The organism is Roseococcus microcysteis, assembly GCF_014764365.1.
In the GTDB taxonomy this organism is placed as follows: Bacteria; Pseudomonadota; Alphaproteobacteria; order Acetobacterales; family Acetobacteraceae; genus Roseococcus; species Roseococcus microcysteis.
This window is the reverse complement of record NZ_CP061718.1, coordinates 1457302-1511680: the sequence shown is the minus strand read 5'-3', so window position 1 is coordinate 1511680 and position 54379 is coordinate 1457302. Positions and strand designations below refer to the sequence as shown.

At 71.0% G+C, this 54379-nt stretch carries 51 protein-coding genes and 1 pseudogene (1 of these 52 cut by a window edge); 26 read left to right on the top strand and 26 right to left on the bottom strand.

Translation table 11 applies throughout. The annotated features are described in order from the left end of the window. The 3 genes in view from cbiE to cobM are tightly spaced (each overlapping or abutting the next) and all read left to right on the top strand, a layout consistent with a single transcriptional unit that may run on beyond the window. Positions 1-313, top strand: partial view of a precorrin-6y C5,15-methyltransferase (decarboxylating) subunit CbiE gene (cbiE, locus tag ICW72_RS07175; RefSeq protein ID WP_191085574.1) — the 3' portion only. 908 nt of this gene lie to the left of the window's left edge; the window shows 313 of its 1221 coding nt (coding positions 909-1221); the start codon falls outside the window, past its left edge; the stop codon is at positions 311-313. Beyond that, positions 292-693 carry a cobalamin biosynthesis protein gene (locus ICW72_RS07170; protein WP_223880886.1) on the top strand — a complete coding sequence of 134 codons (402 nt, stop codon included), beginning with the start codon at positions 292-294 and terminating at the stop codon, positions 691-693. The genes cbiE and ICW72_RS07170 overlap by 22 nt, the downstream gene beginning before the upstream one ends. Then, complete coding sequence (gene cobM / locus ICW72_RS07165; RefSeq protein WP_191085573.1) at positions 690-1454, top strand: precorrin-4 C(11)-methyltransferase; 765 nt, start codon at positions 690-692, stop codon at positions 1452-1454. The genes ICW72_RS07170 and cobM overlap by 4 nt, the downstream gene beginning before the upstream one ends. Here cobM and ICW72_RS07160 read toward each other — a convergent pair. Continuing rightward, complete coding sequence (locus ICW72_RS07160) at positions 1421-2521, bottom strand: cobalt-precorrin-5B (C(1))-methyltransferase (protein ID WP_191085572.1); 1101 nt, start codon at positions 2519-2521, stop codon at positions 1421-1423. The two genes, cobM and ICW72_RS07160, sit on opposite strands and share 34 nt — an antisense overlap. 44 nt (positions 2522-2565) lie before the next feature. On the opposite strand from ICW72_RS07160, the gene cobA reads away from it, so the two are divergent. The 5 genes from cobA to ICW72_RS07135 are packed head-to-tail and all read left to right on the top strand — an operon-like array spanning position 2566 to position 6948. Then, a complete protein-coding gene (cobA, locus tag ICW72_RS07155) occupies positions 2566-3354 on the top strand; it encodes a uroporphyrinogen-III C-methyltransferase (protein ID WP_191085571.1) in 789 nt (262 codons plus the stop codon). Further along, positions 3355-4671 carry a cobyrinate a,c-diamide synthase gene (locus tag ICW72_RS07150; protein ID WP_191085570.1) on the top strand — a complete coding sequence of 439 codons (1317 nt, stop codon included), beginning with the start codon at positions 3355-3357 and terminating at the stop codon, positions 4669-4671. Beyond that, on the top strand, positions 4668-5663 hold the full coding sequence (cobT, locus tag ICW72_RS07145) for a nicotinate-nucleotide--dimethylbenzimidazole phosphoribosyltransferase (protein ID WP_191085569.1): 996 nt from the start codon (positions 4668-4670) through the stop codon (positions 5661-5663). The genes ICW72_RS07150 and cobT overlap by 4 nt, the downstream gene beginning before the upstream one ends. Next, positions 5663-6415, top strand: coding sequence for an adenosylcobinamide-GDP ribazoletransferase (locus ICW72_RS07140; RefSeq protein ID WP_191085568.1), 753 nt, complete (start codon positions 5663-5665; stop codon positions 6413-6415). The genes cobT and ICW72_RS07140 overlap by 1 nt, the downstream gene beginning before the upstream one ends. A 2-nt stretch (positions 6416-6417) precedes the next feature. Continuing rightward, positions 6418-6948 carry a histidine phosphatase family protein gene (locus tag ICW72_RS07135; protein WP_223880961.1) on the top strand — a complete coding sequence of 177 codons (531 nt, stop codon included), beginning with the start codon at positions 6418-6420 and terminating at the stop codon, positions 6946-6948. A gap of 5 nt (positions 6949-6953) precedes the next feature. Here the strand turns inward: ICW72_RS07135 and ICW72_RS07130 are convergent, their stop codons facing one another. Further along, positions 6954-8657 (bottom strand): methyl-accepting chemotaxis protein, encoded by a 1704-nt coding sequence (locus ICW72_RS07130; protein ID WP_191085566.1) that lies wholly within the window; start codon positions 8655-8657, stop codon positions 6954-6956. A gap of 159 nt (positions 8658-8816) precedes the next feature. Next, positions 8817-9908: a 4-hydroxyphenylpyruvate dioxygenase gene (gene hppD / locus ICW72_RS07125; RefSeq protein WP_191085565.1), complete on the bottom strand. Its 1092-nt coding sequence runs from the start codon at positions 9906-9908 to the stop codon at positions 8817-8819. A 140-nt stretch (positions 9909-10048) separates the two neighbouring features. On the opposite strand from hppD, the gene ICW72_RS07120 reads away from it, so the two are divergent. The 4 genes from ICW72_RS07120 to ICW72_RS07105 all read left to right on the top strand — a co-directional run bounded on the left by ICW72_RS07120 (position 10049) and on the right by ICW72_RS07105 (position 14166). Beyond that, a complete protein-coding gene (locus ICW72_RS07120) occupies positions 10049-10501 on the top strand; it encodes an Lrp/AsnC family transcriptional regulator (RefSeq protein ID WP_223880885.1) in 453 nt (150 codons plus the stop codon). A gap of 233 nt (positions 10502-10734) precedes the next feature. Then, on the top strand, positions 10735-12624 hold the full coding sequence (locus tag ICW72_RS07115) for a GMC family oxidoreductase (RefSeq protein WP_191085563.1): 1890 nt from the start codon (positions 10735-10737) through the stop codon (positions 12622-12624). Then, the gene (locus ICW72_RS07110) at positions 12621-13703 is read left to right on the top strand and encodes a ferritin-like domain-containing protein (RefSeq protein WP_191085562.1); all 1083 of its coding nucleotides are present in this window, start codon (positions 12621-12623) and stop codon (positions 13701-13703) included. The genes ICW72_RS07115 and ICW72_RS07110 overlap by 4 nt, the downstream gene beginning before the upstream one ends. Next, positions 13696-14166: a hypothetical protein gene (locus ICW72_RS07105; RefSeq protein WP_191085561.1), complete on the top strand. Its 471-nt coding sequence runs from the start codon at positions 13696-13698 to the stop codon at positions 14164-14166. Before ICW72_RS07110 ends, ICW72_RS07105 begins: the two co-directional genes overlap by 8 nt. A 22-nt stretch (positions 14167-14188) precedes the next feature. On the opposite strand, the gene ICW72_RS07100 is transcribed toward ICW72_RS07105, so the two are convergent. Continuing rightward, the gene (locus ICW72_RS07100) at positions 14189-15415 is read right to left on the bottom strand and encodes an FG-GAP repeat domain-containing protein (protein WP_191085560.1); all 1227 of its coding nucleotides are present in this window, start codon (positions 15413-15415) and stop codon (positions 14189-14191) included. Between the two features lie 32 nt (positions 15416-15447). Beyond that, entirely contained in the window at positions 15448-15873 is a 426-nt protein-coding gene (locus ICW72_RS07095) for a GlcG/HbpS family heme-binding protein (protein WP_191085559.1), read from the bottom strand. Positions 15874-16238: 365 nt separating this feature from the next. Between ICW72_RS07095 and iolE the strand changes: the two genes are divergently transcribed. The 5 genes and pseudogenes from iolE (at position 16239) to ICW72_RS07070 (ending at position 23262) form a co-directional block, all read left to right on the top strand. Beyond that, the gene (gene iolE, locus ICW72_RS07090; RefSeq protein ID WP_191085558.1) at positions 16239-17135 is read left to right on the top strand and encodes a myo-inosose-2 dehydratase; all 897 of its coding nucleotides are present in this window, start codon (positions 16239-16241) and stop codon (positions 17133-17135) included. A 56-nt stretch (positions 17136-17191) separates the two neighbouring features. Then, positions 17192-18304: a calcium:proton antiporter gene (locus ICW72_RS07085; RefSeq protein WP_191085557.1), complete on the top strand. Its 1113-nt coding sequence runs from the start codon at positions 17192-17194 to the stop codon at positions 18302-18304. Positions 18305-18327: 23 nt separating this feature from the next. Continuing rightward, positions 18328-20315: pseudogene (locus ICW72_RS07080) on the top strand (amylo-alpha-1,6-glucosidase). Beyond that, entirely contained in the window at positions 20312-22960 is a 2649-nt protein-coding gene (locus ICW72_RS07075) for an MGH1-like glycoside hydrolase domain-containing protein (protein WP_191085556.1), read from the top strand. Before ICW72_RS07080 ends, ICW72_RS07075 begins: the two are co-directional and overlap by 4 nt. Before the next feature lie 2 nt (positions 22961-22962). Further along, positions 22963-23262, top strand: a complete 300-nt coding sequence (locus tag ICW72_RS07070) for a hypothetical protein (protein ID WP_191085555.1) — start codon at positions 22963-22965, stop codon at positions 23260-23262. A gap of 6 nt (positions 23263-23268) precedes the next feature. Here the strand turns inward: ICW72_RS07070 and pcaG are convergent, their stop codons facing one another. The 3 genes from pcaG to pobA are packed head-to-tail and all read right to left on the bottom strand — an operon-like array spanning position 23269 to position 25815. Continuing rightward, the gene (gene pcaG, locus ICW72_RS07065; RefSeq protein ID WP_191085554.1) at positions 23269-23871 is read right to left on the bottom strand and encodes a protocatechuate 3,4-dioxygenase subunit alpha; all 603 of its coding nucleotides are present in this window, start codon (positions 23869-23871) and stop codon (positions 23269-23271) included. Further along, positions 23871-24620, bottom strand: a complete 750-nt coding sequence (gene pcaH, locus ICW72_RS07060) for a protocatechuate 3,4-dioxygenase subunit beta (protein ID WP_191085553.1) — start codon at positions 24618-24620, stop codon at positions 23871-23873. The genes pcaG and pcaH overlap by 1 nt, the downstream gene beginning before the upstream one ends. A gap of 22 nt (positions 24621-24642) precedes the next feature. Further along, complete coding sequence (pobA, locus tag ICW72_RS07055; RefSeq protein WP_191085552.1) at positions 24643-25815, bottom strand: 4-hydroxybenzoate 3-monooxygenase; 1173 nt, start codon at positions 25813-25815, stop codon at positions 24643-24645. Between the two features lie 137 nt (positions 25816-25952). On the opposite strand from pobA, the gene ICW72_RS07050 reads away from it, so the two are divergent. Next, entirely contained in the window at positions 25953-26885 is a 933-nt protein-coding gene (locus ICW72_RS07050) for a helix-turn-helix domain-containing protein (protein ID WP_191085551.1), read from the top strand. Positions 26886-26894: 9 nt separating this feature from the next. Here ICW72_RS07050 and ICW72_RS07045 read toward each other — a convergent pair whose 3' ends face one another. From ICW72_RS07045 to ICW72_RS07035, 3 genes are read right to left on the bottom strand one after another with little or no spacing between them, the layout of a single operon-like run. Then, positions 26895-27653 carry an SDR family NAD(P)-dependent oxidoreductase gene (locus ICW72_RS07045; protein ID WP_191085550.1) on the bottom strand — a complete coding sequence of 253 codons (759 nt, stop codon included), beginning with the start codon at positions 27651-27653 and terminating at the stop codon, positions 26895-26897. 2 nt (positions 27654-27655) lie between these two features. Continuing rightward, on the bottom strand, positions 27656-28444 hold the full coding sequence (locus ICW72_RS07040; RefSeq protein WP_191085549.1) for a crotonase/enoyl-CoA hydratase family protein: 789 nt from the start codon (positions 28442-28444) through the stop codon (positions 27656-27658). Continuing rightward, entirely contained in the window at positions 28441-28944 is a 504-nt protein-coding gene (locus tag ICW72_RS07035) for a MarR family winged helix-turn-helix transcriptional regulator (protein ID WP_191085548.1), read from the bottom strand. The genes ICW72_RS07040 and ICW72_RS07035 overlap by 4 nt, the downstream gene beginning before the upstream one ends. A gap of 100 nt (positions 28945-29044) precedes the next feature. Between ICW72_RS07035 and ICW72_RS07030 the strand changes: the two genes are divergently transcribed. Genes ICW72_RS07030 through ICW72_RS07020 form a run of 3 tightly spaced genes read left to right on the top strand, consistent with a single transcriptional unit; the run spans position 29045 to position 32569 of the window. Then, positions 29045-30913 carry a feruloyl-CoA synthase gene (locus ICW72_RS07030; RefSeq protein ID WP_191085547.1) on the top strand — a complete coding sequence of 623 codons (1869 nt, stop codon included), beginning with the start codon at positions 29045-29047 and terminating at the stop codon, positions 30911-30913. Next, complete coding sequence (locus ICW72_RS07025) at positions 30910-32148, top strand: thiolase family protein (protein WP_191085546.1); 1239 nt, start codon at positions 30910-30912, stop codon at positions 32146-32148. Before ICW72_RS07030 ends, ICW72_RS07025 begins: the two co-directional genes overlap by 4 nt. Beyond that, a complete protein-coding gene (locus ICW72_RS07020) occupies positions 32135-32569 on the top strand; it encodes an acyl-CoA thioesterase (RefSeq protein ID WP_223880884.1) in 435 nt (144 codons plus the stop codon). Before ICW72_RS07025 ends, ICW72_RS07020 begins: the two co-directional genes overlap by 14 nt. A gap of 27 nt (positions 32570-32596) precedes the next feature. Here ICW72_RS07020 and ICW72_RS07015 read toward each other — a convergent pair whose 3' ends face one another. From ICW72_RS07015 to ICW72_RS06995, 5 genes are all read right to left on the bottom strand, one after another. Further along, positions 32597-33553, bottom strand: coding sequence for a Bug family tripartite tricarboxylate transporter substrate binding protein (locus ICW72_RS07015; RefSeq protein WP_191085545.1), 957 nt, complete (start codon positions 33551-33553; stop codon positions 32597-32599). 61 nt (positions 33554-33614) lie between these two features. Beyond that, positions 33615-34721, bottom strand: a complete 1107-nt coding sequence (locus ICW72_RS07010) for a 5-methyltetrahydropteroyltriglutamate--homocysteine S-methyltransferase (protein WP_191085544.1) — start codon at positions 34719-34721, stop codon at positions 33615-33617. Positions 34722-34753: 32 nt separating this feature from the next. Beyond that, positions 34754-36928: a xanthine dehydrogenase family protein molybdopterin-binding subunit gene (locus ICW72_RS07005; protein WP_191085543.1), complete on the bottom strand. Its 2175-nt coding sequence runs from the start codon at positions 36926-36928 to the stop codon at positions 34754-34756. Position 36929: 1 nt separating this feature from the next. Next, positions 36930-37382, bottom strand: a complete 453-nt coding sequence (locus tag ICW72_RS07000; RefSeq protein WP_191085542.1) for a (2Fe-2S)-binding protein — start codon at positions 37380-37382, stop codon at positions 36930-36932. A gap of 36 nt (positions 37383-37418) precedes the next feature. Then, on the bottom strand, positions 37419-38396 hold the full coding sequence (locus ICW72_RS06995; protein ID WP_223880960.1) for a Bug family tripartite tricarboxylate transporter substrate binding protein: 978 nt from the start codon (positions 38394-38396) through the stop codon (positions 37419-37421). Between the two features lie 307 nt (positions 38397-38703). Between ICW72_RS06995 and ICW72_RS06990 the strand changes: the two genes are divergently transcribed. Genes ICW72_RS06990 through ICW72_RS06980 form a run of 3 tightly spaced genes read left to right on the top strand, consistent with a single transcriptional unit; the run spans position 38704 to position 41502 of the window. Beyond that, on the top strand, positions 38704-39756 hold the full coding sequence (locus tag ICW72_RS06990; RefSeq protein ID WP_191085540.1) for an aromatic ring-hydroxylating dioxygenase subunit alpha: 1053 nt from the start codon (positions 38704-38706) through the stop codon (positions 39754-39756). Position 39757: 1 nt separating this feature from the next. Then, positions 39758-40483: a GntR family transcriptional regulator gene (locus ICW72_RS06985; RefSeq protein ID WP_223880883.1), complete on the top strand. Its 726-nt coding sequence runs from the start codon at positions 39758-39760 to the stop codon at positions 40481-40483. 5 nt (positions 40484-40488) lie between these two features. Then, positions 40489-41502 (top strand): PDR/VanB family oxidoreductase, encoded by a 1014-nt coding sequence (locus ICW72_RS06980; protein WP_191085538.1) that lies wholly within the window; start codon positions 40489-40491, stop codon positions 41500-41502. 34 nt (positions 41503-41536) lie between these two features. On the opposite strand, the gene ICW72_RS06975 is transcribed toward ICW72_RS06980, so the two are convergent. After that, positions 41537-42448 (bottom strand): YihY/virulence factor BrkB family protein, encoded by a 912-nt coding sequence (locus ICW72_RS06975; RefSeq protein ID WP_191085537.1) that lies wholly within the window; start codon positions 42446-42448, stop codon positions 41537-41539. Between the two features lie 130 nt (positions 42449-42578). Between ICW72_RS06975 and ICW72_RS06970 the strand changes: the two genes are divergently transcribed. Further along, positions 42579-44180: a gamma-glutamyltransferase family protein gene (locus tag ICW72_RS06970; RefSeq protein ID WP_191085536.1), complete on the top strand. Its 1602-nt coding sequence runs from the start codon at positions 42579-42581 to the stop codon at positions 44178-44180. A gap of 75 nt (positions 44181-44255) precedes the next feature. Here ICW72_RS06970 and ICW72_RS06965 read toward each other — a convergent pair whose 3' ends face one another. From ICW72_RS06965 to ICW72_RS06940, 6 genes are all read right to left on the bottom strand, one after another. Next, on the bottom strand, positions 44256-45227 hold the full coding sequence (locus ICW72_RS06965) for a Bug family tripartite tricarboxylate transporter substrate binding protein (protein WP_191085535.1): 972 nt from the start codon (positions 45225-45227) through the stop codon (positions 44256-44258). Positions 45228-45263: 36 nt separating this feature from the next. Continuing rightward, positions 45264-46400 carry a mandelate racemase/muconate lactonizing enzyme family protein gene (locus tag ICW72_RS06960; protein ID WP_191085534.1) on the bottom strand — a complete coding sequence of 379 codons (1137 nt, stop codon included), beginning with the start codon at positions 46398-46400 and terminating at the stop codon, positions 45264-45266. Beyond that, positions 46400-47539, bottom strand: a complete 1140-nt coding sequence (locus ICW72_RS06955) for a mandelate racemase/muconate lactonizing enzyme family protein (RefSeq protein WP_191085533.1) — start codon at positions 47537-47539, stop codon at positions 46400-46402. Before ICW72_RS06955 ends, ICW72_RS06960 begins: the two co-directional genes overlap by 1 nt. Before the next feature lie 69 nt (positions 47540-47608). Further along, a complete protein-coding gene (locus ICW72_RS06950; RefSeq protein ID WP_191085532.1) occupies positions 47609-47932 on the bottom strand; it encodes a hypothetical protein in 324 nt (107 codons plus the stop codon). Further along, a complete protein-coding gene (locus tag ICW72_RS06945; RefSeq protein ID WP_191085531.1) occupies positions 47902-49194 on the bottom strand; it encodes a DHA2 family efflux MFS transporter permease subunit in 1293 nt (430 codons plus the stop codon). Before ICW72_RS06945 ends, ICW72_RS06950 begins: the two co-directional genes overlap by 31 nt. After that, complete coding sequence (locus ICW72_RS06940; RefSeq protein ID WP_223880882.1) at positions 49191-50357, bottom strand: HlyD family secretion protein; 1167 nt, start codon at positions 50355-50357, stop codon at positions 49191-49193. The genes ICW72_RS06945 and ICW72_RS06940 overlap by 4 nt, the downstream gene beginning before the upstream one ends. Positions 50358-50502: 145 nt before the next feature. Here ICW72_RS06940 and ICW72_RS06935 point away from each other — a divergent pair, with 145 nt between their 5' ends. After that, complete coding sequence (locus ICW72_RS06935; RefSeq protein ID WP_191085530.1) at positions 50503-51012, top strand: ferritin-like domain-containing protein; 510 nt, start codon at positions 50503-50505, stop codon at positions 51010-51012. Positions 51013-51015: 3 nt separating this feature from the next. Here ICW72_RS06935 and ICW72_RS06930 read toward each other — a convergent pair whose 3' ends face one another. Genes ICW72_RS06930 through ICW72_RS06920 form a run of 3 tightly spaced genes read right to left on the bottom strand, consistent with a single transcriptional unit; the run spans position 51016 to position 54369 of the window. Next, the gene (locus ICW72_RS06930) at positions 51016-52149 is read right to left on the bottom strand and encodes an MFS transporter (protein ID WP_191085529.1); all 1134 of its coding nucleotides are present in this window, start codon (positions 52147-52149) and stop codon (positions 51016-51018) included. Continuing rightward, positions 52149-53039 (bottom strand): DUF1624 domain-containing protein, encoded by an 891-nt coding sequence (locus tag ICW72_RS06925; protein ID WP_191085528.1) that lies wholly within the window; start codon positions 53037-53039, stop codon positions 52149-52151. The genes ICW72_RS06930 and ICW72_RS06925 overlap by 1 nt, the downstream gene beginning before the upstream one ends. A gap of 22 nt (positions 53040-53061) precedes the next feature. Next, a complete protein-coding gene (locus ICW72_RS06920; RefSeq protein WP_191085527.1) occupies positions 53062-54369 on the bottom strand; it encodes a sensor histidine kinase in 1308 nt (435 codons plus the stop codon). Positions 54370-54379: the final 10 nt, after the last annotated feature.

Sequence of the window (54379 nt, the reverse complement as noted above, 5' to 3'; positions counted from 1 at the left end):
GCCCGGCCTGCGCCTGGTGGTGGGCGAGGCACCCACCGCCTTCACCGGCCTGCCCGCCCCGGACGCCATCTTCCTGGGCGGCGGCGCCAATAACCCCGGCGTGTTCGACGCGGCGCTGGAAGCGCTCAAGCCCAGTGGCGTCTTCGTGGCCCATGCCGTGACGCTGGAGACCGAGGCCCTGCTGCTGGCCCGCCACGCCACGTTGGGCGGGGAGATGCTGCGGATCAACCTGTCCCGCGCCGAGGCCGTGGGGTCCATGACCGGTTGGCGCGCCGCCATGCCGGTGACCCAATGGGTCTGGCGCAAGCCATGATGGTGGCGGGGCTCGGCTGCCGGCGCGGCGCGGCGGCAGAGGATGTGCTGGCCGCCATCGCGGCCGCCCTGGCCGCGGCGGGGCGGGAGAGGGCGGCGCTGGCCGCGCTCGCGACCAGCGCGGCCAAGGCAGGAGAAGCCGGGCTGCGGGAGGCGGCCGTGACCCTCGGCCTGGAGCTGCGCGCCCTGCCCGAGGCCGCGCTGCACGCCGCCGCGCCCCACTGCCTGACCCGATCGGCCCGCGCGCTGGAGGCCACCGGCCTGCCCTCCCTGGCCGAGGCCGCCGCCCTGGCCGGGGCGGGGGACGGGGCCGTGCTGATCGGCCCCCGGCTGGCCGCCGGCCGCGCCGTCACCTGCGCGCTGGCGGAGATGCGGCCATGACCGTCCATTTCATCGGCGCCGGGCCGGGTGCGGCCGACCTGCTGACGCTGCGCGGGCGGGACATCCTGGCGCGCTGCCCCGTCTGCCTCTACGCCGGCTCCATCATCCCGCGCGAGATGCTGGCGCATTGCCCGCCCGGCGCGCGGCTGGTGGACACGGCGCCGCTCAGCCTCGACGAGATCGAGGCCGAATGCGTGGCCGCGCACGAAGCCGGGCAGGACGTGGCGCGGCTGCATTCCGGGGACCTGTCCATCTACTCCGCCATCGCCGAGCAGAAGCGGCGGCTGGAGGCGCGAGGCATTCCCGTCAGCCTCACCCCCGGCGTACCCGCCTTCGCCGCCGCCTCGGCGTTGCTGGGGCGGGAGCTGACGGTGCCGGCGCTGGCGCAGTCGGTGGTGCTGACGCGCATGCCGGGCCGGGCCTCGCCCATGCCGGAGGGAGAGAGGCTGGCCGCTTTCGCCGCCACCGGGGCCACGCTCGCCATCCATCTCGCCGTGCCGCAACTGGCGCGCATCGTGGAGGAATTGCTCCCCTTCTATGGCGCGGATTGCCCCGCCGCCGTGGTGGTCCGCGCCTCCTGGCCCGATGAGCAGGTGTTTCGCGGCACGCTCGCCGACATCGCGCCGCAGGTCGCGGCGGCGGGGGTGGAGCGCACGGCGCTGATCCTGGTGGGGCCGGCGCTGGCGCCCGAGGATTTCCGGGAAAGCGCCCTCTACGCGCCCGACTATCAGCGCCGGTTTCGCGGCAGGGAGGGGCTGTGAGCGACCGGAGCGAAATCCGCCCGCCCCAACATCCGGCCGGTGCGGTCGAAGACCACGATCTCCAGCTCGGTCGGCGCGGGATGCAACGCCTCCGCGGCCACCGTCCAGGCGCGAATGGCGATGGCGTCGCCCAGCGGCTGGCCGGCCTGCTCCGCGATCTGGAAGGCCTCGGCCACGGTGTTCGCGGCGGCGATGCGCGCGGCCAGGTCCGCACCGGGCAGCAGGGCGCCCAGCGCGGCCAGATCCGCCTCCCCCCGCTTGGAATGCAGGTCGAGCCGCCCCTGCGCCAGCTTGGTCATCTTGGCGACGCCGCCCGCCACGGTGACGCGCGGGATGGGGTGGCGGCGGAGGTATTTCAGCATCCCGCCCACGAAATCGCCCATCTCGATCAGCGCCACATCCGGCAGGCCGTGCAGCTTCTGTACCGCCGCCTCGGATGCGCTGCCCGTGCTGCCCGCCACATGCGCGATGCCCATGGCGCGCGCCACATCCACGCCGCGATGGATGGAATCGATCCAGGCGGCGCAGGAATAGGGGATGACGATGCCCGTGGTGCCCAGCACCGACAGCCCGCCCAGGATGCCGAGCCTTCCGTTCAGCGTGCGTTCGGCCAGCCTCTCGCCATCGGCGATGGAGATTTCCACCTCGGCATCGGGGTCGGGCGAGACCTCTTCCAGCGCCGCGCGGATCATGGCGCGCGGGCCGGGGTTGATGGCGGGCTCGCCGGGCGGCAAGGGCAGGCCGGGGCGGGTGATGGTGCCGACGCCGGGGCCCGCCTTGAAGCGCAGGCCCTCGCCCGCCGGAAGAAGCCGGACCGTCACCAGGATCAGCGCGCCATGGGTTACGTCCGGGTCGTCGCCCGCATCCTTCACCACTGCGGCCAGCGCGCCGCCCTCCAGGCGCTCGGCGCGGGCCAGGGCGAAGGCGGGGGTCTCGCCGCCGGGCAGGCGGATGGTCACGGGGTCGGGGAATTCGCCATGCCGCAGCGCGGCATAGGCGGCCTTGGCCGCGGCCGTGGCACAGGCGCCCGTGGTCCAGCCGCGGCGCAGCGTCTTGCCCTGATCCATGCCGGCTTCGGTAGCGCGGCGCCCTGCCCCGCGATAGGCCCGGCATGAACGCCGAAGCCCTTGCCGCGCTGCTTGCCCGCGGCCCCGTCATGGCGCCGGGCGAGGTCTGGCTGGCCGGCGCCGGCCCCGGCGATCCCGGCCTGCTGACGCTGGAGGTGCTGGGCGCCCTCGGCCAGGCCGATGTCATCATCCATGACGCGTTGATCGAGCCCGAGGTGCTGGCGCTCGCCCGCCCCGGCGCCGATCTCGTCTTCGTGGGCAAGCGCGGCGGCCGCCCCTCCGCCCGCCAGGCCGAGATCACTTCCATGCTGGTGGCCGAGGCGCGCGCCGGGCGCCGCGTGCTGCGCCTGAAGGGTGGCGACCCCTTCGTCTTCGGCCGGGGCGGCGAGGAGGCGGTGGCCCTGGCCGAGGCCGGCATCCCCTTCCGCGTGCTGCCGGGCCTGACCTCGGGCCTCGCCGCCATGACGGCGGCCAGCATCCCGGCTACCATGCGCGAGACCAACCAGGCCATCATCCTCGCCACCGGCCACGCGGCCGACACCTCCCAGGCGCCGGACTGGGCGGCGCTGGCGCGCACGGGCCAGCCCATCCTGCTCTACATGGCGACCCGCACCCTGCCGGCCATCGTGGCCGCGTTGCTGGAGGGCGGGCTGCCGCCCGCCACGCCCGCCGCCGTGGTGGTGGGGGCGACCACGCCCGACCAATCCGTGATCGTCACGCGGCTGGACGCGCTGGCGGAGATGGAGATTCCCTCCCCCGCCATCATCGGCATCGGCGCCATCGTGGCGGTGCGCGAACGCCTGCTGGCCCATGCCGGCAGGCTGCTGGCCTGAATGCGCGGCCTGGTCATCGCCGCCCCGCGCTCCGGCGCGGGCAAGACCACGGTGACGCTGGGGCTGCTGGCGGCCCTGGCCGCGCGGGGCGTGGCGGTGCGGGCGGCCAAGATCGGGCCGGACTACATTGACACGGGCTTTCACGCCGCCGCGACGGGGCGGCCGGGCATGAACCTGGACAGCTGGGCCATGCCGGAGGCGCTGCGCGACGCGCTGCTGGCCGAGGCCGCGGAGGGCGCCGACCTGCTGCTGGCCGAGGGCGCCATGGGCCTCTTCGACGGCATCCCGGGGCCGGAGGGGCAGCGCGGCTCGGCGGCCGATCTCTGCGCGCGGCACGGGCTGCCCGTGCTGCTGGTGCTGGATGTGGGCGGGCAGGCGCAGACCGCCGCCGCCATGCTGCGCGGCTTCGCCACCCATGACCCCGCCGTGCGGATCGCGGGCGTGGTGCTGAACCGCCTGGGCAGCCCCCGCCACCGCCGTCTGGTGGAGGAGGCCATGGCGCCGCTCGGCATCCCCGTGCTGGGCGGCATTCCGAAGGACGCGCCGCCCGCCCTGCCGGAGCGCCATCTGGGCCTCGTCCAGGCCGAGGAACACCCGGCCCTGGCCGAGGCGCTGTCGCGGCTCGCCGCCATGGCCGCGGCGCATCTGGACCTGGAGGGCATCATGGCCGCGGCCCAGCCGGTGCGGCTGCATCCCGGCCGCGCGGTGGCGCTGCGGCCGCCGGGGCAGCGCATCGCGCTGGCGCGGGATGCGGCCTTCTCCTTCGTCTATGGGCATGTTCTGGCCGGCTGGCGGGCGGCCGGGGCGGAGGTTTTTCCGTTCTCGCCGCTGGCTGACGAGGCGCCGCCGCCCGGTTGCGATGCCTGCTGGCTGCCGGGCGGCTACCCGGAACTGCACGCGGCGCGCCTTTCCGCCGCCACGCGCTTCCGCGCGGGGCTCACCGCCTTCGCCGCCACCCGCCCGGTGCATGGCGAGTGCGGCGGCTACATCGTGCTGGGGGAGGCGCTGACCGACGCGGCCGGGCAGACCCACGCCATGGCGGGGCTGCTCGGCCACGCCACCAGCTTCGCCACGCGGCGGCTGCACCTGGGCTATCGCCGCGCGCGGCTGCTGGCGGATGGGGTGCTGGGCGCGGCCGGCCGGCATCTGCGCGGCCATGAGTTCCACTATGCCACCGAGGCGAACCCCGGCACCGATGCGCCCTTCGCCGCGCTGCAAGATGGCGAGGGGCGCGACCTCGGCCCGGCCGGCGGACGGCGCGGCCATGTCTCGGGCAGCTTCTTCCACATGATCGCCGAGGAGGGCGCCGCCCCATGACCCCCGATGCCAAGGCCCGCCTCGACGCGCTCGCCAAGCCACCCGGCAGCCTGGGCAAGCTGGAACGCCTGGCGCTGCGCCTCGCCGCCACCCAGGGGCGGCTCGACCCGCGCACGCGCCCCCGCCGCCTTGTCATCTTCGCCGGCGATCATGGCGTGGTGGCGGATGGGGTGGGGCTTTGGCCCTCCGCCGTCACGGGTGCCATGATGCGGCTGATGCGCGAGGGGCGTTCCTCCGCCAGCGCGCTGGGCCGCGCGGCGGGGGCGGAGTTCCTGCTGGTGGATGCGGGCTCGCTCACCGAGGGCCTGGCGCCGGGGCCGGGCTTCCTCGATGCGCGGGTGGGGCGCGGGACGGCCAGCCTCGCCCATGGCCCCGCCATGTCCGTGGACGAGTTCGACGCCGCCTGGGCGTTGGGCGCGCGCGTGGCGGCCGAGGCCGCCGGCCAGGGCATCGCCGTCCTGGCGCTGGGCGAGATGGGCATCGGCAACACCACCGCCGCCGCCGCCCTGGGCGCGCTGCTGACCGGGGAGGCGCCCGAGGCCATGGTGGGTCCCGGCGCTGGGGCCAACCCGGAAAGCCTTGCCCGCAAGCGCGCCGTGGTGGCCGCCGCCGTGGCGCGTGCGCGGGCCGAACCCGACCACCTTGCCGCCATCTCGGGGCTGTGCGGCTACGAGATCGCGGCGCTGGCCGGCTGCATCGCGGAGGGCAGCCGACACCGCCTGACCTTGGTGCTGGATGGGCTGATCGTGGGAGCCGCGGCGCTGGTGGCGCAGCGCCTCGTCCCTGGCGCGCTGGATGGCGCCATCGCTGCCCATGTGGGTGCCGAGCCCGGCCATGCGCGGATGCTGGCGAAGCTCGGCCTCGAACCCTTCCTCGACTGGGAATTGCGCCTGGGGGAGGGCAGCGGCGCCGCGCTGCTGCTGCCCCTGCTGGATGCCGCCGCCGCCCTGCTGACCGAAGTCGCCACGCTGGCGGAAGTCACGGGCGGCTGATGCGCGACTGGGTGCAGCCCCTGGCGCTGGCGCTGCGCTTCCTGAGCCGCCTCTCCCTGCCCGGCGAGGACATGGCGCGCTTCCAGCGCGACCTGCCGCGCGCGCTGATGTTCTTTCCGTGGGCGGGCGCTCTGCTGGCGGGCCTTTCGGCATTCGTGCTGCTGGGCGCCGCGCAGATATTTCCGCTCTATCTCGCGGTGCTGCTGGCGCTCGGCTTCGACGCCTGGCTGGGGCGCGGGCTGCACGAGGATGCGCTGGCCGATCTCTGCGATGGGCTGGGCGGCGGCCGCACGCCCGAGGATGTGCTGCGGATCATGAAGGACAGCGCCATCGGCGCCTTCGGGGCGCTGGCGCTGGGCTTCGCCGTGGCGCTGCGCGCGGCCGCGCTGGTGGCGCAGGACGAGCCCTGGCGTGCCGCGCTGGTGCTGGTGGTGGCCGGCGCCGTGGCGCGCCTGCTGATGCTGGCCGTGATCTGGCGCGTGCCGGCCCTGCCGGGGCTGGGCGGCAGCGTGGCCGGCGCCATGGACGGGCGGCGCTTCGCCCTGGCTGTCCTGATGGCGCTGCCGGTGCTGGGGGCAGGCGCGTGGCTTTCGTCCGCCGGCATGGGGCTGACCCTGCTTGGCGCCCTGGCATTCCTGGCCTGGTATCGCGCCCTGCTGCTGCGCCGCCTGGGCGGGGCCAATGGCGATGCCATGGGGGCCGCCGCCTGCGCCGGTCTGGTGCTGGTGCCGCTGGGTTTCGCCGCGTGGTGATCATGCTGCGCCACACCGAGGTGGCCGCGCATTGGCGCGGGCGCTGCTACGGCGTGCGGGATGTGGGGCTTTCCTTGCAAGGCAGGGCGGCGGCGCGCCATCTGGCCGCGACGCTGGAAGGCGCGGGCATCACGCGGTTGCAGGCCTCGCCACTGCGGCGCGCGCGCTTCCTGGGCGGGCTGCTGGCCCGGCGTTTGGGCCTGCCGCTGGAGGTCGTGCCAGCCCTGGCCGAACGGGACTTCGGCGATTGGGAAGGCCAGCCCTGGGACGCCATCCACGCTGCCCATGGCGACGCCATGATGGGCATGATCGAGGCGCCCGGCAGCTTCCGACCGGGCGGCGGCGAGACCACCCTGGAACTCGCCGCACGGATCGAGGCCTGGTTCGCCGGGCTGCCGCCGCATGGGGGCACGCTCGCCATCACCCATGGCGGGCCGGTGGCCGCCTTGCGCGGTCGGTTGGCGGGCCAGCCGGTGCGCGGCTGGCTCGCCCTGGTGCCCGCGCTGGGCGAGGCCGTGCGCCTGCCCGGCTGACCCCGCTACGCCGCTTGCAGGCGCGCCACCAGCCGACCGACCTCGGCCTGGAGCATCTCGCCCTGCCGGGCCACGCCCTCGGCACCCGTGCGAAGTTCCTGCAGGGCGCCCGTCGTCTCGCTGATGCCCTCGTTCACACGCTCGACCTGCTGGGACACCGCGCCCGTACCGGCCGCGGCCTCGCCCACATTGCGCGCGATCTCGCGCGTGGCCGCGCCCTGTTCCTCCACCGCCGCGGCGATGGCGGCCGCGATCTCGCTGGAGCGTTCGATGGTGACGCCGATGGTCTTGATGGCGTCCACGGCCTGGCCCGTCGCGTCCTGCATCTCCGCGATCTGGCGCGCGATTTCCTCGGTGGCCTTCGCGGTCTGGCCGGCCAGGCTCTTCACCTCGCTCGCCACCACGGCGAATCCCTTGCCCGCCTCGCCGGCGCGGGCGGCCTCGATGGTGGCATTCAGCGCCAGCAGGTTGGTCTGGCCGGCGATGTCGCCGATCAGCCGCACCACCTCGCCGATGCGGCTCGCCGCCTCGGCCAGGGAGCGCATGGTGCCATCCGTGGCCCGCGCCTCGTCCGAGGCCTGCTGTGCCACCGACGCCGCCTCGGCCACCTGCCGCGTGATCTCCGCGACGGAGGAGGCCATCTGCTCGGCCGCCGTCGCCACCGCCTGGACATTGGTGCTGGCCTGGGCGGCGCCCTCGGCCGACGCGCCCGCCTGTTCGGCGGTGCGGTCCGCGAGGCCCGCCAGGCTGTCCACCGTGGCCTGCAACTCGGTCGCGGCGCCGGACAGTGTCGTGCTCACCCCGCCCACGGTGCGCTCCAGCTCCACCGCCATGGCGCGCTGCGCGGCGCGGCGTTCCTCCTCGGTGCGGAGGCGCGTGGCCTCGGCCTCGGCCTCCAGCGCACGTGCGCGGGCCGAATTCTCCTTCAGCACCGCCACGGCGCGGGCCAGCGTGCCGATCTCGTCGCGGGTGGCCGTGCCGGTCACCTCCACGGTGAGGTCCCCTTCGGCGATGCGCGCGACCTGGCCCGAAAGCTGTGAGACGGGACGGGCGATGCCGCGCGCCAGCGAAAGCCCGGCCAGCAGCGCCAGGAGCGCCGCGATACCCGTGCCCAGCATCAGGGCGAGGCGCGCCTCGCCAAAGGCGACGGCGGAGGCGGCGCTGCGCTCCTCCAGCAGCCGGCGTTCCAGCGAGGCGATTTCCTCCGCCTTGGCGCGCACCGCGTCCATCGCGGCCTTGCCCGCGCCCTCTTCCTCCATGCGGCGCGCCTCGCGGCGCGAGGCCTCGTCCCCACGTGCCATCAGGGCGATCTGTCGCCCGGCATGGCCCTCGGTCCAGCCGCGGGCCGCGCGGTCGAGTTCGTCGAGCCGCAGCTGCTGGGCCGGGTTGTCGGCGGTGAGGCGACGCAGGGTGGCCATCGCGTCGGCGTAGCCCCGCCGCCCCGCCTCGAAGGGTTCGAGGAAGGCGCGGTCACCGTTCAGCAGGTGCCCGCGCACCCCCGTCTCCTGGTCCACCATGGCGGCCACCAGGCGATCGGCCTGGGCGAGCACACGGTAAGTGTGGCGGTTCCAGTTCGTCGCGGACTCGATGTCGGCCAGGCGGAACCAGGTGACGGTCCCCGCGCTGGCGGCGGCGAGGATGACCACCGTGAAGGCGATGGCGAGTTTGCGGGTGATGGAGAGGTCGCCGAGGCGACGAAGGAGATTCATGCGCAGGTCCCTTGCTGGAGGGCCAGGGCTGCGCGGTGGAACCTGTGGTGGATCGGCCGCGCGGCCAGGCCGGCGGGGGCACCCTTGTCGTTCCGGATAAAAAAAGAATTAACCGCCGGCGCGGCCACGGAGAGCCGCGCCGTTGGCGGATGACTCGACCTACCCCGCCAGCACGCCCCGCCGCACTTGGTCCAGCTCGATGCTCTCGAACAGGGCGCGGAAATTGCCCTCGCCGAAGCCCTCGTCGCCCTTGCGCTGGATGAGTTCGAAGAAGATCGGCCCGATGACGGTATTGGTGAAGATCTGCAGCAGCCGCCCGCCCGAGGGCGAGCCATCCATCAGGATGCGGTTGGCGGCCAGGCGCGCGATGTCCTCGCCCGTGTCGGGCAGGCGCTGGGGCAGCAGCTCGTAGTAGGTCTCGGGCGTGTCGAGGAAGCCCACGCCCTGGGCGCGCAGCCCCTCCACGCTGGCATGGATGTCGGTGGTGCCCATGGCGATGTGCTGGATGCCCTCGCCGCCATAGGCGCGCAGATATTCCTCGATCTGCGACTTGTCGTCGGCGCTCTCGTTGATGGGGATGCGGATCTGGCCGCAGGGGCTGGTCATGGCCTTGGATTTGAGGCCGGTCAGCTTCCCCTCGATGTCGAAGTAGCGGATCTCGCGGAAGTTGAAGAGGCGCTCATAGAAGCCCGCCCAGGCGTCCATGCGCCCGCGGTGGACGTTGTGGGTGAGGTGGTCGATCACCGTCAGCCCCTGGCCCGCGGGGTTGGGGTCCGCCCCCGGGATCGGCCGGAAATCCACCTCGTAGATGGAGCCCCTGGGGCCGTAGCGGTCCACGAAATAGATCAGCGAGCCGCCGATTCCCTCGATGGCGGGGATGTTCAGCTCCATCGGCCCCACGCGGCCATGGAAGGGGCGGGCGCCCAGGGTCAGGGCGCGATCCCAGGCGGCCGCCGCATCGGCCACGCGGAAGGCCATGGCGCAGGCGGAGGGCCCGTGCACCCGGCCGAAGGATTGCGCGAAGCTCGCGGGCTCGGCGTTGAGCAGGAAGTTCACGTCGCCCTGCCGCCACAGCGTCACGTCCTTGCTGCGGTGCCGCGCCACGGCGGTGAAGCCCATGCGGGTGAAGACCTGGCGCAGATGCTCGGTGTCCGGCCCCGTGAATTCCACGAATTCGAAGCCGTCCGTGCCCATCGGATTCTCGGCGCTGACGACGCCGGCGAGGGCGGTGCGGTCGGGGGGGATGTCCATGGGCGTTTCCTCGGGGTTTCCCTTCCTGTCTAGCGAAGCGGGGGGAGGTTTTTCCGCCTTTCTCCGTGCCATATTGCGGGGGTGGCGGCAGGAATCCGCCACGAAAGGACCTCCATATGGCGAAAATCCCTACAGTTTCGTTGGACGGCACCGATCGGCGCATCCTGGCGGCCCTCCAGCGCGACGGGCGGGCCAGCATCGTGGAGCTGGCCGAACGGGTCGGGCTCTCGCCCACGCCCTGCCAGCGCCGGGTGCGGCGGCTGGAGGAGGCGGGCGTCATCCAGGGCTATGCCGCCCGCGTGGATGCGGCGCGGGTGGGACTGCCCTTGCAGGCCTTCGTGCAGGTCGCGCTGCAAAGCCATGCCGAGGAGGTGGTGGAGCGCTTCCACACCGCGCTGGCCGCCCGTCCGGAGGTGTTGGCGGCCTACACCATGTCGGGCGAGATGGACTATCTGCTGCATGTGCTGGCCCCCGACATGGAGACCTTCGGCGACTTCGCCACGCGCGCCCTGCTGCGCATGCCGGGGGTGAAGGAGACGCGCTCGGCCTTCGTGCTGGCCACGCTCAAGCCGCCCGGGGAAGTCCCGACCTGAGGCTCAAGTTCCGGTTGACAGTGCGCGGGGCCTGTGGCGAGCATTTTGCCGTGTCCCTGGCACGCTTGAGGAAACGCGAAACAATCTTCCCGCAAAATCGTGGTGTACCGGCTGACACTGGACATTAATCTCTCTGGCCCCAGCTTGGCGCCTGTGACAGCCAAGCTGCACGCCTGTCTATCGCCCACAGCCAGGCCTGCCCTCCCGGCGGGCCCAGCCCCTGAAGGATCACGATGACGACATCAGGCAAGGACCCCGCGCTGACCAGCTTCGAGGCGGTGGCGGGGCAGGAATTCGACGTGGTCATCGTGGGCTCCGGCGTCAGCGGCGCGGTGATCGCGAAGCAGCTGGGCGCGCGGGGCTGCCGGGTGCTGGTGCTGGAGGCGGGCTCGGGCAACGAGATCACGGTCGCCGACTACGAGGAGAGCGTGCAGCGCTTCTACGGGTCGCAGCGCAAGGACAACAACTCGGCCTACGCCAACCCCCGCAACGCGCCCATGCCGCGGGACTACGAGACGCGCCGGCTGCAGCCCGGCGCCTCCAACACCGATGGCTACCTGGTGCAGATGGGGCCGCTCGAGATCGACAGCACCTACACCCGCGTCCTCGGCGGCACCACGCGCCATTGGGAGGGCAAGGCGCTCAGGATGCTGCCCGATGACTTCCGCATGCGCAGCCTCTTCGGTCAGGGGCGGGACTGGCCGCTGGCCTACAGCGACCTCGACGCCCATTACCGCGCGGCCGAGCGCGAACTGGGCGTCGCCGGCGATGTCGAGGACCAGCAATATGGCGGGCTCGATTTCGGGCCGGGCTATGTGCTGCCCATGCGGAAGATGCCGCTCTCCTACCTCGACCGGATGATCGCGCGCGACCTGGACGGGATGGAGGTGACGCTGGCGGGCGAGACCTTCCCGCTGAAGGTCCGCTCCACGCCGCAGGCGCGCAATGGCGTGCCCAACCCGGCCTACGACGAAGGCCGCGGCTACAAGCCCGTGGGCGCCGTCAGCACCCACCAGGAGGACAAGGGCGAGCGCTGCCAGGGCAACACCAACTGCGTGCCCATCTGCCCCGTCCAGGCCAAGTATGACGCGCGCCGCACCCTCTATGCGGCGCTGGAGACGGGGAACGTCCAGCTCCTGGCCTGGAGCGTCGCCTCGCGGCTGGAGGTGGATGGCGCGACGGGCCAGGTGTCGCAACTGGAATTCAAGACCTATGACCACCCTGACGCGCCCGGCCACCGGGTGGGCCATGTGCGCGCCAAGGTCTTCGTCCTGGCGGCCAATGCCGTCGAGAACGCCCGGCTCATGCTGGCCTCCGACCTGCCGGGCAGCAGCAACCTCGTGGGCCGCAACCTGATGGACCACATGTACCTGCTGACCTGGGCGCTGATGCCCCGGCCCGCGGGCGCGCTGCGTGGGCCGATCTGCACGGCGGGCATCGAGGATATCCGCACCGGCGCCTATCGCCGGCATCACGCGGCCGTGCGCTATTCCATCCACAATGACGGCTGGGGCTGGGCCACCGGCTCGCCCTATTCGGATCTGGAGCATCTGGTCGAGCACGAGAACCGCTTCGGCGCGGCGCTGCGCCAGGGGCTGATCGACCGTGTCTCGCGGCAATTCCTGCTCGATTGCATGATCGAGGTGCTGCCGGACGAGAGCAACCGCATCTCGGTGGACCCGCGCTGGGTGGACCAGATGGGCAACCCGCGCCCCGTCATCTCCTTCGGCGCCACGCCCTACACGCTGGAGACGGCCGCCTTTTCGCGCCGCCTGTCGCGCCGTATCTTCCAGCGGCTGGGCGCCGAGGACCACACGCATTACGACCCGCTGGCCCCCGGCTACGTCACCCATGATGGCGAGGGCTATGTGCTGCGCGGCGGCAACCATTGGGCCGGCACGCACATCATGGGGACCAGCGCGCGGGACAGCGTGGTGGATTCGACGCAGCGCAGCTGGGACCACCCGAACCTCTACCTGGCCGGCGCCGGCTCCATGGCCAGCATCGGCACCGCCAACACCACCTTGACGCTGGCGGCGCTGTGCTTCCGCACGGCCGATGCCATCCTGGCCGGGCTCGGCACCCACGCGCCCGCCGCCACCACCACGGGAGCCCGCGCGTGAGCCTCACCAAGATCACCGACAAGGCCGGGCTGCACCGGCACCTCGAAGCCGCCATCCAGCTCGAGCACGCGACGATCCCGCCCTATCTGAACGCGCTCTATTCCATCAAGCCGGGCACGAATACGGAGGCCTTCCACATCCTGCGCGCCGTCGCGGTGGAGGAGATGCTGCACCTGACGCTGGCGGCCAACATCCTGAATGCGGTGGGTGGCACGCCCGACCTGACGGTGCCGGGCTTCGTGCCGCTCTACCCGGCCTACCTGCCCGATGGCGAGACGGACTTCCAGGTGGATTGCCAGGCCTTCAGCCGTGCCGCGATCGAGACCTTCCTCAAGATCGAGCGCCCGGCCGAAGGGGCGACGCCCGGCGTGGACACCATCCACAAGGGCCGCAAGCGCGCGCACCACAATGGCCACAAGCGCCATGGCACGGCGGTGCGCGCCCGCCACGTCCCGGGCCATGAGGAAGAGCATTTCTATAGCATCGGCGAATTCTACCAGGCCATCGAGGAAGGCCTCGAACGCCTGCACGCCGAGATGGGCGATGCGCTGTTCAGCGGCGACCCGGCGCGGCAGATCACGCCGGAATACTACTATTCCGCTGGCGGCGGGCTGATGGCGGTGACGGACCTGGCCTCCGCCAAGGCCGCCATCCGCCTGATCTCGGAGCAGGGCGAGGGTGTGACCGACAACATCTTCGACTATGAGGGCGAGATCGCGCATTACTACCGCTTCGAGCAGCTCCTGCTCGGCCGCTACTACCAGAAGGGCGATGCGCGTGGCCGGCCCACGGGGCGCGAGGTGGCGGTGGATTGGGATGCGGTGTTCCCCATCAAGGCCAATGCGCGGATCGCGGATTTCCCGGAAGGCTCCGCGCTGCGCCAGGGCGCCGAGGAGTTCAACCGCGCCTATGGCGACTTCCTCTCCCTGCTGACCCGCGCCTTCCAGGGCGAGCCCGCCCTCTTCGTCGAGGCGGTGGGCGGGATGTTCCAGCTGAAGGAGCTCTACTACCAGATCATGCGCCAGCCGCTCGGCGATGGCACCCACGCGGCCCCCACCTATGAGATCCCCCATGGCTGACATGCTCGACGGCTTCCTGGCGCTCTCCGAGGCGCTGACCGGCTTCACCGGCCACCGCCTGCGCGGCACGGGCCAGGCGGAGGCCTACCTCACCACCGCGACCGGCATCGTGGGCGGGGGCGTGATGCGCGACCTGCTGCTGGCGGCGGAGGAGGCGCGCGCCTCCGCGGGCGGCGATGCGGCGAAGCATGAGGCGGAGCTGCGCCGCCTCATCATGAGCGATGACCGGCTGGGCCCCGTCGCCCGCAACATCATCCGCATGTGGTATGTCGGCAGCTGGTACCAGCTGCCCAAGGCCTGGCGCGAGGCGCATGGCCAATCCCCGCGCGACCAGGACCATGTGGTGTCGCCCATCTCCTACACGGAAGGGCTGCTCTGGCCCGCCATCGGCGCCAACCCGGCGGGTGCGAAGCCGGCAGGCTATGGCATGTGGGCCATGCCGCCGCGCATCGCGCCGGGCTGAGCGAGGTGCGGAGGAGGCGCCGTCAGGCGTCTCCCGTCCGGTTCAGGAACACCAGCACCTGCGGGTTCTCCGCCAGGAAGTAGCCGGGCGTGTAGTAGCCGGTGGTGGCGAAATCCGGCCGCCCGTCACCGTCGAAATCGGCCACGGTGATGCGCGCGGCGGATGACCACGACACGCGCTGCTTCACAAACAGTGCTTTCTCCAGGTCCACGCATTTGTAGTAGAACACGCCCTGCCAGGGCCGCGGCCCGCGCAGCGCCACCAGGAATTCGTCATCTCCATCGCCGTCGAAATCGGCGCAGACGACATGGTGGCCCGCACCTTCGCCCACCTCGTTCGGGTCGCCGAAGACGTCCAGCACATGCCGCTTCCAGGGGCCGGATTCGAGCGTGGAGCCGGGCTCCTTCACATAGACGGCCACGACGTTGCCGTGGAACGGCTCCATGGTCGCGACATAGGCCTGGGGGTCGTCACCGATGCGGCCCGTGGCGGCATTGCCGGTGCCGAGGAAGCCGGTCAGCCCCACCTCCTCCGTCTCGCCGGTGCCGATATGGCGCTTCTGCCAGGCGGCGCCGTCATAATAGAACCAGGTGACGCCCTCCTCGCTGGAGAGGATCACGCTGTCGAGGTCCGAGCCCGGGCGGAACTTGCCCACCTGCACGTCATGGATGATGCGGAAGGAGACCTCGTCCACCAGCGTGCCCTCCCAGCCCTCGGGCTGGGCCGGCTGCTCGGGCACGGGGTAGAGCATCACGCGCACGGGCGCGTGCACGCCGGTCAGCCCGCCCTGCGGCCCCACCACGGGCAGCGCCATCAGCTCCAGCCGGTCGGTGCGGGTGAAATGGCCGAGGCGCAGCCGGTGCGTCGCCATCAGCGGCGCGATGGGATGCGTGGCCCAATGGCCATCGCCCGAGGGGTCGCCCGGGTTCTGCAGCCAGGAGATCTTCCCGTCGCCGTCGCGGCAATGGAACATGCACTCGCCATAGTCGTGGCAGATGATGAAGTCCGGCCTTCCATTGCCCGTCAGGTCCGCGTGGTCCAGCGCCACGGGCTTCTGGAACTGGCCGATGATGCGCTTTTGCCAGCCGGGGTTTTCGTACCAGGCCACCTCGCCGATCGCGAGGCCGGAGACGATCAAATCGGGCTTGCCGTCGCCATTGATGTCCACGGCGTCGATCCAGTAGCCGTCCTTCAGCCCGTCCTCGACGACGACCTGTTCGAATTTGGGCAGGGTGATGTTGGAGCCCATGGGGGTGCTTTCCGCGCGAGAGGGAAGGGGTGTCAGCCGACCGGCAGGCCAAGGGCTTCGAGTGCCCCGCGCGCCACCGCCATGTCGTCCGAATAATGCCCGCCCGAGACGCCGATCGCGCCGATCATCTGGCCCTCCTCCATGATGGGATAGCCGCCGCCATAGACCACCACGCGCGGCGTCTGCACCACGCCGTGCAGCAAAGGCCCGTCCTCCTTGATGAAATCCCACCAGGCATGGGTCGGGATGCCGAAGGAGGCGACGGTCCAGGCCTTGTTGATCGCGATGTCCTCCGAGACGAAGGGCGCGCCGTCCATGGCGTGATAGGCCTTGAGTTGCCGCGCCTCGTTCATGATGGCGATGCACATGGGCTTGCCGCCCGCGCGGGCCGCCTCGATGGCGGCGTCCACCAGCCGCTGGGCAAGGGCCGCGTCTATGCTGCGTTTGACGATGCTCAACGGACGGTTCCCCTCTCCTGAAGTAAAGATGTCTCTTTAAGCAAAGGTGTTTAACGCAATGTGATTGGCGGGTATATGCCGGCCGCCTTCCGTGGTGGCCGGATGGTCGTGGCCCTCACCCACAGGTGTCAAGCGAAAGCGGGAGGGGGAAGGCACGCAACCTTCTTGCGGCGCGATTTGGCCGCGTGCATCCTGCCTGCGGCGAGGTGTCAGGAATCCTTGGTTTCGCGGGCGTGATGATGGCGACGCGGGGCCGGCATCAATCTCTCCTCAATTCTTGCGGACGAGACTTGCTTCCTGTTCCAACCCACGCCACAGGGCTGGCGGAAACGTGCGGGGCGGATGTCCCGGGGGGAAGGGAAACGATGTTCCAACGTGACAAGGTGATGCTGGGCATCACGCCCACCTGCTGGACCAATGATGACTTCCCGTTGCTCGGCAATGAGACGAGCTGGGGCCAGGTCATGAGCGAAATGGCGCTGGCCGGCTATGAGGGCTGCTCCATCGGCCACAACTTCCCGAAGGACCGGGCGGTGCTGAAGGCGGAACTCGCCCGGCGCGGCCTGCGCGTGAGCGAGCCCTGGGTCAGCACCCTCTTCACCGCCCGCAGCATGGAACAGCGGACGGTGGACAATTTCATCGCCCAGATGGACTTCATGCAGGAGATGGGCGGCACCGACGTGGTGGTGGCCGAACTCGGCGGGGCGGTGCACCAGCAGCCCGTCACGCCGCTCGCCAACAAGCCCATCTTCACCGACGCGCAATGGGATGCGCTGGTGGGCGGGCTGAACAAGCTCGGCGCCATGGCCAAGGCGCGCGGCATGCAGCTCTGCTACCACCACCACATGGGCACGGGCGTGCAGACCCGTGCCGAGGTGGACCGGCTGATGGCGGCCACCGACCCTTCCTGCGTGCATCTGCTGCTGGACACCGGCCACCTGGCCTGGTCGGGCGATGACCCGCTGGAGATGGCCCGCGCCCATGCGAAGCGCATCCGCCATGTGCATCTGAAGGATATCCGCCCCGACGTGATCGCGCGCGGGACCGCGGGCAGCCTGAGCTTCCAGGAATCCATCATGGAGGGTGCCTTCACGGTGCCGGGCGATGGCGCCATTGATTTCCGGCCCATCCTGCAAACCCTGGCCGATGCCGATTTCGCCGGCTGGCTGGTGGTGGAGGCCGAGCAGGACCCCGCCCGCGCCAACCCCCTCGACCATGCGCGCAAGGCGCGGGACTATCTGCGCGGGATCATCGGGTTTTGAGCCACACTTCCACGGAAGCGCATGGGGCGGCGCATGGCGCGCCCCATTTCACCGCCATGCAGCAATTCGGCCCGATGGGCGTCGCCTGGGCGGTGTTCCTGGCGATGACGCTCATGGGCCATGACGCGCACAGCCATACGGGCCTGGGCCAGTCCTTCATTATTGTCGTGGTGCTCTTCACCACCATCCTCTGGGGCGCCATCGGCGTGATGCGCCATGCCGAGGCGGTGGCGCACGAGCTGGGCGAGCCGCTGGGCACGCTGGTGCTGACGCTCTCGGCCGTCACGGTCGAGGTGGCGCTGATCCTCTCCGTCATGCTGGTGGGCGACAGCGAGCCAACCCTCGCGCGCGACACCATGTTCGCCGTGGTCATGATCATCGTGAACGGGCTGCTCGGCGCCGCGCTGCTGCTGGGCGGGTTCCGGCACCGGCAGCAGATCTACAACCTGGAGGGCGCGCGCTCCTTCCTCGTGGTGCTCACGCCGCTGGCCATCTGCGCGATGGTGCTGCCCAACTTCACCACCTCCACGCCGGACGCCACGCTCTCCTTCGCGCAGGCGGCGACGCTGGGCGTCATCACGCTGTTCCTCTACGGCGTGTTCCTCGCCTTGCAGACCAGCCGCCACCGCTCCTTCTTCGCGGAGGCGGCGGCGGAGGTGACGGGCGGCCATCGCGGCCCCGCGCCGGAAGAGGCGGCCACACCTCGCGCCAGCCGCGTGAAGGTGGCGCGCCACGCCCTCTTCCTGGTTCTGACCATCATACCCGTGGCCCTGCTCGCGCATGACATGGCCGAGGCGCTGGACCGCGTGGACCGCGCGCTGGGCGTGCCGGTGCAGATGACGGGCGTCATCATCGCGGTGCTGATCCTGGCGCCCGAGGGCATGGCCGCGCTGCGCGCCGCCTGGGCCAACCATTTGCAGCGCTCGGTGAACATCCTGCTCGGCTCCTCGCTCTCCACCATCGGCATGACGGTGCCGGCGGTGCTGCTGGTGGGGCATTTCATCGGGCATGACATCGTGCTGGGCCTCGACCAGGCACACATGATCATGCTGGTGCTGACGCTGGTGACGGCGGGCCTCACCTTCGGGACGGCCAAGACGGACATGCTGAAGGGGGCGGTGCACCTGGCCCTCTTCGGCATCTACCTCATGCTCGTGCTGGTGCCCTGACGCGTGAGGCGGAGGTGACGGCGATGATCCTCGGGCGTGACATCTGCGGCGAGCTTGGCGCGGCTTTGTCGCGCGAATGGCTCGTGACCAACGGGATCGGCGGCTATGCCTCGGGCAGCGTGGCCGGCGCGCCCACGCGCGGCTATCACGGGCTGCTGGTGGCGGCGCTGGAGCCGCATCCCGCCCGAACCTTGCTGGCCGCCGCCCTGCTGGAGGAGGTGGAAACCCCCTCCGGCCGCTTCGAACTCGCCACGCTGAATTGGGTGGGGGGCGTCACCTCGCCGCAGGGATACCGCTCCCTCGACAGCTTCCGCCTGGAAGGCACCATCCCCTGCTGGCGCTTCGCCTGCGGCGGCGAGGTGCTGGAAAAGCGCCTCTGGATGGAGGCGGGGCGCAACATCACCCGCGTGGAGTATCGCCTGGTGCGCGGGGCGGGCCCGGTGCGGCTGACGCTGAAGGCGCTGGTGGACCACCGGGACCACCACTCCCGCACCACCGCTGATTCCTGGCAGCCGGAGGTGGCGTTGGGGGATGGCACGGCGCGCGTGCTGGCCTTCCCCGGTGCCACGCCGCTGCACATCGCGGCCGAGGGCGCCGAGGCCCATCGCGGCACCGGTTGGTTCCGCGGCTTCGACCTGCCGCGCGAGCGGGAGCGCGGCCTGCAGGACCGGCAGGACCACCACCATGCGGTGAGCTTCACGCTGACGCTGACGCCAGGCGGTCGCGCGCAGGTGGTGCTGTCCGCCGGCGAACCCGCCGCGCCCGATGCCACGGCGCTGGACCGCGCCCGCGCGCGAGAGGCGGGGCTGCTGGCCCGCTTCGCCAACCTCCATCCCGCGGCGCCCGACTGGGTGCGCCAACTGGCTCTGGCGGCGGATCAGTTCATCATCGCGCGGCGGGACGCCGAGGGGCGGGCGGGGCACTCGGTCATCGCGGGCTACCATTGGTTCGCGGATTGGGGCCGCGACACCATGATCAGCCTGCCCGGGCTGACCCTCGCGACCGGGCGGCCGGAGATCGCGCGCTCCGTCCTGCTCACCTTCGCGGGCTTCGTGGACCAGGGGATGCTGCCCAACCGCTTCCCCGATGGCGGCGAGACGCCCGAATACAACACGGTGGACGCGACGCTCTGGTTCTTCGACGCGATCCGCAAATACCACGCCGCCACGCGCGACGACGCCACCCTGCTGGCCCTGCTGCCGGTGATGGAAGAGATCATCGCCTGGCACCGCCGCGGCACGCGCTATGGCATCGCGGTGGACCCGGCCGATGGGTTGCTGCGCGCGGGCGAGGCGGGGGTGCAGCTCACCTGGATGGATGCGCGGGTGAATGGGCGCGAGATCACGCCGCGCATCGGCAAGCCGGTCGAGGTGAATGCGCTGTGGTACAACGCCCTGCGCGTCATGGCGGAAAGCCTCGCGCGCCTGGGCCGCGATGCCAGCCTCTATGCCGGCCTCGCGCACACGGCGCGTGAGGGCTTCGCCCGCTTCTGGAACCCCGGGGCCGGCCATTGCTACGACGTGCTGGACGGGCCCGACGGCCATGACGCCACGCTGCGGCCCAACCAGATCCTCGCCGCGAGCCTCCGGCCGGAGCTGCTGCCGCTGGACCGGCGGCTGGCGGTGCTCGCCGCCTGCGAAAGCGCACTGCTCGGCCCCTGCGGGCTGCGCAGCCTCGACCCTGCGCACCCGGATTATCGCGGCAGCTATGGGGGGATTCGGCCTCGCGCGATGGCGGCTATCACCAGGGGCCGGTCTGGGGCTGGCTGGCCGGCCCCTTCATCGAGGCGCACCTGGCCGCCGGCGGCAGCGTGGAGGTGGCGCGGCTGCGGCTGGAGGCCATGGGGCGTGAGACACGACGCCAGGGCCTCGGCACGCTGAACGAGATCTATGAAGGCGACCCACCCCACGCCCCGCGCGGCTGCATCGCCCAGGCCTGGTCCGTGGCCGAGGCGCTGCGCGCCTGGACGCTGGTGGAAGCCCAAGACGAGACAGGGAAGGCCAGGCCATGAGCGAAGCCGAGCGCATCAAGAGCCGCGATTCGGGCCAGGAGGATTGGGCCCTCTGGGGCCCCTATCTCAGCGAGCGCCAATGGGGGACGGTCCGCGAGGATTTCAGCCCCTATGGCAATGCCTGGGAGTATTTCCCGCATGACCATGCGCGCTCGCGCACCTATCGCTGGGGCGAGGATGGGCTGGGCGGCATCTCGGACAACAAGCAGCGGCTGTGCTTCGCGCTGGCGCTGTGGAATGGCGCCGACCCTATCCTGAAGGAACGGCTCTTCGGCCTGACCAACAGCGAGGGCAATCACGGCGAGGACGTGAAGGAATACTATTTCTACCAGGACAACACGCCGACTCACAGCCACATGCGGATGCTCTACAAATATCCGCACCGCGCCTTCCCCTATGGCGACCTGGTGGCCGAGAACGCCCGCCGCAAGGCCACCGACCCGCGCGCGCCGGAATACGAGCTGCTCGACACTGGCATCTTCGACGAGGATCGCTATTTCGACGTCGAGATCGCCTATGCCAAGCGCGGGGTGGCCGACATCCTCGCGCGCATCACCGTGACCAACCGCGGGCCTGATCCGCACGAGATCACCCTGCTGCCGACGCTGTGGTTCCGCAACACATGGAGCTGGGCGGAAGGCAGTGAGAGGCCCAGCCTGCGCGCCGCGGGCGAGGGCGTGGTCGAGGCCAGCCACCTCGCGCTCGGCCCCATGCGCCTGGTCGCGGAGGGCGCCGAGCGCCTGCTCTTCTGCGAGAACGAGACGAACATCCGCCGCCTCTTCGGCGCCGAGGGCGGGCCGGCCTACCCCAAGGACGCCTTCCACGACTTCGTGATGCATGGCAATGCCGGCGCCGTGAACCCCGCCAGCGAGGGGACCAAGGCGGCCTCCCTGCACCGCCGCACCCTCGCCCCCGGCGAGAGCTGGGTGCTGCGCCTGCGCCTCACCCATGACGCGGCCGCCACCACGATCGGCGCGGATTTCGACGCCGTCTTCGCCGCCCGCGCCGCCGAGGCCGATGCCTTCTACGACGCCGTGCTGCCCACCAACACCACGCCCGAACGCCGCGCCATCATGCGCCAGGCCCAGGCCGGCATGCTCTGGAGCAAGCAGTTCTATCACTACGTCGTCGAGGAATGGCTGAAGGGCGACCGCTACCCGCCGCCGCCCGAACGCGCCACCGGCCGCAACGCGCAATGGCGGCATTTCTACGCCGAAGACGTGCTCTCCATGCCCGACAAATGGGAGTATCCCTGGTTCGCGAGCTGGGACATGGCCTTCCACTGCGTCGTCCTCGCCCAGGTGGACCCGGGCTTCGCCAAGGGACAACTGCGCCTGTTGACGCGCGAATTCTACATGTCGCCTACCGGCCAGGTGCCCGCCTATGAATGGGCCTTCGAGGATGTGAACCCGCCCGTCGGCCCCTGGGCCGCCTGGGAGATCTACAAGCGCGAACTGGCCCAGACCGGCAAGGGCGACGTGCCCTTCCTGGAGCGCATCTTCCAGCGCTCGCTCATGAACTTCACCTGGTGGGTGAACCGCAAGGACGCGGACAACAACAACCTCTTCCAGGGCGGCTTCCTGGGGATGGACAATATCGGCGTCATTGACCGCACCGCGGCCGAACGCCAGGGCTTCCGCCTCTACCAGGCCGATGCGACGTCCTGGATGGGCTTCTGCGCCCTCATCCTGATGGAGATGGCGATCGAGCTCGCCAAGCACGACAAGGTCTATATCGAGATCGGGGTGAAGTTCCTCCAGCACTACCTCTACATCGCCGACGCCATGAACCACCTGACGCGCCAGACCGATGGTGCGCTCGACCTCTGGGACGAGGAGGAGGGGTTCTACTTCGACGTGGCCCTGCGGCACGGGCAGTACCAGAAGCTGAAGGTACGCTCCCTGGTCGGCCTCACGCCGCTGCTTCCCGTCTCCTCCATTGATATCCCGGCGCTGGAGGATGATTTCGAGGATGTGTTCCGCGACCGGCTGCGCTGGTTCCTCCGCCGCCAGCCCGAATTGCTGGAACAGGCGAGCGAGACGCATGACGGGCTGGACCAGACCATCCTTCTCTCCTTCCTGAGCGAGGAGCGGCTGCGGCGCATCCTCGCCGTCATGCTGGACGAGCAGGAGTTCCTCTCCCCACACGGCATCCGCTCCATCTCGCAGCGCCACCGCGACCACCCCTATGCGTTGCAGGTGGATGGCGAGACGCTGGTGGACGCCTACGAACCCGCGGAATCCAGCAGCGGCATGTTCGGCGGCAACTCCAACTGGCGCGGCCCGATCTGGATGCCGGTGAACATGCTGGCCGTGCAGAGCCTGCGCCGCTTCCACGCGCATTATGGCGAGCGTTTCAAGGTGGAATGCCCCACCGGCTCGGGCGTGATGATGACGCTGGCCGAGGTGGCGGACGAGATCAGCCGCCGCCTGGTCTCCATCTTCGAGCCCGGCCCCGATGGCCGCCGCCCCCTCTATGGCGGGACCGAGCGCTTCCAGTCCGATCCGCTGTGGCGCGACAACATCCTCTTCTACGAGTATTTCCACGGCGACAATGGCGCGGGCATCGGCGCCTCGCACCAGACGGGCTGGACGGGCCTCGTCTCCGTCCTCATCGAGGAGCTGGCGAAGCGCGGGAAGGGCTGAGGGTGCGCGCCGCCCTGCGCCTCTGGCGCGGCGAAGCACCGCTCGATGTCGCCTTCTGGAACTGGGCCGTCATCAGCGCGCTGGTGGTGAACATCACCACCACCATCGGCTTCTTCCTGCTGTTCAAGGAAGGCCAGATACTGGCGGCCTACCTGGTCGGGTACGGAATGTCGCTGCCCTACAACCTGCTGGCGCTGGTCGGCGTCTGGCGCAGCGCCGCGCGCTACGCCGGCCCGCCATTCCATGCCGCCCTGGCCCGCTGGGCGGCCACCCTGCTCCTGGCGGTGCTGAGCGCGACCTGACCGCCTTCAGATGTCCAGGAAGACGGTTTCCTTCGGACCCTGGAGGTGGATGTCGAAGCGATAGGCCCCCGGCGCCGTGCGCCGCGCGATCAGCGTCTCCGCCCGCGCGCGATGCTCGATGCGCGACAGGATGGGGTCTTCGGCATTGGCCGCTTCCTCATCGGCGAAATAGAGGCGGGTCTGCAGGCCGATATTGATGCCACGCGCCACCACCCAGACGCTGACATGGGGTGCCTGCAGCCGCCCATCGGGCCAGGGCACGCGGCCGGGCTTCAGGGTGTGGAAGGTGAATTCCCCGGTGTTCATATCCCCGGCGGAGCGGCCGAAGCCCGTGAAGTTCGGGTCCGCCTGGCCACGGCGTTCGAAGGGCGTGTTGAACAGGCCGGCCGCATCGGCCTGCCAGATCTCCACCAGCGCATCCTTCAGCACCGCGCCCATGCCGTCATGCACGGCGCCGGTGAGGGTGATCTCCTCGCCGCGGACCGGCCCCGTCCGCATGACGGCGCCGAGGTCTCCGCCATACATCGCGATGCCGCACACATTGGGCGTGCAGCCGATATGCACATAGGGCCCCGCCGTCTGCGAGGCGGTCTCGATGAAAGGCGGCATCACAGCCCCTCCTTGCGGTTCTCGAAGACGGATTGGCGGCGGCCGCGCAGCACGATGTCGAAGCGGAAGGCGCGGCTGTCCATCGGGATGGTCGCCTGCATGTCGAGCGTGGCGACGAGGCGTTGCAGCGCCGCCGCGTCCGTCACGGCGCCGAGGATGGGGCAGAGCGGGATCAGCGGGTCGCCCTCGAAATACATCTGCGTGATGAGGCGCTGCGCGAAGGAAGGGCCGAACAGCGAGAGATGGATATGCGCCGGCCGCCAGTCATTGCCGCCATTCGGCCAGGGGTAGGGGCCGGGCATGACGGTGCGGAAGCTGTAATGGCCTTCCGCATCGGTCAGGCAGCGGCCGCAACCGCCGAAATTGGGGTCGAGGGGCGCGAGATATCCTTCCTTGGCGTGGCGGTAGCGCCCGCCCGCATTGGCCTGCCACACCTCCACCAGCGCGCCGGGCACGCCGCGCCCGCTCTCGTCCACCACGCGTCCATGCACGATGATGCGCGGGCCGATGGCGGTCTCGCCGGGGGCGGCGAAATTGCTCAGAAGGTCCGCGTCCAGCGGGCCCAGCAGGGATTGCCCGAAGACCGGCCCCGTCTCCTCGCTCAGCGAGGAGGGGAAAGAGAGCAGCGGCGCGCGCGGCGAACGCCACACGCTGGTCTTGTAGGCCGGGTGGAAAGCGGCGGGCTGGGCCGCGCGGTTGCGGGCCATGAAGCCGCCCAGCGGCGGCGATGGCGTCTGGTCAGGGGGCATGGTGTTGTTTCCTCCTCTGGCTTCAGTAGGGCAGGCCGACATAGTTCTCCGCCAGCACGCGCCGCGCCGTCTCGGACGAGGCGAGCAGCGCGAACTCGGCATCCTGCATGCGGCGCTCGAAGGGGGTGCTGGTGTCGAAGCGGTGCAGCAGCGTGGTCAGCGACCAGGAGAAGCGCTCCGCCTTCCACACGCGCTCCAGCGCCCGCGCCGAATAGGCGTTGATGCCGGCCTCCGAGCGGTCCTGGTAGTATTCGACCAGCGCCTCGGACAGATAGTGCACGTCGCCGGCGGCGAGGTTCAGCCCCTTGGCGCCGGTGGGCGGCACGATGTGCGCGGCATCACCCGCCAGGAAGAGGCGGCCGAAGCGCATGGGCTCGGCCACGAAGCTGCGGAGCGGGGCGATGGATTTCTCGATGGGCGGGCCGGTCACCACCTGTTCGGCCGCCACGGGGTCGAGGCGCCGGCGCAGCTCGTCCCAGAACATGTCGTCGGACCAGCGGGCGGGGTCGTCATCCGCGCGGCACTGCACGTAGTAGCGGCTGCGCGTGGCCGAACGCATGGAGCACAGGGCGAAGCCGCGTTCATGCCCCGCATAGATGAGCTCGTGCGAGCAGGGCGGCACATCGGCCAGCACGCCCAGCCAGCCGAAGGGATAGACACGCTCGAAGGTCTCGATCGCGCGCGCGGGCACGCTCGCGCGGCTGGCGCCATGATAGCCATCGCAGCCCGCGATGAAGTCGCAGGCGGCCTGTCGCGCCTGGCCCTCCTCCGTCCAGGTCACATGCGGGCTGGGCCCGTCGAAGCCATGCAGCGCGACATCGCGCGCGCCGAAGATGATGGGCGCGCCGAGGGCGGCGCGATGGTCCATCAAATCCCGCGTCAGCTCGGTCTGGCCATAGACGGTGACGCTGCGGCCCCCGGTCAATCCATGGATGTCGATCCGCAGGTGGCGCCCGGCGAAGTTCAGCGCGAAGCCCTCATGCGCCAGGCCCTCGCGTTCGAGACGGGAAGCCACGCCCGCCTTCCGCAACAGGCCCACCGTCCCGTCCTCCAGCACACCGGCGCGGATGCGACTCAGCACATGCTCGCGTGACTGGCGCTCCAGGATCAGCGTGTCGATCCCCGCCTGGTGCAGCAGCGCGCCCAGCAGAAGGCCGGAAGGGCCGGCGCCAATGATGACCACCTGGTGCCGCATCCGTGTCCTTCCCTCTCGCTTCGTGCTCCGGCCAAGGGTTGCCCTTGCCCTTGCCGCACCTTGCTTTTCACTAGTGGAAGCCCGCCCACGGATGTAGGCTTGAAACGACGCAAGACTTGGACATTTGCGAGCGATTCATGCCAAGGACCGAGAGGCCTTCGCCCACGGGGCGCCTCTACCGCATTCCTGTTTTCGGTCTCTACGGCGCGGCTGCGGGCCAGGCTTCGGGCGGCTATGTCCACATCGAGACGATCTCCTCCCGCGCGCCTGCCCATGACTGGGAAATTCTCGTCCACCGCCACGAGAATCTGGCGCAATGCGTGCTGGTCGAACAGGGCGGCGGCACGCTGGAGGTCGAGGGCGAGAAGGTGGAATTCACGGCCCCCTGGTTCGTCTGGATCCCCTCCGCCGCGGTGCATGGCTTCCGCTTCGACACGGGCACCGAAGGCCATGTGCTGACCGTCTCCGACGATGTGGTGGCGGGCAGCATCGCGGGCGTGCCGGAGGGCGAACGCCTGGCGCAACTGCTGCTGCGGCCCGTCTTCGCCACGGCGCGGGGCGAGGAGGAGATCGCCATCTCCATGCCCGCCACCATGCGCGCCATCGCGCGCGAGCACGACCTGCCGCGCACCGGCGTCACCGCCGCGTTGCAGGCGCATCTGGTGCTGCTGCTCGTCGCCATCCTCCGCACGCGCACCTTGTCGGAGCTGACGGAAACGCTGGGCAACCAGGGGGCCACCGGCTTCCGCCGCTTCCGCGAACATGTGGAGCGCAACTTCCGCCGGCAGGAGAGCATCGACGAGATCGCCAGCCAGCTGGGCATGAGCCGCGGCCAGCTCTATGCGGTGACGATGCGGGCGGTGGGCAAGTCGCCGCTGCGGATCCTGCATGACCGCCGCATCATCGAGTGCAAGCGCGAACTCACCTACTCCACCCAGCCCATCGCGCAGATCGCCTATGAGCTGGGATTTTCCGACGAGGCCTATTTCAGCCGCTTCTTCACCAAGCATGCGGGCATGTCGCCCAGCGCCTTCCGCAAGGCCCGGCGGAAGGCGCTCGATGCGGGATAGCGCCTGAACTCAGGCTGGCGGCAGGCGCAGCGCCCCGTCCAGGCGGATGGTCTCGCCATTCAGCAGCGGGTTGGCCGCGATGGTCAGGACCAGCGCGCCGAACTCCTCGGGCTTGCCCAGGCGCTGCGGGAACAGGGGCTGGCGTGACAGGGCCTCGCGCGCCTCCGGCGTCAGCGTGTCCATCAGGGGCGTGTGGATCAGGCCCGGCGCGATGGTGACGACGCGCACGCCGAACCGCGCCAGCTCCCGCGCCGCGGGCAGGGTCAGGGCCACGATGCCGCCCTTCGACGCCGCATAGGCCGCCTGGCCCACCTGGCCCTCATAGGCGGCGACGGAGGCCGTGCAGATGATCAGCCCGCGCTCACCATCCGCCAGCGGCGCGGCGGTGGTCATGCGCGAGGCCGCCACACGCATCAGGTTGAAGGTGCCGATGAGGTTCACGCGGATCACGCGTTCGAACAGCGCCAGGTCATGGGGGCCGCCACGGCCCGCGATACGCGCGGCCGGCGCGATGCCGGCGCAGGCCACCACGACGCGCAGCGGCGCGAGCAGCGATGCGGTCTCCACCGCGGCGGCCACGGTGGCTTCCTCCGCGACGTCACCCGCGATGGCGACGCCGCCGATGCGTGTGGCCACCGCCTCGGCCTTGGCCGCGTCAATGTCCAGCACCACGACCTTGGCGCCCGCCTGCGCCAAGGCCTCGGCGGTGGCCGCGCCCAGGCCGGAGCCGCCGCCGCTGACGATGGCCGATGCGCCCGAAATCTCCATGCTCAGTCTCCGGAAGGCAGGGGTTGGATGGCCTTGGGGGCCCGCTTGTCCAGGAAGGCGGCCAGCCGTCGCTCCGCCTCGGGCGCGGTCTGCGCCAGCGCCGCCATCAAGCTCTCCACGAAGAGGCCGTCGGATTCCGACATGTCCTGGATGCGGGGCAGGGCGTGCAGCACGCCGGCCACGGTCAGCGGCGCCGCCTGGGCCACCTTGGACGCCACTTCGCGCGCGCGCGACAGCGCCTCACCGGCCGGCTCCAGATAGGTGACGAGGCCCGCGCGTTCGGCCGAAGCGGCGTCCAGCGTGCGGCCCGTCAGCATCATATCCGTCATCCGCGCCGTGCCGATGAGGCGCGCGACATGCACCGTGGCACCGCCGCCCACGAAGATGCCGCGTGTGCCCTCGGGCAGCGCGAAGACGGCGGTCGCGTCGGCCACGCGGATATGGCAGGCGGCCGCCAGTTCCAGCCCGCCGCCCACGCAAGCCCCATGCACGGCCGCGATGGCGGGGACGGGGCCTTCGCGCAGCATGCGGAAGACGCGGTGCCAGCCGCGCGAGTGGTGGAACACCTCCTCCGCCGTGCGGGCGCGATGCTCCGACAAATCGAGTCCGGCGCAGAAGCAGGGGCCATGCCCGTGCAGGATGATGGCCCGCGCGGCCCGCTGCGCCTCGGCCAGGCGGGCTTCCAGGGCCTCCAGCAGCGCATCGCTGATGGCGTTGCGCTTGGCGGGCCGGTTCAGCCCGAGCAGCGCCACATTCCCCGCCATTTCGAGGGTGACAAGCTCCTGCGTCATCGTCTCTCCGCAATCCGGCGCAGCGCCGTGATCAGCGCGGCGCGTTCCGTCGCGTCCAGGCCGGAGGCGAGTTCCGCCTCCAGGGCCGCTTCGCGCTCGCGCGCCTTCCGCAACAGTGCCCGCCCAGCCGGCGTCAGCCGCAGGATGTTCGCGCGCCGGTTGCGCGCATCCTCCACGCGGCGGATCAGGCCCTCCTGCTCAAGTCCACCCAGCAGCACGGCCATGTTGGGCGGCTTCACGCGCAGTGCCTCCGCCAAGTCGGTCTGCCGTCGCGCCGTGCCCGCCTCGATCAGCAGCAGGGCGCCGAGGCGGCCCGGGGTGAGGCTCAGCGGCGACATGGCCTGGTTGAACATGTCGAAGGCCGTCATCTGCGCCAGGCGCAGCCAGAAGCCCAGCCGGTCATCGAGGGGGCCCTTCGCGGCACTCCCCGCGGCGGGTGCGTCATCTTCCTCGACGGCGGCGGAAGGCGCGGTCGGGTCCTGGCTCGGCGTTCGTGACATGACCTCGATATGCAGCGCCCCTCTCCCCTTGGCAATGGTGTTATGAGGTATAATTATAGAATATAACACACAGGCACCATCAGGCTGCCGGAGGGAAGCGATGTCCGACGTTCAGGGGGCAAGGGACCCGTTCACCGCGACTGAGCGGCCAAGGCTGGGGCCTGGGCCGGTCTCGATCGAGCGGCGCGCCGATGGCTGTCTCATGGTGACGCCCCAGCGCAGCCTCGGCCCCTATCCGCGCCGGTTGACCGAAAGCCTGGAGCACTGGGCAGCGAAGGACCCCGACCGCACGCTGATCGCCCGGCGCGACCCGGCCGCGGGCGGGGCCTGGCGACGCATCAGCTACGGCCAGATGCTCGATGCCGTGCGGGCGGTGGGGCAAGCGCTGCTCGACCGCGGCGCCTCGGTGGAGCGGCCCGTCGCCATCCTTTCGGCGAACTGCCTCGACCAGGCGGTGCTGACGCTGGCGGCGCTGCATGTGGGCGTGCTGGTCGCGCCCATCTCGCCCTCCTATGCGCTACTGGCCAAGGATTTCGCCAAGCTGCGCCACTGTCTGGAGCTGGTCGGGCCGGCCATCGTCTTCGCCGAGGATGGGCAGCGCTTCGCGGACGCCATCGCCGCCGCCTGTCCCGCCGAAGCGAGCCTCATCGTCTCGCGCAACCCGCCCGAGAGACGGCCCGCGACCCTTTTCGCGGAGCTGCTCGCCACCACGCCCGGCCCCGCGGTGGAGGCGGCCGCCGAGGCGATGGACCCGGATGCGCCCGCGAAAATCCTGTTCACCTCCGGCTCCACCGGCATGCCCAAGGGCGTGATCAACACCCAGCGCATGATCTGCTCCAACCAGCAGATGCTGCGCGAGGCCTTCCCCTTCCTCGCCGAGGAGCCGCCCGTGCTGCTGGACTGGCTGCCCTGGCACCACACCTTCGGCGGCAACCACAATCTGGGCCTCGTCCTCTACAATGGCGGCGCGCTCTACATGGATGACGGGCGGCCGACGCCCGGGCGCTACGCCGAATCGCTGCGGAACCTGCGCGAGATCGCAACGCACATCCACTTCAACGTGCCGCTCGGCTTCAGCGAACTCGTGCAGGCGCTGAAGGAGGATGCGACGCTGCGCGAGACCTTCTTCTCCCGCCTGCGGATGATGTTCTACTCCTCGGCCGGCCTGCCGCAGCACATCTGGGATGAGCTGGACGCGCTGGCGCTCGCCACGCGCGGCGAACGCATCCCGATGATCACCGGCCTGGGGGCGACGGAGACGGCGCCCTTCGCCATCTGCGTGCGGGAGGAATTCTCGGAATCCGGCGCGGTCGGCCTGCCCGTGCCGGGGGTGGAGCTCAAGCTCGCGCCCGTCGGCGACAAGATGGAGGCGCGGGTGCGCGGCCCCTCCATCACGCCTGGCTACTGGCGAAACCCCGCCGCGACGGCGGCCGCCTTCGACGAGGAGGGGTGGTACCGCTTCGGTGACGCGCTGGTGCCGCTCGACGCTGACGATCTGCACAAGGGCTTCCGCTTCGACGGCCGCATCAGCGAGGATTTCAAGCTCTCCACCGGCACCTGGGTCAGTGTCGGCCCGCTGCGCCAGCGCCTGATCGCCGCGTTGGCGCCCTTCGTGAAGGACGCGGTGATCGCGGCCCCCGACCGCGACATGCTGACGGCCATCCTGCTGCCCGCGCCCGAGGCCATCCTGTCCCTCGTGCCCGACGGCCAGCACCCCACGACCCACCCCGCCCTGCGCGCCATCCTGGCCGAGCGCCTGCGCGCTCTGGCGGCCGAGGCGGGCGCCAGCAGCCAGCGCATCGCCCGCGCCACGCTGCTGATGGCCCCCCTTTCCATCGAGGCCGGCGAGATCACCGACAAGGCCTCGATCAACCAGCGCGCGGTGCTGGCGCGCCGCGCCGCGCTGGTGGCGGATCTCTATGCCGAGACACCGCCCGCCCATGTCATCATCGTTGGAGACCCCGCATGACCGCCCTGCACACGAGCTGGGAGGACGCCTGGCTGCTCGCCGGCGCCCGCACCCCCTTCGCCGATCTGGGCGGGCCATTGGGCCTCGTCTCGCCCATTGACCTCGGCATCAAGGCGGCGCGCGCGGCGCTCGCCAAGGTGGGGCTCGATGGGTCGGAGATCGGCTTCGTCGTCGCGGGCTCCGTCGCGCAGGCCAGCTTCGACGCCTACATGCTGCCGCGGCACATCGGCCTCTATGCCGGCGTGCCGGTCGAGGTGCCGGCGCTGCTGGTGCAGCGGGTCTGCGGCACGGGCATCGAGGCCATCACCCAGGCCGCGACGGCGGTGGAACGGCATGGGGTGCGCTTCGCCCTCGCCGCCGGCGCCGAGAGCATGAGCCGCAACCCCATCGCCGCCTTCACCCATCGCGGCGGCTTCGGCCTGGGCGCGCCGGTCGAGTTCAAGGACTTCCTGTGGGAGGCCCTGCTGGACCCCGCCTGCGGCCTGACCATGGGCGGCACGGCGGAGGAGCTGGCGCGGCGCCACGGCTTCACCCGCGCCGAGGTGGACGCCTATGCCGCGCGCAGCTTCGAGCGCGCCCTGGCCGCGCGCGCGGCGGGCTTCTTCGACGAGGAAATCGTGCCCGTCGTGAACGAGGCCTTCACCCGCGCGGGCGTGAAGGACCGCGGCATCCACCTGCCGCGCAAGGTGGAGAGCGTGGCGGCCGACACCCATCCGCGCCCCTCGCCGGTGGAGCAATTGGCGAAGATCCGCCCCGCCTTCGGCGGGCTGCAGACGGGCGGCAATTCCTCGGCCGTGGTGGATGGGGCGGCGGCGGCCATCATCGCCTCGGGCGCGGAGGTGAAGGGCCGCGCGCCGCTCGCCCGGCTGGTGGCGGCGACCGCGATCGGCTGCCCGCCCGAGATCATGGGCATCGGCCCCGTGCCCGCCATCCGCGCGCTGCTGGAGCGCACGGGGCTCACGCTCGACAAGATCGCGCTGGTGGAGATCAACGAGGCCTTCGGCGCCCAGGTCATGGCCTGCGCGCGGGAGCTGGAGCTGGATGAGGCGCGGCTGAACGTGAATGGCGGCGCCATCGCCATCGGCCATCCGCTCGCCGCGACGGGCGTGCGCCTCTGCGTGACCGTGGCGCGCGAGATGCGGCGGCGCGGTGCCCGCCATGGCATCGCCTCCGCCTGCATCGGTGGCGGGCAGGGCATCGCGCTGCTCCTGGAGAACCCCGATGGACATGGCTGAACCGCGCCTGGTCCACCGCCGCGTGCTGACGATCGAGTGGGGCGATTGCGACCCCGCCGGCATCGTCTTCTACCCGCGTTACTTCGCCATGTTCGATGCCTCGACGGCGGCGCTGTTCCACGCCGCGCTGGGCATGCCCAAGATCGCCTGGACGGCGCGCTTCGGCATATTGGGCATTCCCATGGTGGACACGCGGGCGAAGTTCCACATCCCGGCGGTCTATGGCGACGAGGTGGTGATCGAGAGCCGCATCACCGCCTTTCGCCGCTCCTCCTTCGACGTGGCGCACCGGCTGCTGAAGGCCGATGGGGCGCTGGGCGTCGAAGGCTTCGAGACGCGCGTCTGGACGGTGCGCGAGGCCGAGGGCGGGCGCATCCGCTCCGCGCCCATTCCGGAGGAGGTGACGGCCGCCTTCGCCTGAACGAAGGCGGGCCGTCATGGCGCGGCGTCAGGTCTCCGGCCGGAAGCCGCTGTCGCGCACGATGCGGGCCCAGTTCTCCCGCTCGCGCCCGATGCGCGCGGCGAAGTCATCGGGACGCGTGATGATGGGCAGGAATTCCAGCCGGTCCAGCGCGCTTCGGACCTCGGGCGTCGCCGCCGCCGCGGCGACGGTGTTGTAGAGCGACAGCGCGATGGCGTTGGGCGTGCGGGCGGGCAGGAACAGGCCCATCCAGTCGGTGACGATCAGATCGCGGAAGCCGCTTTCGGCGATGGTCGGCACATCGGGCAGGCGCGACACGCGCTCGGGGCCCGAGATGGCCAGGATGCGCAGCCCGCGGCCATGGTGCGGCATGACGTCCGACAGCACCGTGACCACGATGGGGATGTTGCCCGCGACGGCATCCGTCACCGCCGGCGCGGCGCCGCGATAGGGCACGTGGTTCATGGTGACGCCCAGCGCGCGGCCCACCATGTCCCCCACGAAATGCCCGCCCGAACCCGCGCCGGGTGAGCCGAAGGCGACATCGGGCCCCGTCTGGGCGCGCAGCCAGATGGTGAGTTCGGCGAAGCTCTGCGCCGGATGGCTGGCCGGCACCGCGATGGCGAAGGCGAATTCGCAGAGGGTGCAGACCGGCACGAAATCGGTCAGCGCATCGTGCCGCGCCTCACGTGGGAAGATGTGCGGCTGCAGCGTCATCACGCTGGCCGGCGACATGAGCATGGTGGCGCCGTCGGGCTCGGCGGTGCGGACCGCCTCCAGCGCGAGGCGGCCCGTGGCGCCGGGCCGGTTCTCCACCAGCGCGGCCGGGGCGTAGTTGGGGCGCAGCCGTTCGGCATAGAGGCGGGCCACCAGGTCGGTGGGGCCGCCAGCGGCGAAGCCCACCAGCATCCGCACGTTGCGCGGCACGGTCTGCGCCCGCGCGCCTGGCGCCATCATGGCCAGCGCCGTGGTTCCGAGCGCCATGGCGCCCCGCCGTCCGATCCTTGTCATCTCCCGTCTCCCTTCCGTGTTGCTTGTGGTGTGTTCAGGCCGCGGTGCCCCAGACCTCGCGCGCCACCTCGACGATCATCTCGAGCTTCCGCCACTGCTCCTCCTCCGCGAGGGTGTTGCCCTCCTGCGTCGAGGCGAAGCCGCATTGCGGGCTGAGGCAGAGCTGGTCGAGCGGCGCGAATTTCGCGGCCTCCTCGATGCGGCGCTTGATGTCGTCCTTGCTCTCCAGCGTGCCGGTCTTGGAGGTGACGAGGCCGAGCACCACCGTCTTGCCCTTGGGCAGGAAGCGCAGCGGCTCGAACCCGCCCGCGCGGTCGGTGTCCCATTCCATGAAGTAGCCATCCACCGGCATGGCGTTGAACAGCACCTCCGCCACCGGCTCGTAGCCGCCCGAGGCGATGAAGGTGGAGCGGAAATTGCCCCGGCAGAGATGCATGGTGATGAGCAGGTCCGCGGGCTTTTCGGCGAGCGCGGTGGCCACCATGCCGGCATAGATCCCGGGCTGGCGATCCGGGTCGTCGCCGCGCTCGCGCAGCATCTCGCGCTGCGCCGGATCGCAGAGATAGGCGAAGGAGATGTCGTCGAGCTGAAGGTAGCGGCAGCCCGCGGCATACATGTCCGCCACCGCGCCGGCATAGGCGCGGCCCACATCGGCGTAGAACTCGTCCATGTCGGGATAGAGGCCGGGCGCCATCATCTTCCGCCCGCCCCGGTAGTGCAGCATGGAGGGGCCGGGGATGGTCATCTTGGGCGTCTGCCGCGCGCGCGTGGCGAGGTAGCGGAAATGGCCCACCATGGGATGCGCCGCGTAGCCCACGCGGTCATTGATCCGCAGCGTTTTGGGCACGCCCACGCCGCCCTTGAAGTTCATGCCGCTGTCGCCCGCTTCGGAGGAGACGCCGGGCAGGCGCTCCAGGAAGTCGAAATGCCAATAGGCGCGGCGGAACTCGCCATCGGTGACGCTGTGCAGGCCGATCGCTTCCTGCTTCGCGACGAGCGCCGCGATCTCCTGGTCCTCCACCTCCTGCAATTCGGCCAGGCTCATGCGGCCGGCGAGGGTCGCTTCGCGCGCGGCCTTGAGCGTGCCGGTGCGCAGGAGGCTGCCGACATGGTCGGCGCGGAAGGGGCGAAGTGCGGTCATGCTCGATTCCACAATGCTCTGAGAGGGATGGTTCAGCCGGCCAGGGCGGCGCGAACCCGCTCCCGTGTGAAGGGAATGGCCGCGAGGCGCCTTCCCGTCGCAACCATCACCGCGTTGGAGATGGCCGGCGCCACGGTGCCCAGGCCAAGCTCCGCCACGGGAAGCGGCACCTCGCCCCCGCCTACGAGGCGCACCTGCACCTCGGGCGTTTCGGGCGCGCGCAGCATCTCGTAGTCGGTGAAATTGCTCTGCTGCACGGCGCCCTCGCGGATGGTGAGCCGCTCGGTCAAGGCGCTGGAGACGCCCCAGAGCAGCGAGGATTCGATCTGCCGCATGGCGTTGCGCGGCTGCACTGCGAGGCCCACATCCGCCGCGCACCACAGGCGCAGCACCCGCAGCGTGCCGGAAGCGCGGTCCAGCGCCACCTCGGCGACGGTCGCCGCCAGGGCCTCGCCCAGCTGCGGCAGGCCGAGCTTGGCGAAGCCGATGCCCAGATGCGTGCCCTCGCGCGGGCGGTTCCATTCGGCCATGGCGCCCACCGCCTCGACCACCGCGCGGGCGCGCGCGTCGCGCAGCAGCGCGAGGCGATAGGCCAGCGGGTCGGTTTGCGATTGCCGCGCCAGGTCGTCCACCACCGCCTCCACCGCGAAGGCGTTGGGGCCCGCGCCGATGCCGCGCCAGGGGGCCGTCCGCACCCCGTGCTCGCGGTAGAGGTGCTGGGTCAGCGTCGCCGGCACGTCGTAATGCGCGACATTGGCGTGATAGGTGACGATGTGGTCCACGCCCCGCTGCGCCTCCAGCCGCGCGCGGCCATAGAGCTGGGGCACCACCAGGTCCGAGGCCAGGCGGTGGCGCCAGGCGGTGATGCGCCCCGCCGCATCCAGCCCCACCTCGATGCGGTGCGCCGTCATCGGCCGGACATGGGCATTGGCCATGTCGTCCTCGCGCGTCGCCATCACCTTCACGGGGCGGCCCACGGCACGCGCGACCTGCACCGCCTCCACCGCATAGTCGATGGCCGCGCGCCGGCCGAAGCCGCCGCCCATGGTGAGCATATGGACCGTCACCCGCTCCGCCGGGATGCCGAGGATGCGCGCCGCCTCGTCACGCACCAGGCTCGGCCATTGGGTGCCGGCCCAGATCTCGGCACCGGCCTCGGTGACCGAGGCCACGCAGGTCAGCGGCTCCATCTGGCCGTGATAGACATAGTCCGAGGTGAACTCCGCGCTGTGGACGCGCGCGGCGCCGGCCAGGGCCTGCTCCGGCTCACCGGTGCGGACGACCTGCACGCCGGCCTTCGTGGCGTCGCGCACATCCTCGAGGTAGGAGGCCAGCGCCGCCTCGGAATCATGCGCGGCCCCCTCGCCGGGCGACCATTGCACCGTCAGCTCCCGGCGTGCGGCCAGCACCGTCTCCACCCGCTCACCCACGATGGCGACACCCTGGTCGAGCGGCAGCACATGGGTGATGCCGGGCCGTTGCAGCAGCGCCGCGCCATTGTGCGACAGCGGGCGCGCGCCCAGCCCGGGCGAGCGCGCCACGGTCGCGTGCAGCATCCCGGGCAGGCGCACGTCAATCGCGAAGAGCGTCTGCCCCCGCGCCTTGGCCGGCACGTCGAAGCGCGCCACGTCGCGCCCGACCAGGCGGAAGGCGGAGACGGGCTTCAGCGCGGCGGGCGTGATCTCGGGCAGGGTGTCGGGGGCGCGCGCGAAGGAGGCCACCTCGCCATAGCTCATGCGGCGACCCGAAGCGGCGTGCACCACGGTGCTGGGCTCGGTGGTGAGCTCTTCCACCGGCACGCCCCAGCGCGCCGCCACCGCGTCCAGCAGCACGCGCCGCGCCTGGGCGCCGGCCATGCGCAGCGGCATCCAGTAGCCGCGCACGGAGAGGCTCGCCACCACGAACTGGCTGCGGAAGACGGGGCTGTCATAGGCCGCGCGCACCGGCGCCGTCTCGATGCGGACCTTCTCCCAGTCGGCGTCGAGTTCCTCCGCGACGATCAGCGGCAGGGCGGTGTTGGTGCCCTGGCCCATCTCGGGCACCGGAGCCTGGATGGTGATGGTGCCGTCGGGCGCGATGCCCACATAGGCGTTGAGCGGCCCCGCATCGGCTTGCGCCGCCGCGCCCTCGCCGGCCGTGAAGGCGAAGGTGAAGGCCAGGCCGCCGGCCAGCACGCCGCGTCGGGTGAGGGTGGTGCCCATGCTCATCTCACGCCTCCCGCGCCGCGTGCTGGATGGCGTCCACCACCTGGTTGTAGGTGGCGCAGCGGCAGAGATTGCCTTGCATGTGGTCCAGGATTTCCTCGCGGCTGGGCCGCGGGCTGCGCGCCAGCAGCGTGGCGGCCTGCATGATCTGCCCGGTCTGGCAGTAGCCGCATTGCGGCGTCTGCACCGCGACCCAGGCGCGCACCAGCGGATTCTGGGCGCCGCCGGGCAGGCCCTCGATGGTGGTCACGGCGCGCGCGCCGACATCCCCCACCGCGATGGCGCAGGACCGCACCGCCTCCCCATCCAGATGCACCGTGCAGGCGCCGCAGGAAGCGACGCCGCAGCCATATTTGGTGCCGGTCAGGCCGAGATGCTCGCGCAGCACCCACAGCAGCGGCGTGTCGGGGGCCGCTTCGACCGTGACCGCGCGCGCGTTGACGTTGAGCGGGATCATGAACAGCTTCCTCTGCCTGTCTCGGGTTGGGTGGCGTCAGTCCATGGAGGCGCCGGTCTCGCGCACGAGCCGGCCCCATTTCTCGCTCTCGGCGCGGGCGAAGGTGGCGAACTCCTCCGGCGTGCCGCCGCGCACGATGGCGCCCTGGCTGGCCAGCAGCTCGCGCAGATCAGGCTGGCTCAGGATGCGGTCCACCTCGGCCGAAAGGCGCCGCACGCGGTCGGGCGGCGTGGCCGCATGGGCGCAGAGGCTCATCCAGGTGGCGGAGAGCAGTTCGGGCACGCCCTGTTCGGCCGTGGTCGGCACGTCGGGCAGCAGCGTGAGGCGCGTGGGATGGGCGACCGCGATGGCCTTCAGCCGGTTGTCCCGCACGAAGGGCGCGGCCGAGACCGCGGCATCCCACATCGCCATGGTGTGCCCCGAGACCAGCGAGGTCAGCGCCGGCGCCGAGCCGCCGAAGGGCACATGGGTCGGGTTGCCGCCCTGTCCCATGGCGCGCGTCATCGCGATCGTCAGGTGGGAGGGCGTGCCGATGCCCGCCGAGGCATGCGCCAGCGCATCCCCCTGCCGCCGCGACAGGGCCAGGAATTCCTGCAGCGTGTTGGCCGGCAGCGAGGGGTGCGCCACCAGCACCAGCGGAATCACGCTGATCAGCGAGGCGAAGGCGAAGTCGCGGAACGGGTCATAGGGCAGGCGGCGATAGAGGTGCGGGTTGATCGCGATCGGGCCCGAAGGGGTGGCGTAGATGGTGTGCCCATCAGGCGGCGCCTGGAGGAAGGCCTGGGCGGCGACGACGCCATTGGCGCCGGGGCGGTTTTCCACGACCACCCCCTGTCCCCAGCGCTCGGACAGCCGCTGCGCCACCAGCCGCGCCTGCGCATCGGCCGAGCCGCCGGCCGCGACCGGCACGAAGAAGCGCATCGGCCGGCTGGGAAAGGCGTCGGTCTGGGCCTGGGCTGAGCGAAGGGAGAGGGCCGGCAGTCCGAGCAGCGCCAGCCCGGCCCGGCGGGACATCGCGGCCACGGGCCGGGTGTCGCCATGAGGGGCTGTGGTTGACGGCGCGCTCACGGCTGGGGGGCCTTCGCGCCATGGGGACAGCACGGCCCGCGCCCGCGCGCGGGGGATGTGGACAGGGTGCTTGTATGCACGCTTGGCCTCACTTTCTTGGACTGTTTACATCTGCACAGGCCGCGCCACGGGGTCGATGCACCAATCAACAAGAAACTTGGATTTTCCATTGAGCGCGCATGGACCTAAGCCGTGGCTTGCCCAGGTACGGGCCAATCTGTATACAAGATGTATCACATGATGGATGTCAGTGATGGCCGCACTGCCCTCTTTCCCGCTGAACGCCTGGTATGCCGCCGCCTGGGACCATGAGGTCGGGCGGGAACTGCTCCCGCGCACCATCTGCGGCCGCAAGCTGGTGCTCTACAGGACCACGGGCGGCGGCGCGGTGGCGCTGCTCGATGCCTGCTGGCACCGGCTGCTGCCCCTCTCCATGGGGCGCCTGCGCGGGGACGAGGTGCAATGCGGCTATCACGGCCTGCGCTTCGACGCGCGCGGCCGCTGCACCCACATGCCCTCCCAGGAAACCATCAACCCCGCCGCGCGCGTGCGCAGCTTTCCGGTGGTGGAGCGGCACCGCTTCGTCTGGGTCTGGCCCGGCGATCCCGCGCTGGCCGATCCCGCTTTGGTGCCCGATCTGCACTGGAACAATGACCCCGCCTGGGCGGGCGATGGTGGGTTGATCCAGGCCAGGTGCGACTATCGCCTGCTGGTCGACAACCTGATGGACCTGACGCACGAGACCTTCATCCACGCCGACAGCATCGGCGACGACCACGTGGCCGAGGCCCCCTTCGAGGTGACGCATGGCGAGCGCACCGCGACCGTGACGCGCTGGATGATCAACATCGAGCCGCCACCCTTCTGGCGCGCGCAGTATGGCCGGCCAGGCCGCGTGGACCGCTGGCAGATCATCCGCTTCGAAGCGCCCTGCACGGTCGCCATTGATGTGGGCGTCGCCGCCACCGGCACCGGCGCGCCGCAGGGCGACCGCGGGCAGGGCGTCAGCATGGTGGTGATCAACACCATCACCCCCGCGACCGACAGCACCTGTCACTACTTCTGGGCCAATGCCCGCGACTACCGCCTGAACGAGCAGCTTGTCACCACGCAGATCAAGCAGGGCGTGGCGCGCATCTTCGCCCAGGACGAGGCCATCGTCGAAGCGCAGCAGCGCGCCATCGAGGAGAACCCAGGCCATGTCTTCTACAACCTGAACATTGATGCCGGCTCCATGTGGGCGCGGCGCATCATTGACCGCATGGTGGCCGCGGAACATGCGCCCCATGGCATGGCGGCCGAGTGACATGTCCCAGACCCTCTCAGCCCAGCTCCGCCTGCGCGACCTGATCCTCAGCGGCGAATTGCAGCCTGGTGAGCGCCTGTCCGAACCCTCCGTCGCCGAGCGTCTCGGCGCCTCGCGCACGCCGGTGCGGGCCGCCCTCGTGCGTCTCGCCGAGGAGGGGCTGGTGAAACCCATCCCCTCCGGCGGCTTCGCCGTGAACTCCTTCGCCGAGGAGGAGATCCACGACGCGATCGAGCTGCGTGGCACGCTGGAAGGCCATGCCGCGCGCCTCGCCGCCGAGCGTGGCGCCCCCGGCGGCACCCTGGCCGAGATGCGGCGCCTGCTGGTGCGGATGGACGAGGCCACCACGCCCCCCATCAGCGAGGACGGCTTCACCGACTATGTCGCGCTCAACGCCCATTTCCACGAATTGCTGGTGGAGGCGGCGGGCAGCGCGGTCGTGGCGCGGCAGATCGGCCGCGTGGTGGCGCTGCCCTTCGCCTCCCCTTCGGGCTTCGTGCTGGCCCAGGCGGCCCTGCCCGCCTCCCAGCGCGTTCTGGTGGTGGCGCAGGAGCATCACCGCGCCGTGGTGGAGGCCATCGAGCACCGTGAGGCCGCGCGCGCGGAGGCGCTGATGCGCGAACATGCGCGCCTCGCCCGCCGCAACCTCGAACTGGTGCTGCATGACCAGGATTCGCTGCGGCTGGTGCGGGGCGGCGTGCTGATCCGCCGCCGCGGCTGGGGCTGACCGCCATGGAGCGCGACGACCGCTGGACCATGGCGACCTTGCGCGGCACGCGCCTGGTCGCCCCCTCCATCCGGGAATTCATGCTGGTGCCGGAGGACGGCGCCACGGCCTATCCCACCGGCGCGCATCTCTGCGTGCGCCTCGACATCGGCGGGCGGCCGTCGGAGCGGCATTACTCGCTGGTGGGCTCCGGCCCGCGGGATGGCGCCTGGCGGATCGCGGTGCAGCACGCGGCGGAGGGCCGTGGCGGCTCGCGCGCCATGTGGGCGCTGGAGCCCGGCGCGCGCCTCGCCATTTCCCACCCGCGCAGCCATTTCGAACTGGCGGCCGGCGCGCCGGAGGTGCTGCTGCTCGCGGGCGGCATCGGCGTCACCCCGCTGGTGGGCATGGCCGAGGTGCTGGCCCGCCGCGGCGCCCGCTTCCGCATGGTCTATGCCGGGCGGTCGCGCGCTTCCATGGCCTATCTCGACGACCTCTCGGCGCTGCTCGGCCCCGCGCTGACGGTGCATGCGGAGGATGAGGGTGGGCGCCCGGACCTGGACGCGATCTTCGCGGGGCTCGCCCCGGAGGCGGAGGCCTATGTCTGCGGCCCCATCGGCCTGCTGACGGCCGCGCGCCGCGCCTGGGCGGCGGCGGGGCGGCCGGCGGCGAGCCTGGTGTTCGAGACCTTCGGCTCCTCCGGCCAGGCGGTGGCCAGCGATTTCATCGTTCGCATCCCGCGCTTCGGGCGCGAGGTGACCGTGCCCGCCGGCGCCAGCATGCTGGAAGCACTGGAGGAAGCGGGGGTCGGCGTGCTGTCCGATTGCCGCCGCGGCGAATGCGGGCTTTGCGCGCTCGACGTGCTGGCGGTGGAAGGGCGCGTGGACCACCGCGACGTGTTCTTCTCGGAGCGCCAGCACCTGGAGAACCGGCGGATTTGCGCCTGCGTCTCGCGCGTCGCGGGCGGTGCGATCACCATCGATCCGCCCTGGCGCGGCGATGGCCGCCTGACGCCGGGGGCCGAGGGGAAAGGCGCATAGCCCCGGGCGGCTGCCCAGGCTCGGCAGGTGAAGATCAGCTCACCTCCACGCGCGGAATGGAACCGGTCTTCTCCTCCGGGGCGGGCTTTGCCTGCTCGATGTCACCCTTGCCGAGGTTGCGGGCACGGTAGCGCGCGGCGTTCAGCGCGGCCCCGATCAGGATGAAATAGACGCCCAGGTAGAACCAGGTCAGCAGCACGACCACCGCGCCCAGCGTCCCATAGAACGCGTCATAGCTCACGAAGCGGCTCAGGTAGAAGGAGAACAGCACCGAGGCCCCGGTCCAGAGCAGCGTGGCCAGCACCGCGCCCGGCGAGAACAGGTGCCAGTTGGGCGGCGGCTTGGGCGGGCCGAAGCGGTAGAGCGTCGAGATGGACAGCAACACCGAGATGAAGAGGAACCCCTGCGACACCAGGCGCGGGAACCAGGCCTCCTCCTCCGGCACGCCCAGGATGCCCAGCACGGTCGGCACCGCCACCAGCACGCCCAGCCCCACCACGACGGCCAGGATGGCGCCCAGCGTCAGCAGCAGCGCGGTCAGGTAGAAGGCGACGAAGCCGCGCTGCTCTGTGTCGGCGCGGGCCAGCGGCAGGGCGCCCAGCAGCGCGCGCACGCCGGCCGAGGAACTCCAGAGCGCGATGCCCAGGCTGATGGCGGCCGAGAAGCCGAGCTGCCCGCGCGGCGCCGTGACCAATTGCCGCACGCGCTCCGCGATCAGCTCCATCACATCCTCGGGCAGCACGCGCTGGAGCAGTTCGAGCTGCGGCTCGATGGTGTAGAGGTCGAACCACAGCCCGTAGAAGGAAATGGTCAGCGACAGCGCCGGGAACAGCGCGAACAGCGCATAGAAGGCGCAGCCGGCCGAGACGAGGGAGATCTGGTCCGAGGTCAGCACCGCCCAGGTTTCGGCGAGCGCCTGGCGGGGCGTGTGGAATCGTGACGGCATGATCGGTCCCGGTCTTGGTGGTTGCGGGCTTCCGCTGTCGAACAACGCCCGATGGACCCATGCCGTTGCGCGGGGCGTTGCGGTGGGGGCTGGCAGGCGTAACCTGCGGCCACCGCAGAGGAAAGCCGCCATGATCCAGACCCGCACCCACCGGCCCCTGTTGATGGGGCGACGCGGCGCCGTGGCGTCCAACCACCCGGTGGCCACGGCCGCCGGCATGGAGGTGCTGCGCGCCGGCGGCAGCGCGGCCGATGCGGCGGTGGCCGTCTCGCTGACGCTGGGGGTGGTGGAGCCGCATATGTCGGGCCTGGGCGGGGATGGTTTCTACCACCACTGGTCCGCCGCCTCCGGCCGCGCCGAGACCTATGCCGGCACGGGCCCCGCGCCCGCCGCCGCCACGGTGGAACGCTACCGCGCCGAGGGCGGCATCCCGGTCTGGGGGCCGCTTTCCACCCAGACGCCCGGCAAGGTGGCGGGGCTGGCCGCGCTGCACGCGGCGCATGGCGCGAAGCCCTGGGCCGGCCTGTTCGACCCGGCCATCGAGGCGGCGCGCGAGGGCTTCGCCGCCACCGCCACCTTCCGCCGCTTCGCCACCACCATGCGCGAACGCCTGCTGCCCGATGCCCTGGCGCGCGACACTTTCCTGCCCGGCGGCGCCCCGCCCGCGCTGGGCGCGGTGGTGGCGCAGCCGGCCCTGGCCGCCACGCTGCAACGCCTGGCCGAGGGCGGCGCGGAGGATTTCTTCCGGGGCAGCCTCGCGCGCGACCTGGCGGCCGACCTGGCCGATTCCGGCACGCTGGTCGCCGCCGCCGACCTCGCCGCCGTGCGGCCGCGCGAGGCGCCCCCCATCGCCATGGCCTGGCGCGGCTTCGAGCTGCGGCAGACGCCCGCGCCCTCCATGGGCTTCGCCATGTTGCAGATGCTGGCCATGCTGGAGCATCACGACATCGCGGCGATGGGCTGGGGTTCGGAGGCGCTGGTCCATCTGATGGTGGAGGCCAAGAAGCGCGCCTTCCTGGACCGTGAGGCCCATGCCGGGATGGAGGTGCCGCCCTTCGCGGAGCTGCTCTCCCCCGCCCGCGCGGCCGCGCACGCCGCCGCCATCGGCCCCCGCGCCGCGCATTTGCCGGTGCGCCCCGCCCCGGAAGCCGACACCACCTATTTCTGTGTGATGGATGCCGAGGGCAACGCCGTCTCGGCCATCCAGTCGCTGAACTCGGCCTTCGGCGCGGGCGTGGTGGGGCCGCGGACGGGCGTGCTGTTCAACAACCGCATGGCCTATTGGCACCTGGAGGAGGGCCACCCCAACCGCCTCGCCCCCGGGCGCATCGTGCGCCACACCATGAATGCGCCCATGGCGATGAAGGATGGCAAGCCCTGGCTGCTCTTCGGCACGCCGGGGGCCGACAACCAGGTGCAGATCAACGCGCAGGTGCTGGTGGCGATCGCCGTCTTCGGCCTCGATCCGCAGCAGGCGCTGGAGGCGCCGCGCTGGACCTCCTCCCAGCCCGGCCAGGAGAGCAACTATCCCCATGCGGGCGGCGAGGTGCTGACGGTGGAGGCGGGCCTGGGCGAGGATGTCATCGCCGGGCTGCGCGCGCGGGGCCATGAGGTGAAGGTGGTGCCGCCGCTGGAAGGCCCGTGCAGCGTGGCCGCCATCCGCCTGCTGGAGAATGGCGTGCGGATGGCGGCGTCCGACCCGCGGCGGGATGGCTGGGCCGCGGCCTGGTGAGCGTCTGATCGCCTTCGGTGGAACACCGAAGGCGTGAATCAGCCGCTCGTCACGGGCCGCGACCCACTCTGACCCTCAGTTCGCCCGGATGCCGGCCTCGCGGATCACCTCGCCCCAGCGGGCGCGGTCACGCCGGATGGTTTCCAGGAATTCCGCCTGGGGGCCGTAGATGATCTCCAGCCCGTTCTCGGTCATGCGGCGCTGGAAGTCGGGGCTGGCGGTCACCGCCTGCAAGGCCGTGTGCCAGCGCGCCACCACCGCCGGCGGCAGGTTGGGCGCGCCTGCGATGCCGAACCAATTGCTCACCGTGAAATCGGGCAGGGTGGCGCTGATCAGCGGCAGGTCGGGGAAGAGCGGGCTTGGCCGCGGCGCGCCGAAGGCGATGGGCCGCAGCGCGCCGGCGCGGATCTGGCCCAGGAATTCGGGCATGTTGCCCAGCATCATGTGCGTGCGCCCCGCCGCGATGTCCACGATGGCCGGCGCGCCGCCGCGATAGGAGACGTGCAGCATCTCGATCCGCGCGAGGCGGGCCAGGAACTCGCCTGACAGGTGCTGGCTGGTGCCATTGCCCGCGCTGGCATAGGTCAGCGTGCCCGGATTGGCCCGCCCATAGGCGATGAGTTCCGGGATGTTGGAGAAGGGCGCGTTCGGGCTCGCGACCAGGATGTTGTAGACATTCGCCACATTCGCGATGGGCGTCAGGTCGCGATCAATGTGGAAGGGCATGGTGATGCCCGGCATCACGGGCAGGATGGCGTGCATCGCCATGGTGGCCAGCACCACCGTATGCCCGTCGGGCGGCGACTTCGCCACCTGGTCCACCGCCAGCATGCCCGAGGCGCCGGTGCGGTTCTCGACGATGACGCGCTGGCCGAATTGGCGGGTGAGCTCGTCGGCGAGCATGCGGCTCAACAGGTCGCAGGTGCCGCCGGGCGAGAAGCCGCAGAGGAAGCGGATGTCACGCGAAGGGAATTCCTGCGCCCGTGCCGGAATGGCGGCGACGCAGGCGATGAGGCAGGCGAACAGAAGCCGTCTGGCAAGCAACATGATCGTGTCCTCCCTTTTTGTTGGGTCTTCTAGCCCTCAGACATAGCCGGGCCCTTCAATGGCGGGGTGGGCGCGCAGGAACGCCTCGTCAATCTCGACGCCGATGCCCGGCGCCTCCAGCGGCAGCACGCAGCCATCGGCGCCGATGCGCCAGGGCTCGCTGCCCATCTCGTCGCGGAACTTGTTGGCGCGCGAGACATCGGCCTCGAAGTATCCGCCATTGTCGATGGCGGCGAGAAGATGGATGGACGCCGCCTGGTTCACCCCCGTCATGGAGGAATGCGGGTGGACGGGAATCTTGAAGGCCGATGCCATGGCCGCGATCCGCAGCGTCTCCGTGATGCCGCCGCATTTCGACAGGTCCGGCTGCCAGATGCGGATGACATTGTCCTCCAGCACCCGCGTGAACTCGAAGCGGGTGAAGTGGTTCTCGCCCACCGCGAGCGGCACCTGGCCGAAGGCGCTGGCCTCGGCATAGGCGCGGTGGTCATGGGCGGGGAAGGGCTCCTCCAGCCAGCCGATGCCGAGGCGGTCCATCTCCGGCATCACCTGACGCGCCTGGATGATGGAATAGCCGATATTGGCGTCGGTCAGGATGGTGAGGTCATCGCCGAACTCGGCGCGGATGGCCTCCATGCGCGCCACGTCGTCGCGCACCGTGTCGCCCACGCGCAGCTTCACGGCCTTGTAGCCGGCCGCCATGTGGGGCGCCGCCTCCGCCACCAACTCGGCGGGCGGCTGGTAGCCCAGCGCGACACCGCCCGCATAGGCCGGGATGGGCCGCCGCGCACCGCCCAGCAGGCGATAGAGCGGCAGCTTCAGCGCCTTGGCCTTGGCGTCCCAGATGGCCATGTCGAGGCCCGACATCGCCATGGCGCAGCCGGCGCCCATGCCGTGGCTCGCCAGCTGGTATTTGTAGATGCGCGCCCAGATGCCCGTGGTGTCGAAGGCGTCCATGCCGAGGACGAGCTGGCGCAGCGTCGTCTCGATCAGCTTCGCGATGGCGGTGTGGGCGCGGCCGTGATGGCTCTCGCCCCAGCCCACGATGCCGTCCTCGGTCGTCACCTTCACCATCACGGCATCGCGCTTCACCGCCTGGCCGATGCCGAGCTTGGGTCCGCCGGGCGGCAGGGGAAAGGAGGTCGGGAAGGCCTGGATCTCGACGATCTTCATCACGCGGTTTTCCATTTCATGAGGACGTCACGGTCCACCTCGATGCCGAGGCCGGGCCCATCGGGAACCTTCACCATGCCGCGCACCTGGCGGATGGGCTCGCGCGCCAGCTCGTCGCGCAGCGGGTTGGGCGTCTGCTCGAACTCCAGCATGGGCGGCATGGGGCGAAAGGCGGGCGGCTGGTCCGGCAGGGCGGCGATGAACTGGATGGTGGCGGCCAAGCCGATGGCGCTGCCCCAGGCATGCGGCACGCATTCCACCCCGAAGGCGGAGGCCAGCGTCGCGATCTTGCGCATCTCGCTGATGCCGCCCGCCGCGCAGACATCGGGCTGCACGATGTCCATGGCCTTCTTCGCGATGATGTCGCGGAAGCCCCAGCGGGTGAAGTCGTTCTCCCCGCCCGCCACCGCCATGTCCAAGGCCTGCGAGACGAGCGCGTAGCCGTCATGGTCCTCGGGGCTGATGGGTTCCTCGAACCACAGCAGGTCGAGGCTTTCCATTGCGCGGCCGAGCTGGATGGCCTGGGGCACGGTGAAGCAGTGGTTCGCATCCACGGCGAGCTTCACCTCGGGCCCGATCGCCTCGCGCACCGCGGCCACGCGCCGGAGGTCCAGCGCCGGGTCGCCCAGGCCGATCTTCATCTTGATGGCGCGGAAGCCGTCGGCGACATAGCCCTGCGCTTCCTCCACCGCCTCCTCGACCAGCCGGTCCATGTCGATGAAGTAGAGGCCGGTGGCATAGGCCATGATCTCGGTGCGATAGGCGCCGCCGATCAGCTTGTGGATGGGCTGGCCCGTGGCGCGCCCCATGATGTCCCACAGCGCGATGTCGATGCCCGAGAGCGCCGTGATGGAGAAGCCCTGCGCGCCGTAATCCTTGATGCGGTTGTAGAGATCCTCCCAGACCACCTCCACGTCGAAGGGGTCGCGGCCGACCACGCGCGGGGCGTATTGCGTCTCGATCAGCGCCTTGTTGACGGCGGCCGGCCCATAGCATTCGCCCCAGCCGGTGATGCCCGCATCGGTCTCGATCTCCACCACGCAGGAAGAACGCGTCGTGTAGCGCCAGCCGCGCGCGGAAACGAACGGCTTCTCGACCTTGGACTGCAGGACATGACACGTGACTTTCGTCACCTTCATCCTGATCCCTCCCCATCTTTATTTGCGGGGAGGCTGGCATGCCGGCCGGGCCGTGCCTAGAGGAAACTTCTATCGCGCGCCGGGCGGCTTCTGCCGCAGCGTCAGGCCCGGGATCACGGCCAGGAGGCACACCAGGCCCACCACCAGGAAGGCGTCGCGGAAGCCTTCCAGCGCGGCCTGCGCCTCCACCATCCGCAGCAGGAAATCCTGCGCGGCGTCACGGCGGATCACCTCGGGCAGGCCGCCCTTGGCGTAGAGGCCTTCCAGCAGGCGCCGCGCCTCCAGCAGCGTGTCGCCGCCCTCGGTGGTGGAGGCCAGGGTCTCGGCGTGGAACTGCGTGCGCCGCTCGGTCAGGACGGAAATCAGATTGGTGCCCAGCGCGCCGCCCAGCATCCGGAAGAAGTTGATGCCCCCGCGCCCTGGCCCAGCAGGTGCGGCGGCAGGGCGCGCATGGCGCCCACATTCATGTTGGGCATGGTGAGGCCCAGGCCCACCCGCCCCACCAGGATCCAGAAGGCCAGTTCCCAGAACCCGGTATCCGTGCCCACGAAGCTGATCAGCCAGCAGGAGAGGGCGAACAGCGCCAGCCCCGCGCAGATCGGCTGCCAGGGCGGCACGAAATCCGACATGCGCCCCGCCGCGAGAAACACGAAGGCCACCGCGAAGCCCGCCGGCATCAGGATCAGCCCCGAGCGCGTGGGCGTATAGCCCTGCACGATCTGCACCAGCAGCGGCAGCAGATAGGTCGAGCCGAAGATGGCGCCGCCATAGATGAAGGCCACCAGCGCCGCCATGGCGAAGCCCATGTGGGAAAAGACGCGCAGGTTCAGCAGCGGCGAAGGGTTCACGCGCTGCCACGCCACGAAGCCGATGGTCGCCACACCCGCCGCCACCAGCTTGCCCACCACGATGTCCGAATACCAGCCATGGCGCTGCCCATCCGTCAGCCCCGAGAGCAGCCCGCCAATCGCCACCGCCAGCAGCAGGCAGCCGAACCAGTCAAGCGGCCGCGCGGCACCTGTGGCCAGCCGCCCCGGCATGAAGATCAGCCCCAGCAGCAGGCCCAGCCCCGCGGTGGGTAGGCTCAGGAAGAACAGCGCGTGCCAGCCGAAGCTGTCCACCAGTACGCCGCCCAGCGCGGGGCCGGTGGCCGGCGCCATCACCACGCCGAAGCTGAACAGCCCCATGGCGGTGCCGCGCCGCTCGGGCGGGAAGACCAGGAAGATGATCTGCATGGACAGCGGCTGCAGCAGCCCCGCCGACGCCCCCTGCGCCACGCGGCTGACGATCATCAAATTCGCGTTTTCCGCAACGCCCGCCACCACCGAGGCCAGGATGAAGATGCTGATGGAGCCCACATAGGTCAGGCGGAAGCCGAAGCGTTCCACCGCCCAGGCGTTCAGCAGCATGAAGCCCGTATTGGCCGCGAGGAAGCCGGTGGCGAGCAGCTGCCCCTGCTCCTGCCCCATGCCGAGCGCGCCCATGATGTCGGGCAACGCCACGACCACGATGGTGGAGGACAGGATGCAGGAGATGGTGCCCGTCAGCGCCGCCAAGGTCACCCACCAGCGGTAGGAGGGGCCGAAGCGGGCGAACATCTCCTCGACAGTCGGACCGCCGCGGCGGGGGGTTGAGGCGGCTGCCGTGGCGCTCATGGTCGCGCGGGAATCCCCTCGCCATCGGCGCGGGCGGTGACGCGCGCCAGCATGCCCGGCCGCAGCATTCCCGGTGGCGGCGCGGGGTCGAGCCGCACGCGCAGCGGCAGGCGCTGGGTGATGCGCGTGAAATTGCCCGAGGGGTTGGCGCTGGGCAGCAGCGCAAACTGGCTGGTCGCGGCCTCGATCAGGCGCTCCACCTCGCCCTCGAAGCGCTCGCCCGGCCAGGCGTCCACGGTGACGGTGACGCGGGTGCCCAGGCGGAAATGCCGCACCTCCGTCTCCTTCACATTGGCGTCCACCCAGACATTGGCGGGGTTGTGCACCAGGATCATGCGCTGGCCGGCCTGCACATGCTCGCCGGGTTCCAGGAAGACGCGGTTCACCACGCCGTCGAAGGGCATGCGCAGCGTGCGGTCCTCGACCTCCAGCGCCGCGCGGTCGCGCTGCACTTCCAGTTCGCGCGCCTGGGGGCCGAGCGCCTCGATCTGCGCGGTGATGACGCCCATTTCCTCGCGCGCGGCGAGGGCCACGGCCATCATCGCCTCCGCGTTGCGGATGTCGGCACCGGCGGAAAGCACACGTTGCCGTGCGGATTCCGCGCCCAGGCGCAATTGCTCCAGCCGCTGCCGCGTGGCGGCCCCGGTGGCGCTCAGGCGCTCCGCGCGGTCGAGTTCGGCCTCGGCGAAGACGCGCTCGGCCTCGGCGGAGGGCAGGGCGGCGCGGGCGGCGTCGAGGCGCGCGCGCGCGGCCTCATGCTGGCTGCGGCTCGTCTGGTCCACCAGGGCGAGGCGCGCCTCCAGCTCCGCCCGCCGCGCGGCGATGCCGGCCAGCCGCGCCTCGTACTGCTCGACGGCCAGCGCCGCATCCCGCGCATCCATCCGCGCCAGCAGCGCGCCCCGCGCCACGCGGTCGCCGGGCGAGACGGCGATCTCGCGCACCCAGCCCGGCGCTCGGCTGGAGAGCACGGTCATGTCGGAGCCCACACGGGCATCGTCCAGCACCACATGGGTGAATTGCCAGTGCAGCCAGCGCAGCCCGAGGCCCAGCACCACCACGGCCACCACCATCAGCGCCACCCGGCGAACCCAGCGCCGGCGCTGGCCCGCGCGCCGTTCCGTCAGCACCTCGCGCCCGGATCGCTCCGCCGGACCGATGTCCATTCCAGCATCCCTATTCGCCGGGGCGAAAGCATAGGGTCACATCCGCCGCGCGGCCAATGGTGCCAGGCCCGAAACCTGGCAACGATGAGGAGCAGGGGGCGTTCCGACAGGGAGGACAGGCCAACACAAAGCAAGGAGACAACCCATGCAGGAAAGCTACCGCGACACCTACATCACTGGTCTCATCAACGCCCGCGCGCTGGAGGTCGAGGCCACCCAGCTTCTCTCCCGCCAGATCGACCGGGTGAAGAGCTACCCGGAGGTCGAGGAGGCGCTGCGCCGGCACCTCACCGAGACCGAGCAGCAGCGTGACCGGCTGGATTCCCTGCTGGAGGCGCATGGCACGTCGCACTCCTCGGTGAAGGATTTCGTCACCGGGCTGGTGGGCAACATGGCCGCCATGGGACATGTGCCGATGCAGGACGAGATCATCAAGAACTCGTTCGCGAACTATGCCTTCGAGCATTTCGAGATCGCGTCCTACAAGTCGCTTCTCACGCTGGCGGACCTGGCGGGCGATACCAAGGGCGCCGGCCTGCTGAAGGTGTCGCTCCAGGAGGAGCAGCGCATGGCGCAATGGTGCGAGGACAGCCTGGAGGGCATCACCCGCAAATACGCCACCCTGCGTGCCCAGGGCGAAAAGGCGGGGATCTGAGCCTCAGCGCAGCCTGAGCCAGAGCACCCCGCAGAACAGGGCCACCGCCCCCCAGAGCCCCATCAGGGCGGGGGCGGTGCCCACCGCATCGGCGAGGAAGCCCACCGTCAGCGGGACGGCCGAGAAGCCCAGATGCGCGATGACGAAGAAGCCCGCGATGGCGCGTGGCCGCTCCTGCGGGGCGCCGGCCGCGGCCAGCGCCAGCCCGCCCAGATAGACGAAGCCATAGGCCGCGGTGCCCAGCACCGCCCCACCGAGCAGCAGAAGCCAGAGCATTCCGCTGAGTGTGCCCGTGATGGCCAGGCCCGAGCCCAGCACCAGCACCGGCAACCCCATCAGCAGCGCGGGCCGGGGTGCCACGCGCCGCAGCGCCTGCTGCGTGGCCGCGCCCACCAGGATCATCAGCGCCACCGCCCAGGCGCCGGCCTGGCCCTGGCCAGCGGCGGCAAGCGTGGCCGGGATGGTGGTCAGCACCACCCCCGTCAGCCCCCAGGCGGGCAGCATGCCGAGGCTTCCGGCCAGGGTGCCGCGCGGAAACAAGGGCAGCCGTAGCCAGCCGCCGCGCGGGGCGGGAAGCGTCTCCGGCAGGGGCGCCAGCAGCGCCAACACCGTCCCGATCAGCGCCAGATGCGCCCAGAACACCACGGGCGGCCGCCAATCGGGCGCGGCCAGCAGGGCCAGCAGCGTCAATAGGGAGCCGGTGCCGAAGCTCAGCGCCGTGCCGGTGGTGACGACGCCGGCGCCCAACCGGCTCGCGGCCTCGGTTCCGCTGCCCTCGCGCTCGGCCAGTTCGGCGGCCCAGGCGCCGGCGGCATTGGCCACGCAGCCCATGCCCAGCCCCTGCAACAGCCGCGCCAGCGCCAGCGGCAACAGGCCCGGCCACAGCGCCAGCAGCAGGGTCGAGCCGCCGGTCAGGGCCAGCCCCGCCATCATGCAGGCACGGCGGCCGATGCGATCGGGCAGGGGGCCGAGCAGCGGCGCGGTCAGGATCAGGACGGCGGCGTAGCAGGCGAAGGCGGCGGCGAGCGGCCCCGCGCCGGCGCCCGCCGCATACTCGGCATAGAGGGGCAAAGGCAGGGTGGTCGAAAGCCCGGCCGCAAACACCGCGAGACCCACGCGGCCTGGGGCCGCCAGCATCAGAACCCCGTCTCGGCGCGGCAGGCGGGGTCCACCGCCTCCCAGCGCGCGCCGCGGGCCAGGTTCCGTTCCAGGCAGGCGGCATAGGCCTCGCAGGCGGCGCGGGGCCGGGCATCGGCCATGCAGGCCGCGATGAACTGGTCCTGCCAGCCCTCGGCGAGGCCGCTGGGGGAAGGGGCGGGCGCCACCAGCATCAGGGCGCCGATCAGCAGGGGTTGATGCACCAGGTAGATCAGCAGGCTCCAGCGCCCGGCGCCGACCAGCCCGCGCCCCAGCCATCCGCCCGGCCGCCAGCCCCACCAGGGCCTGGGCCCCGCCGCGACCCAGGCGCGCCCCAGTGCCACGCCCCCCAGCACCAGGGCGAGCCAGGGAAAGACCGGCACCAGGTCCGGCGAGGGGGGCGTGACGGTGGACAGCCCCAGCCAATACCAGCCGAAGCCGTTGAAGACCGGGTGGGCCAGCAGATGCGGGCCGGCCAGCAGCACCGCCATGGCCAGCCCCAGCAGCCAGAGCGGCGCACGCAGGAAGGGCAGGGCCAGCAGGCTCGCCACCGCGATCATGTGCAGGATGCCGAAGAAGATGAAGGCCTGCGGGTTGAACCACCAGCTTCCCAGGCTGACCAGCAGCGCCGCCCCCGCGATGAAGCCAAGCCGCCGCAGATAGGGCCGCCACCCCTTCCCGGCATGGGCGGCCAGCACCAGGCCCACCCCCACCAGCCCCAGGAAGGCCCCCGTGATGCCGCGCGCGAAGGCGACCCAGCCCGGATGCCGCGTCACATCCGTCGTGATCAGGCCGAAGAGCGAGAGGTCCCAGGCAAAATGATAGACCACCATGGCCACGATGGCGGCACCCCGCGCCGCGTCCACCGCGGCGAGGCGGAAGGGCGCCATCAGCCCCGTGCCGCGGGGAGGTCTATCCAGAAGCGGCTGCCCTGTCCTTCGGTGCTGTCGAAATCCATGCGGCCCCCATCGCCTCGGTCAGTTCGCGGGCGATGGCGAGGCCGATGCCCGTGCCCTCCACCGCGCTGTGCTCGGCGCCCAGGCGGTTGAAACGCTGGAACACCTCGTCCTGGCGCCCGGCCGGGATGCCGATGCCGGTATCCGTCACCTCGATGCGTGTCCAGCCCGGTTCAGGCCGCCCGACGCGCAGATGCACCTCGCCGCCCTTCCGGTTGTACTTGATGGCATTGGAGAGAAGATTGCCCAGCACCTGCTGCAGCCGCCCCCGGTCGGCCAGGACGCGGCCCTGGACGGGGGTCACGGTCAGCGCCACCCCGGCCTTGAGGCTGGCGGGCAGGGCCACCGCGGCGGCGTCGCGCAACAGCGTGGGGAGGTCCAGCGCCTCGATGCGCAGCGAAACACCACGGTCCTCGATGCGCTTCACGTCCCGCGCATCCTCGATCAGGCGCAGCAGGCGTTGGCCGCCCTGCTCGATCTCGCGAACATAGTCGCGTTGCAGGGGCGTCAGCGGGTGGTCGGGGTCGGTGGCGAGAAGCTGGTTGAAGCCCATGATGGCGTTGAGCGGATTTCGCAGCTCATGCCCCATGCCCAGCAGGAAGTCGGTCTTGGCGCGGCTCGCTTCCTCCAGCCGGGCCTGGGCCTCACGGAGCTGTTCCAGCAGGCGTTCGATGGTCATCAGCAGCAGGCCGAGCAGGCCCACGGCCATGGCGGTGGGCATCCCCGCCACCGCCACCAGGAAGCCGAGATTGGCGAAATCGGCGGGCCCCAGCAGCAGGTGGTGGTAGATGCGGATGACGAGCATCACGAACAGCGCCAGGAAGCCGAGGGCCGCGAAGCCGAGCCCCATGCCCGAGGCCCGGTCCCGGTGCACCGCCAGGTTGAACAGGAGCGCCGACAGCAGGATCAGGCCGCTCGTGCTCGTGACGACGATCCGCATCGAGTTGTCCTGCGCCACCAGCACCGCCCAGGCGGCCCCCGCGGCCGACACCAGGATGAGCAGGCCCGTCGCCTTCCACTGGGTCGGGCGGCCGAAGAAGCGGCGCAGCCCGTTCAGCAGCAACACGCCCCCCGTCAGCCACAGCGTCGAGTTGATCACCCGCGGCAGGGGCTCCAGCTGGTCCAGCCCAGACGAAATTTGACCAAAGGCGAAGGCGAAGAGGATGGCCGCGATGGCCCATTCCATGGGGCCGGGCATGGGGCGCGTCAGCCGCCAGGCCACAAGCAAGGCGCCTGCCAGCGACACGTAGAACAGCGCGTTCATGACAAGGCCG

Coding starts and splice junctions, on each gene's coding strand:
- ICW72_RS07135 (WP_223880961.1), top strand. CDS start 6,418: ATGCTGCGCCACACCGAGGTGGCCGCGCATTGGCGCGGGCGCTGCTAC.
- ICW72_RS07000 (WP_191085542.1), bottom strand. CDS start 37,382: ATGATCCCGCTCAACGTCAACGCGCGCGCGGTCACGGTCGAAGCGGCC.
- ICW72_RS06925 (WP_191085528.1), bottom strand. CDS start 53,039: ATGGCGCCCTTCCGCCTCGCCGCGGTGGACGCGGCGCGGGGTGCCGCC.
- ICW72_RS06965 (WP_191085535.1), bottom strand. CDS start 45,227: ATGTTGCTTGCCAGACGGCTTCTGTTCGCCTGCCTCATCGCCTGCGTC.
- ICW72_RS06920 (WP_191085527.1), bottom strand. CDS start 54,369: ATGAACGCGCTGTTCTACGTGTCGCTGGCAGGCGCCTTGCTTGTGGCC.
- iolE (WP_191085558.1), top strand. CDS start 16,239: ATGTTCCAACGTGACAAGGTGATGCTGGGCATCACGCCCACCTGCTGG.
- ICW72_RS07015 (WP_191085545.1), bottom strand. CDS start 33,553: ATGGCGCTCGGAACCACGGCGCTGGCCATGATGGCGCCAGGCGCGCGG.
- ICW72_RS07160 (WP_191085572.1), bottom strand. CDS start 2,521: ATGGATCAGGGCAAGACGCTGCGCCGCGGCTGGACCACGGGCGCCTGT.
- ICW72_RS06950 (WP_191085532.1), bottom strand. CDS start 47,932: ATGCTGGGCGGCGCGCTGGGCACCAATCTGATTTCCGTCCTGACCGAG.
- cobM (WP_191085573.1), top strand. CDS start 690: ATGACCGTCCATTTCATCGGCGCCGGGCCGGGTGCGGCCGACCTGCTG.
- ICW72_RS07045 (WP_191085550.1), bottom strand. CDS start 27,653: ATGGAGATTTCGGGCGCATCGGCCATCGTCAGCGGCGGCGGCTCCGGC.
- hppD (WP_191085565.1), bottom strand. CDS start 9,908: ATGGACATCCCCCCCGACCGCACCGCCCTCGCCGGCGTCGTCAGCGCC.
- ICW72_RS07085 (WP_191085557.1), top strand. CDS start 17,192: ATGCAGCAATTCGGCCCGATGGGCGTCGCCTGGGCGGTGTTCCTGGCG.
- ICW72_RS07150 (WP_191085570.1), top strand. CDS start 3,355: ATGCGCGGCCTGGTCATCGCCGCCCCGCGCTCCGGCGCGGGCAAGACC.
- ICW72_RS06960 (WP_191085534.1), bottom strand. CDS start 46,400: ATGAAGATCGTCGAGATCCAGGCCTTCCCGACCTCCTTTCCCCTGCCG.
- ICW72_RS06970 (WP_191085536.1), top strand. CDS start 42,579: ATGATCCAGACCCGCACCCACCGGCCCCTGTTGATGGGGCGACGCGGC.
- ICW72_RS06935 (WP_191085530.1), top strand. CDS start 50,503: ATGCAGGAAAGCTACCGCGACACCTACATCACTGGTCTCATCAACGCC.
- ICW72_RS07035 (WP_191085548.1), bottom strand. CDS start 28,944: ATGTCACGAACGCCGAGCCAGGACCCGACCGCGCCTTCCGCCGCCGTC.
- cobT (WP_191085569.1), top strand. CDS start 4,668: ATGACCCCCGATGCCAAGGCCCGCCTCGACGCGCTCGCCAAGCCACCC.
- ICW72_RS07115 (WP_191085563.1), top strand. CDS start 10,735: ATGACGACATCAGGCAAGGACCCCGCGCTGACCAGCTTCGAGGCGGTG.
- ICW72_RS07025 (WP_191085546.1), top strand. CDS start 30,910: ATGACCGCCCTGCACACGAGCTGGGAGGACGCCTGGCTGCTCGCCGGC.
- pcaG (WP_191085554.1), bottom strand. CDS start 23,871: ATGCCGCCTTTCATCGAGACCGCCTCGCAGACGGCGGGGCCCTATGTG.
- cobA (WP_191085571.1), top strand. CDS start 2,566: ATGAACGCCGAAGCCCTTGCCGCGCTGCTTGCCCGCGGCCCCGTCATG.
- ICW72_RS07030 (WP_191085547.1), top strand. CDS start 29,045: ATGTCCGACGTTCAGGGGGCAAGGGACCCGTTCACCGCGACTGAGCGG.
- ICW72_RS06975 (WP_191085537.1), bottom strand. CDS start 42,448: ATGCCGTCACGATTCCACACGCCCCGCCAGGCGCTCGCCGAAACCTGG.
- ICW72_RS07050 (WP_191085551.1), top strand. CDS start 25,953: ATGCCAAGGACCGAGAGGCCTTCGCCCACGGGGCGCCTCTACCGCATT.
- ICW72_RS07100 (WP_191085560.1), bottom strand. CDS start 15,415: ATGGGCTCCAACATCACCCTGCCCAAATTCGAACAGGTCGTCGTCGAG.
- ICW72_RS06990 (WP_191085540.1), top strand. CDS start 38,704: ATGGCCGCACTGCCCTCTTTCCCGCTGAACGCCTGGTATGCCGCCGCC.
- ICW72_RS06985 (WP_223880883.1), top strand. CDS start 39,758: ATGTCCCAGACCCTCTCAGCCCAGCTCCGCCTGCGCGACCTGATCCTC.
- ICW72_RS07140 (WP_191085568.1), top strand. CDS start 5,663: ATGCGCGACTGGGTGCAGCCCCTGGCGCTGGCGCTGCGCTTCCTGAGC.
- pobA (WP_191085552.1), bottom strand. CDS start 25,815: ATGCGGCACCAGGTGGTCATCATTGGCGCCGGCCCTTCCGGCCTTCTG.
- pcaH (WP_191085553.1), bottom strand. CDS start 24,620: ATGCCCCCTGACCAGACGCCATCGCCGCCGCTGGGCGGCTTCATGGCC.
- ICW72_RS07170 (WP_223880886.1), top strand. CDS start 292: ATGGGTCTGGCGCAAGCCATGATGGTGGCGGGGCTCGGCTGCCGGCGC.
- ICW72_RS07105 (WP_191085561.1), top strand. CDS start 13,696: ATGGCTGACATGCTCGACGGCTTCCTGGCGCTCTCCGAGGCGCTGACC.
- ICW72_RS07020 (WP_223880884.1), top strand. CDS start 32,135: ATGGACATGGCTGAACCGCGCCTGGTCCACCGCCGCGTGCTGACGATC.
- ICW72_RS07005 (WP_191085543.1), bottom strand. CDS start 36,928: ATGAGCATGGGCACCACCCTCACCCGACGCGGCGTGCTGGCCGGCGGC.
- ICW72_RS07130 (WP_191085566.1), bottom strand. CDS start 8,657: ATGAATCTCCTTCGTCGCCTCGGCGACCTCTCCATCACCCGCAAACTC.
- ICW72_RS06945 (WP_191085531.1), bottom strand. CDS start 49,194: ATGAGCGCCACGGCAGCCGCCTCAACCCCCCGCCGCGGCGGTCCGACT.
- ICW72_RS06955 (WP_191085533.1), bottom strand. CDS start 47,539: ATGAAGGTGACGAAAGTCACGTGTCATGTCCTGCAGTCCAAGGTCGAG.
- ICW72_RS06995 (WP_223880960.1), bottom strand. CDS start 38,396: ATGTCCCGCCGGGCCGGGCTGGCGCTGCTCGGACTGCCGGCCCTCTCC.
- ICW72_RS06940 (WP_223880882.1), bottom strand. CDS start 50,357: ATGGACATCGGTCCGGCGGAGCGATCCGGGCGCGAGGTGCTGACGGAA.
- ICW72_RS07010 (WP_191085544.1), bottom strand. CDS start 34,721: ATGACCGCACTTCGCCCCTTCCGCGCCGACCATGTCGGCAGCCTCCTG.
- ICW72_RS06980 (WP_191085538.1), top strand. CDS start 40,489: ATGGAGCGCGACGACCGCTGGACCATGGCGACCTTGCGCGGCACGCGC.
- ICW72_RS07040 (WP_191085549.1), bottom strand. CDS start 28,444: ATGACGCAGGAGCTTGTCACCCTCGAAATGGCGGGGAATGTGGCGCTG.
- ICW72_RS07075 (WP_191085556.1), top strand. CDS start 20,312: ATGAGCGAAGCCGAGCGCATCAAGAGCCGCGATTCGGGCCAGGAGGAT.
- ICW72_RS06930 (WP_191085529.1), bottom strand. CDS start 52,149: ATGCTGGCGGCCCCAGGCCGCGTGGGTCTCGCGGTGTTTGCGGCCGGG.